Raw genomic sequence first — 55323 nt, forward strand, 5'->3', positions numbered from 1 at the left:
GGGGACTGGGCCGGACCTATCTCGCGGCGCCCGGTGACGGGCCGGACAGCACGGAACCCGGGCCGGCTCGGCCCGGGTTCCGGGTGGATCAGTCGTCAGACCAGTGAGCTCGCGTCCGCGACCGGGTCGCTCTGCGGCACCGACGGCGGCTGCGGTGGCACGTCCGGCTCGTCGTCGCCCGGCGGCGGATCGTCCGTCGGGGTGGTCGGCCCAGTCGGCGGATCCGACTCGTCCTCGCCCGGATCCGCGGGCTTCGGCGAACCCGACTCGACCGGTGGGGTCGACGGACCGGTCGAAGCGGACGGCGACGACGACGGCGACCCGGGCGCCACCGGACGGGCCTTCTTGGTCCGGGTGAGCGGTTGGGTGTTGGACTTCGGTTCGGTCTGGATCACCTCGGCGTCGGTGGGCGCGTCCCCCGCGCCCGACCCGCCCCGCGGCGCCTGCAGTTGCTGCTGCTCGGATGTGACGGCGGGCGGCCGCTCAGGCGACAACGTCACCTGACCGAACTGCGCGCCCAACCACATCGCCGGTCCGAGGCCGATCGCGACGATGGCCCCGAAGAGCGCCAATGGTCCCCGTTCCATCGCGCCCCTCCCCCCTGTCATGACGAATCATCGCCGCGTCGAGTGAGGTTCATCTACCCAATTAAGCGACAGGTAAGCGAACGAACATGGATCTCATCATGACGTCTGGTGACGGCTCAGTAACTCGTCCCGTCGGACATACGACCGCGCTTTCTTCACCACGGATCGCGGCTCGGAACGGTTCAGCCGAAACGGCGACTATCGGGTACGGGACAGGAACGCCACGGCGTCGTCGAGCGCGGCCCAGCCACCCGGCAGTTCGTCGGAATCCAGCGCCGCCCGCACGCTGAGGCTGCCACCGTCGCGCAGGCTCAGATCCCAGCTCTTGCGCTTGGTCCGGGTGGCGCCGGCGACCTCGGCGAACGGCACGAACCGGCTGCCGGGCGCGGTCTCGTCACGCTGCGGCAGATCGGCGGCGGCAAACCGGGCCAGCCGCCGCTTGGCGGAGCCGTTCTGCGACCGGGGCAGCCCGGGCACCAGGAACAGTCCGGTGTCGACGATCAACAGGTCGGTCCGGGCCCCGTCGACCACCAGGTTGACCACGCCGCCGACCACCTCGGGCCGGCTCTGCGCGACCTCCGCGCCGGGCCCGGCGGCGGGATCGATGCCCAGCTCGGCCAGCCGCTCCCGGGCGGCGCCGACCGTCGCCGGGTCGCCGGCCAGCGCGGCCAGCCCACCGAGATCGAGGTGCGCGCCGTCGGCGGCGATGAGCTCGGCGTTGCCCGTCCAGCTGTGCCGCCAGCGGGCCGCGCCGCTGCGCAACGCGGCCAGCGCGAGCAGCAGCGTGACCAGCTCGGCGACGCGGCCGGCGGTCTCGTCGGCGGGCAGCCCGGCGAAGACCGACTCGGCGGCCTTGTGCAGCCGGCCGTCGGCGGCCAGGTCGAGCACGTCGGCGGCATGCGCGACGGGAACGCCGGCGGCCCGGGAGATGGTGGCCAGGGCACCGTCGGCCTCGCGCTGCATCTCGACCGTGCGGGCGGCGCCGAAGAAGGCGTCCCAGTCGACGGTGGTGCGGCCCTGGGCGGGGAAGGCGACGCCCTGCAGGGCACGGCCGAGCCCGGGCAGATCGGGGACCAGATCCCCGGCCGGCGCGCCGAGCTCGGGCAGCTGCTGACCCACCGGCTCCTCACCGGAGGCCGAAGTGGACATATGGGACAGCGTTTCGATCGGGCCCGACTCTGCCGCCGGGGCGACGGCTTCCGATCCGGCCGCCGGCACAGCCGCGCCGACCAGCTCGGGCGTTTCCCCGGACAGCTCGCGGGGCGCGGCGATCGGTGCCGGGGTCAATGCCGCGACCCGGTCCGCGACCGGCGGGTGGGTGTCCCAGGTGGTCGGGGCGCCGGGGTCCCGGGCGCGCAGCACTGCCACGTCGTCCGCGCGGGCCGCCAGCACCCGCAGGAACCCACCGAAGAGGTCGTCCGGCACGTGGCCCGCCTGCCAGCCCGGTCCCAGGTACTCGGCGTGGAAGATCCGCTGCAACGCGTCCAGCGCGGGCAGGTCACGCAGCACCGCGCGGGCCGCGACGGGCCCGGCGTACTCGGCCGCGATCCGGTCGGCGGTCAGTTCCTGGGCGCGGCTGAACGGCGCGTCGACGCGGCGGTAGAACTTGGCGTAGGTGCGCAGCAGCGGCCCGGCCGGGTTGCGCGGCGGGATGCGGGGCACCGTCCGGCCGACCGCCACCCGGCCGCGGTAGGCCAGCGGCGCGAGCCGGCTCAGCCGCGGGGAGAAGTGGCCCAGCTCGTGCGCCGTGACCGCGCGCAGGTGCGCCTCGTCCCAGGCCTGCAGCAGCGGCAGGCCCAGGTACAGGTCGCGGCGGCCGCCGAGCAGGCCGAGCAGGTGGGTGCGTTCGATGATCTTCGCGGCCGCGTCGGCGACGATCGTCACCCGGTCCGGGACGCGGGTGCCGGCGGCGGCCGCCGCGCCGTCCAGCAGGGCCCAGAGCTGGGGGGCGTCCTCGCGGGTCACCGGGATGCCGACCGGCTCGGGGCGGCGGGTGTGCAGGGCCCGCCAGGTCGCGTACGCCATCACGCCGACCGTCGCGATGCAGACCGGCAGGCCCAGCCGCAGGGCGGCGGCGCCCGGCAGCATCGAGAGCAGCAGCAGGACCGGCACCACGACCAGCGCCAGCTGCGCCGCCGCGACGAGCAGGAACCCGGCCAGCGCGGTCGCCGATGCCAGCACCCTCTTCTGCACGCGGCTAGCCTAGGGCCGGCCCGCGACCCCGCCGCAGCCGCCGCTCCGGCGCCCGCTCCCGATCCGGCCCCGCGGAACGGTCCTGACGTGCGCCGATCCGGCCCGGGAGGGCGGCCGGGCGGTGCCCAAGATTTAAGGAAAACTTCGGGACGTTCACTCCGGCGCGCCGGGGTGCCACGGGATCTCGGGCGAGGGGTGGAACGCGATGCCCTGCCGGCGCCAGCGCGGGGCGAAGGCGGCGAGCCGGTCGCGGAACGACTCCCAGTCGTGGGTCGCCCGCGGGGACCAGCCGATCTCGGCGACGGCCGGCAGCCGGGGGTACGTCATCGTCTGCACGTCGGCGAGGCTGCGCAGGGTCTCGGACCACAGCGGCGCCTCGACGCCGAGCAGCGCCTCCTCGCCCACGCCCGGGAGCCGGTCGGCCGGGTCCCAGCCGTACGCCCGCTCGACGTCGATCAACCCGGCCCAGTCCAGCCCCAGCAGGCTCTGCTCGGTGTACTTCATGTCCAGGTACGTCCGGTCGGCCGGCGACATGATCACCTTGCTGCCGTTCGCCGCCGCGCGCGCGGTGCCCTCGTCGGTGGCCTCGATCCGCCAGTACTGCGCGACCGCGGTCTCCGGCAGCTCCACCCCGGCCAGCTCGTGCCAGCCGATGACGCGCTTGCCGTACTTGGCGACCAGCGGCAGCACCCGCTGGATGAACGTGCGGTAGTCCTCGGCCGTGGTGGCCTGCGCCTCGTCGCCGCCGATGTGCAGGTACGGCCCCGGCGTCAGCGCCGCCACCTCCCGCACGACGTCCTCGATGAACGCGTACGTCTCCTCCTTGCCGGCCACGAACGAGCTGTAGCCGACCTCGGTGTCCGTCCGCGGCGCGACAGCGACCCCGTCGGCGGTCAGCTCCGGGTAAGCGACCTGGGCCGCGTTGACGTGCCCCGGCATGTCGATCTCGGGCACGATCGTGACGAACCGCTCGGCCGCGTACGTGACCAGGTCGGTGTAGTCCGCCCGGGTCAGGTAGCCGGGCCCGGCGCCGTCGACCCCGGTGCCCGCGCCGCCGCTGACCGCGGTCAGCCGGGGCCAGCCGTCGATCTCCAGCCGCCAGCCCTGGTCGTCGGTCAGGTGCAGGTGCAGGTGATTGATCTTGAACTGGACCACCGAGTCGAGATAGGACTTGATCTCGTCGACGGTGAAGAAGTGCCGGGCGATGTCGAGCATCACGCCCCGGTAGGCGAACCGCGGCCGGTCCACGATCCGGCCGCCGGGCAGCGCCCAGGCGCCCGGCTGCAGGCCGGCCGCCTCGATCGCGGCGGGCAGCAACTGCCGCAGGGTCTGCACCGCGGCGAACAGGCCGGCGGGCGCGGCGGCCCGCACGGTCACCCCGGACGCGGCGATGTCGAGCCGGTAGCCCTCGTCGCCGTCCTGGTCGCCGTCGCCGTCGAGCAGCAGGGCGATCTCGCCACGCTCCTCGCCGACCGGCAGGGCGTAGCCGGTGGCCGGACGCAACAGGGCGGCGAGGAGCTCACCGATCCGGGCGGCGTCCGCCGACCCGGGCGCCGTGCGGATCGCCGTACCCGGGCCGATCGTGAAATCGGCGGCCGGGTCGGGCCGCACGTCGGCCGGCACCGGAATCACGTCGCCGAGCCCGCTGCGCTGGAATGCCGGTTCGCTCACCGCTTCACTCTCCCGTTCTCCGACCGCCGATCGGTCGGCACGACTCTAAACCCTCCTTCCAGTTTCGGAGCGCCCCGATGGCCCGCGTCACCCCGCCGATATCGTGGGCGCCATGGCGATCACCACCCGCCGCGCCGTCCCGGCGGACGCGGCTGAGCTGCACGGACTCGCGGCCCGCACATTCGGCCTGGCCTGCCCGCCGGGCACCCGGCAGGACGACATCACCGCGTTCGTCGCCGAGCACCTGGCGGAGGCCCGCTTCGCGGAGTATCTGGCTGATCCGTCCCGGATCGTGCTCCTGGCCGAGGACCAGGGCACGGCGGTCGGCTACGCCATGCTGGTCGGCGGGCCGATCAAGGACCCGGACCTGGCTGCGACCGTGCGGTCCGCCGACGATTCCGGTACGGCCACCGCCATCGAGCTCAGCAAGTTCTACGTCGCGCCGGAGAGCCACGGCTCCGGGGTCGCGGCCACCCTGATGACCGCGACGGTCGAGGCGGCCACCGCCACCGGCGCGGGGCTCTGCTGGCTCGGCGTCAACCAGCGCAACGAGCGGGCCGCGAAGTTCTACGCCAAGAACGGCTTCGAGATCGTCGGCACCAAGCGCTTCCTGGTCGGCGCGGTCTGGCAGGACGACCACGTCCGGGCCCGCCTGCTCACGGCCGCGGTACGGCCGGGGCGCTGAACCACGCGTCCACGCCCGTCGCCAGCGACCACTCGATGCGCCGGCGGTGCAGCTCGTGCAACGGGGGCAGGTCCGACAGCGCGAACCAGCCCACCGCCAGCGACTCGTCGTCGTTGACCCGGGCCTCGCCACCGATCGCCCGGCAACGGAAGGTGATGTCGACGAACTCCGTCCGGTCGCCGTTCGGGTAGGTGTTGGGCGGCTGGGTCAGCACGCCGCTGACCCGCTCCGGGACGACGTGGACGCCGGTCTCCTCGTACACCTCGCGGACGACCGTCTCCGCGGGCTGCTCGCCCGGGTCCATGACGCCGGCGATGAGCGCCCAGCTGCCGTTGTCCGCGCGCTGGCCCAGCAGCAGCCGGCCGGCGTCGTCGAAGACGACCGCGGTGACGCCGGGCAGCAGGAGCATCCGGTGCCCGACGACCTCTCGCAGGCTGTGCAGATATGGCGAAATGGGCATGCCGGACAAGATAGTGCCCGCCGGGACACCTCGCCCGGCACGCCGCGCGCGTCAGCCGACCAGCGGACGCACCTCGGTCGCGACGGCCCGGACGAAGGCCTCCGGATCCGGGTCGTCCACGGTCGGCTGCAGCACCACGGTCGTGGCCCCGGCGCCGGCGAAGCGCTCGACGGTGGCCGCGACCGCCGCGGCGTCGCCCGCCACGCCCGCGAAGTCCATGCCGTGACGCTCCTGCTGGCGGGCGAGGCGCTCGGCGGCGGACGGGCCCATGGCGACCGGCACGAAGACGACCACCTCGTGGCCCTCCCGCGCGCCGATGTGCCCCAGGGCCGTGCGCACACCCTCCGGCGGGGTGCCGGCGACCAGGATCGTGCCGTCGCCCAGCTCGCCGGCGAGCTGCAGCGTCTTGGGCCCCATCGCGCCGACGAACAGCGGCGGCGGCTCCTTCGGCGGCCAGTCGAGCCGGACGCCGTCCAGCCGGACGTACCGGCCCTCGGTGGTCACCGTCTCGCCGCGCAGCAGCGCCCGCAGCGCGGTGGCCTGCTCACGCAGCATGGTCATCGGCGAGGCGGCCCGGACGCCGACCTGGCCCATCCACTCCTGCACGCCGTGCCCGACGCCGACGATCGCCCGGTCGCCGAACATCCGGTGCAGCGTGGCCAGCTCCATGGCGGTCAGGGCCACGTTGCGCAGCGGCACCGGCAGGATGCCGATGCCCACCCGCAGCCGGGTGGTCCAGGCCAGCGCCGCCGCCGCGGCGGCGATGCCGCTGTTGAGGAAGCAGTCCTCCCACAGCCAGAGCTGCTCAAGGCCGGCCTCGTCGGCGGCGCGGGCGATGTCGCGCAGTCGCTCGGGAGGGTTCTGGGGCAGGAAGATCGCACCTAGCTTCGTCACCGGTCCATCGTCCATGGTGCCTGTGACAAAACCCGGCCGGTCTCCAGCAGCGTCTTGAGATTCGCCAGCACCGCGGCCCAGCCGCTCGCCGCCTCGGCCCGGTCCCGCTCGGTGAGGTTCTCGTGGGTCACGGTGAGCCGGACGATCTCGTGGAACCGCTCGATCTCGAAGGTGACCTGGGAGGAGTCGTCCTCGCCGTCCCAGGTGGTGACCAGGCGCCGGGGCGGCGCGCTCTCCACGACCGTGCCCGTCACGTCGGCCACCCCCGAGCCGTCCGTGCGGACGTGCTGCCAGCGGGAGCCGGGCTGCCAGTCCGAGACGTTGGCGTGCCCCCAGTAACGCGCTGTGATGTCGGCGTCGGTGAGCGCCGCCCAGACCTGCTCGGGGGTGCTCTCGATGTAGGTGACGTAGACGAAGGTGGGCCGGTCGCTCATGGTCTCCTCAGCTCTGCGCTTGAGCGCGCTCAGGGTCCGCAGCCGGGGCTGCTCGAACTTGTCGATCCATCGCTCCTGCATCTCGTGCAGGGGCACCGGGTTGAGGTAGTGCAGCTTCTCCCGGCCCCGCCGGACCGTGGCGACCAGATTGGCCGCCTCGAGCACGGCCAGGTGCTGCGTCGCCGACTGCCGGGTCATCACCAGCCGGGCACAGAGCTCGGCGAGGGTCTGCCCGTTCTGCTCGTGCAGCTGGTCGAGCAGGTAGCGCCTGGTCGGGTCGGCCAGCGCCCGGAATACCTCATCCACACGCTAAGTTATGCAGTCATTTACCTGCATGTCAAGCCCGAACGGCCTACCCCGACCGGGTGAACCGCATTGACCGGGTGCGGGCGGCGGCCGAGACTGCGGGTGAACCGGACCCGGGCCGCCTACCGAGGAAGGCCGCGCTCATGGAGGAGAACCCTCCGTACCTGTTCCTGCCTGCCCTCGACGGGGCACGCGCCCAGGTCGCGGTGACCGCCGACGTGGACGGGGCGGTCATCGACATCACCGTCCGCGGAGACTGGGATCCGCAGCTGGGCGCCACGGTCGCGCTGGAGATCGGCCGCTGCCTGGCCGAGAGCCCCGCCGCGATCGTCATCGACGTGGCCGGCGTGGCCGACCCGTCGGCCGCCAGCATGCCGGTGTGGCTGTCCGCGACCCAGGCGGCCACCGCGGCCGACCCGCCCGCCCGGCTGGCGCTCTGCCTGCCCGCCGACTCCCCGCTCGCGCGCCGGCTGGGCCAGGTCGGCGCGCACCGCTACCTGCCGGTCTTCGGTTCGGCGCCGGAGGCCCGGGAATCGCTGGTCGGCAGCCGGGCGCTGACCGACGTGGTCCGGCTGCGCCTGCCGCCCTCCGCGGTCTCCCCCGCCGTTGCCCGCAACCTGGTCGGCGGCGCCTGCCAGGCGTGGAACCTCGGCGCGGCGCTGCACCCGGGCCGGGCGGTGCTGTCCGAGCTGGTCTCGAACGCGGTCGAGCACGCCCGCACGGAGATGGAGGTGTCACTCTCCCGGCGCGGCACGGCACTGCACCTGGCGGTCCGGGACCGCGACCCGACGCTGCCGCGGATCATCAAGCCGCGGCCGGTGCGGCCCGACCTGCCGCTCAACGAACGCGGCCACGGCCTGCGCGTGGTGCACGCGGACTCGGTCGCCTGGGGCGCCATCCCCACCGCCGGCGGCAAAATCGTCTGGGCCACGATCCGCGAACGCCCAACCCGATCCCGCCACCGGTAACCAACCACCAGACCCAGCCGGCACCCAGGCCGCTCCAGCACGCGAGCCAGGCCGACCCAGCACGCGAGCCAGGCCAGCACCCAGGCCAGGCCGGGCACCGCGGGCCAGGCCGGGCACCGCGAGCCAGGCCGACACGCCGGCCGGGCCGGGCCGACACGCCGGCCGGGCCGGGCCGACACGCCGGTCGGGTCGGGCGGCGACGGGTGGGACTTGCGGATGTGCCGGGTCAGGATCGGAGCCGCTCCCGGGCCCGCATCAGGGCGAAGCCGAGCAGGTTGAGCCCGCGCCACCGGGCCGGGTCGGCGGTGCGCTCGTCGGTGGCCGCCAGCCCGATGCCCCAGATCCGGTCGGTCGGGCTGGCCTCGACCAGGATCCGCTCGCCGGTGCCGAGCAGGAAGTCGCGCAGCTCGGGACGCTGGCCGAACTTCGCCTCGCCGGCCTCGGTGACGATGCCCAGGCGGGCCTCCGCCCAGGTCTGCTCGTCGAAGCCGCGGACCCGGCGGCCCAGCATCTTGGCCTGGCGCGGGTGGCTCGCCACCACGATCCGCTGCGCGGACTCCTCGTCGCCGAAGAGCAGCGCCTTGCGCCACATCATGTAGTGCTCCGCCGTGGCGAAGCGGACACCCTCCACAGTGAACGCGGACGGCCACCACTGGCTCAGGCAGCCGGTGCCGATGCTGCCGTCGCGCTGGGGACGGTGCCCCCAGAAGTACAGATATTTCAGCCGCCGGCCCGACCGGGCCAGCGTGATGACCTCGTCGACGGTGCCCGGCATCTCGCTCACACCGGGAATCATGCCAGCCACCTCCGACACTTTCCCCGGCATTGTCACCGGACCCGGCGGCCGCGCAGGATCACCGCCAGCGGGTGATCCAGCTGGTCCAGATCGGTGCGTGGGTCCGCCGCGTAGACCACCGCGTCGGCCGGTGCGCCGGGCTCCAGGCCGGGCAGGCCGAGGAACGCCCGCGCGGTCCAGGAAGCCGCACCCAGGGCCTGATGCGCCGGCACCCCGGCGCCGGCCAGGGCGCGGACCTCGGCGGCGATCCGGCCGTGCGGCAGCGAGTCCGTGCCGGCCAGCAGCGTCACCCCGGCCTCGGCGGCGGCCGCGATCGTCGCCGGGTGCGCGGCGACGCCGGCCAGCCACCAGCTGCGGAACTCGCTCTCCGGCCGGGCGGTGACCACGGGTACGCCACCGAGCAGCACCGACAGCGTCGGGGTGAGCGCGGTGCCCTGGGCGGCCATCCGGGTGAGCAGGTCGGGGTCGAGCCAGGTGCCGTGTTCCAGCGAGTCCACGCCGGCTTCGACCGCGGCCGTACCGCCGGACCGTTGCTGGGAGTGCACCGCCACGCGGCCGCCGACGGCATGGACCCGCTCGACGACCGCGCGCAGCACGCCGGCCGGGAGGTGCTCGTCGTCGGTCTTCCAGTCGGCGATGAGTTTCGCCCAGCCGGTGCGGGCGGCCTGCTCGGCGGCGAGCCCGGGCAGCTCGGCGTGGCTCGCGCGGCGGCCCCAGCCGTCGAAGAACTGGCCGTGCTGGGCGATCCACGGGCCGGCGTGCACGGCGCGCGGCACGTCCGGGTCGGTGCCGAACCAGTCCGGCGGGTCACCGGCCAGGCCGGGCGCGCGGATCAGCGTCACTCCACTGTCGACATGCTGGTGCAGGTGGTCACGCAGCACCTTGTCGTCGAGCGGGCCGCCGACCTCCTGGTAGCCGGGATGGGTGTGCGCGTCGACCAGTCCCGGCAGCACCCAGCCGACCGGTACGGCCTCCGCATCCCTTACCGGGTCGGCGGTCCAGCGGTCCCCGTCCGCGTAGAGGTCAACGGGTTCGCCGGTCGCCACCGCGGTGCCGAGGACTCTGAGGACAGACATCCCGGCAGCGTAGATGGTGGCCATCAATTCAGTGCAGACTTATATAAGTCACGGGCGGGACAACGCGGAAAAATGTCATAGCCGATCGATAGATTCATCGTGCGGATCGGCGCCACGGGGGCGCCGATCCGTCCAGCTACCGACCGGCGCCGCGCAGCAGCGTCTCACCCGCCGTGCGGATCCGGTCGCGCAGTTCCGGCGGCGACTCCACCTCGAAGTCGGCGCCCAGCGTGCCCAGCACCATGACCGGCCAGCTCAGATCGTCCACGTTCATCCGCAGCCGGCAGCTGTCCGCCGACACCGGGGCCACCGTGCCCCAGTGCCCGACGAACTGCTGCACCTCCGGCGCCGCCCGGCCGATCACGACCGAAACCTCGTGCCGGGTGGGCGCTGCGGCGAGCCGCGAGCGCATCCAGGCCACCGGGTCGCCGCCCGGGATCTCGCGCGGGCGGAAGCGGGCGCCGGTCGGCGCCGGCGCGGTCAGCCGGTCGATCCGGAAGCTGCGCCAGTCGCCGCGGTCCAGGTCCCAGGCCACCAGATACCAGCGGCGGCCGAGCGAGACCAGTCGATGCGGCTCGACATGGCGCGACGAGCCGGCGCCCTCGCGCGGGGTGTAGTCGAAGCGCAGCCGCTCCTCGCCGCGGCAGGCCAGCGCGATCGTCGTCAGGGTCGCCGCGTCCAGGGTGGGGCCGCCGCCGAGGACGCCGGGCGCGGTCACCGCCTGCAACGCGTCGATCCGCTTGCGCAGCCGGGGTGGGAGCAGCTGGATGACTTTCGCAAGCGCGCGTACCGAGGTCTCCTCAAAACCGGCGACCGCGCCCGCCGCAGCCGTCCGCAGGCCGACGGCGATCGCGACCGCCTCCTCGTCGTCGAGCAGCAGCGGCGGCATCGCCGCGCCCGCCTGCAACTGGTAGCCGCCGGCGACGCCGCGGGCCGCGTCGACGGGATAGCCCAGCTCGCGCAGCCGGTCGACGTCGCGGCGCAGCGTGCGCGGGCTGACCTCGAGCCGGTCGGCCAGCTCGGTGCCGGGCCAGTAGCGGTGGGTCTGCAGCAGAGAGAGCAGCCGCAGCATCCGGGCACTCGTGTTCGCCATGCCGTCAGTCTCCCGTTCATTGCGGTCAAGAACTGGCCGCATTCGACCCTAGCGTGGGAACCATGATTGAGACACACGAGCTGACCAGGCATTTCAAGGACGTGCAGGCGGTGCGCGGGATCAACCTCACCGTCGCACCGGGGGAACTGGTGGCCCTGCTCGGCCCGAACGGCGCCGGCAAGTCGACCACCCTGCGCATGCTCACCACGCTGATCCCGCCGACCGCCGGCACCGCGCGGGTGGCCGGCTTCGACGTGGTCCGCGGGCAGCGTGCGGTGCGGCAGCGGATCGGCTACATCGGGCAGGGCAACGGCGCCGGACACAGCCAGCGCGGCCGCGACGAGCTGATCAGCCAGGGGCGCGCGTACGGGATGAAGGTCGGCGCCGCCCGGCGGCGGGCCGCGGAGCTGATCGACTCGCTCGACCTGGGCGAGGTCGCCGACCGCACCGTGTCGACGCTCTCCGGCGGCCAGCGCCGCCGGCTGGACATCGCGATGGGTCTCATCCACGAGCCCGAGCTGCTCTTCCTCGACGAGCCGTCCACCGGGCTGGATCCGCAGAACCGCGCCAACCTGCAGCGGCACATCGTCGAGCTGCGCGCCCGGCACGGCACCACGATCATGCTGACCACGCACTACCTGGACGAGGCCGACGCGATGGCCGAACGGGTCGTGGTGATCGACCACGGCCGGATCATCGCCGACGACACCCCCGCCCGGCTCAAGTCCGAGCACGTCGGCGACCGGATCATCCTGGGCTTCGACCACGAGACCGACGCGGCGGCGGCCGCGTCGCGCGTCCCCCACAAGTCCCACCGGTACGGCGCCGAGCTGACGTTCACGGTCCCGGGCGCACCCCGCCTGGTCACCGGGCTGCTCGACGACCTGCGCGCCACCGGCCTGTCCCCGGCCGACGTGGAGGTCAAGCGGGCCACCCTCGACGACGTCTTCCTCGAACTGACCGGCCGCAGCCTGCGTGAGGGCGGCGCCGCCCGCCCCGAACTCGTGGAGGTCTGAACGATGCACAACCTGGTCACCGACACCGGCGTGGTCTTCAGCCGTGAGCTGCGGCCCGTGCTGCGCAACCCGTTCACCGTCGTCTTCTCGATGGTCCAGCCGCTGGTCTTCCTCGGCCTGTTCGCGCCGCTGCTGCCCGACGAGATAGGCCTGCAGTGGTTCGTGCCCGGCATCGTGGTGATGTCCTGCCTGTTCGGCACCTCGATGACCGGCTCCAACCTGCTCTTCGAGATCCAGACCGGGTCGCACGAGCGGATGCTGGTCACCCCGCTGCGCCGGCCCGCGCTGCTGATCGGCCGGGCGCTCAAGGAGATCGTCCCGGTGGTCGTGCAGGCCGCGGTGATCGTGGCGATCTGCCTGCCGTTCGGCTTCGAGCTGCACCTCGGCGGCGCGCTGCTCGGCCTTGTCATCCTGAGCGTGTTCTGCCTGGGGCTGGGCTCGCTGTCGTACACGCTGGCGCTGGCGGCGAAGAACCAGGAGTGGCTGTTCTGGACCGTGCAGCAGACCCTGCTCTTCCCGCTGCTGCTGCTGGCGGGCATGCTGCTGCCGATCGAGGCCGGGCCGGGCTGGCTCCAGGCGCTGAGCAAGGGCAACCCGCTCACCTACGTGGTCGACGCGGAACGCGCGCTGTTCAACGGCGACGTCTGGGCCTCGACGACCGTGACCGGCGCGCTGGCGGCGCTGGCGGTGGGCGCGTTCGGGCTGCTGGTCGGCACCCGGGCCATGCAGCGCTCGGACTGAGTTCCGGGTCACCCGGGCAACTGGTGCGGCGGGGATGGGCGGGCAACCGATACCGTCATCCCCGCACGGCCGGCGAACGATGGGGGAACCGGGATGTTCGGGTTGCGGCGGCGCCAGGCGCGCTCGCTTCCACGCAGGCTCGGCCGGCTCATCGAGGGCCTGACGCGGCCGGTGCACGCCGGTCCCGAGCCCCGGCGGAGCAATCCCGACGCCGTCGTCGACTGCGCCGTCTACCAGGAGGGCGCCCGCCGGCCCGGCCAGTCGCACTTCACCCACGCCGCCCGGCACGCGCAACGGCAGAAGGACGCGTTCGTCTGGCTCGGGCTGCACGAGCCAGACGAGCCCACCATGGCCGCCATCGCCCGGGCCTTCGGCCTGCACGAGCTGACCGCCGAGCAGGCCGCCGCGGGCGGGCACCGGCCGGGCGCCGAGATCATCGGCGAGGTCACCCGGCTGGTGCTGCGGACCGCGCGGTACGTCGAGCACGAGGAGCTGACCGACACCTCCGAGGTGGTCGACACCGGCGACGTGACGGTGCTGATCGGGCCGTGGTTCGTCATCACGGTCCGGCACGGGGCCGCCGGCGCGCTGCGGCCGGTCCGGGAGGAACTGGAGCAGCGTCCGGCCCTGCTCGCCGAGGGACCCTGGGCGGTCGCGTACGCGGTCAGCAGCCGGATGGTCGACCTCTACCTCGACGTCGCCGGGCACGTCGAGCACGACCTGGAGGCGCTGGAGGAGGTCGCCTTCTCCGCCGGCAAGCGGCCCGACATCGCCCACATCTACCAGCTCAAACGCGAGATGGTGGAGTTCAAGCGGGCCGTGCTGCCGTTGCAGGAGCCGCTGCAGCGGTTGCTGGACCGCGACGTGGTGCCGCAAGGGCTGTATCCGTACCTGGTGGACGTCCGGGGGCGGCTGGGGCGGGCGGTGGACCGGGTTGCCGGTTTCGACGACCTGCTGAACTCGATCCTGCAGGCCCGGCTGGCGCAGGTCTCGGTGGACCAGAACAATGACATGCGCAAGATTGCGTCCTGGGCGGCCATCGCCGCGGTGCAGACGGCCATCGCCGGCATCTACGGGATGAACTTCGAGTCCATGCCCGAGCTGGGCTGGAAGTACGGATACGCGGGCGTGCTGCTGCTGATGGCGGGCGCCGCGGTGATCCTGTACCGCCGGTTGAAGAAGGTGGGTTGGCTGTGACGATCTCGGAACCGGACCAGCGGTGGGCCGACCTGGGCCGGCAGGCCTGCGTCGTGCTGGCGCCGCTGTTCCTGGCGATCGAGCACGTCGGCAGCACAGCCGTGCCCGGGCTGCCGGCCAAGCCGGTCATCGACCTGATGGCGAGCGTTCCCGACCTGGACGAGATCAGCGACAGCACGCTGGAGACGTTCGGCTACCGCCGGGTGCCGACCGACATGCCGGAACGCCTCTTCTTCCGCCGCGAGGACTACGACAGCACGGCGTACCACCTGCACGTGGTCGCCGCGGCCGGCTGGGAGACCCGTAACGAGCGGCTGCTGCGCGACCACCTGCTGGCCCATCCGGCCGACCGGGACCGGTATGCGGCGCTCAAGCGGGAGCTGATGGCCGAGTTCGGCCCGGGGCCGGCGTATACGCGGGGTAAGACCGCGCTGATCCAGGAGCTCACCGACGCGGCCCGCGCCGCCCGCGGTCTACCGTCCGTGCCGGTCTGGGAAGAATAGTCACCCAGCGTGTCGGGATTCACCCCCGGCACCCGATGGTACGGCCGTGACCAGGCATAACTCCTGAGGTCCCAGACGCCCCAAAGATCCGCTGAACGGGTATCGAGCGCCCCCGGTCCGCCCCGTCTCCACTCCGGACAGTGTTCGGAGTATCACCGCTTCGCCGTGGCAGTCGAATACTCCGGGTAACTACCGTTTGGCTTCGATCACTGCACTGGGGGCGGTAGTAGTGGAAAGCACCGTAACCGAGGTCGTACCGGAAAGCGCCGATCCCTCTCCCGAGGGTCCCGGCCGCGGCGGCCTGGTCGCCGTGCTCCGCGGCCACCTGGACCTGTTCCTCAACGCCGGCTCGCTGATGGCCACCACCGCGATCACCTCGCTGTTCGGCTTCGCGTACTGGTGGCTGGCCGCCCGCAGCGCGCCCGCCGAGGCCGTCGGCCAGGCCTCCGCGGCGGTCTCCGCGATGACGCTGATCGGCACCATCGGCATGTTCGGCATGGGCACCATGCTCATCTCCGACCTGGGTGCGCTGCGCGGCCGCAAATGGGAGCTGATCTCGACCTGCCTGCTGGTGGCCGGCAGCGCCGCCACCCTCGGCGGCCTGGGCTACGTGGCGCTCGCCCACCTGGCCGTCCCCGGCCTGCAGAACGCGCTCGGCAGCACGGCCGCCACCGTGCTGCTGGTCTTCGGCATCGCGCTGAACGCGATGACGCTGGTCCTGGACGAGGCCCTGGTCGGGCTGCTGCAGGGGCCGCTGCAGCTGATGCGCAACGCCTGGTTCTCGGTGGTCAAGCTGGCCCTGCTCGGTTTCCTCGCCGTGCTGCCGCTCACCCTGACCGGCGGCCAACTGCTGCTGACCTGGATCGCCGGCATGGTGCTCTCGGTCGTGATCCTCGGTCGCGCCCTGCGGCGCAAGGGCATGGTCGATTCGGTACGGCCGAGACTGGCGCTGCTCCGCGGCCGGGGCCAGGCGACGTTCGACCACAACCTGCTGAACCTGGCCACCTACCTGCCCCGGGCCGCACTGCCGCTGGTGGTCACCGCGGTGCTGTCGGCCGAGGCGAACGCGTCCTTCTACACCGCGTTCATGGTGCTGTCGTTCCTGGCCATGGTGCCGGGCAACGTGGCGCTGACGCTGTTCGCGGTGGCCAGCGGCGACCGGGCCGCGCTGCGCTCCAAGGTCCGGGTGGGCCTGGCCATCTGCTTCGCCGTCGGGTTCCCGGCCTCGCTGGTCGTGGTCTTCGCCGCCAAACCGATCATGGGCCTGTTCGGCGCGAGCTACGCCGAGTCGGCCGGCACCGCGCTGATGATCCTGGCGCTGACCTACGTGCCGTTCGTCTTCCACCACTTCTTCCTGGCGATCTCCCGGGTGCAGGGCCGGGTCCGCGGGGCCGGCATCTTCTCGGTCTTCGCCGGCGTCGCGGAGCTCGTCGCCGCCTGGTACGGCGGCAGCCGCGGCAGCCTCACCGAACTCGTCGCCTGGGTGGCCCTGGTGATGGCCGTCGAGACGGTGCTCGTCGCGCCGACCGTGCTCCGGGTCGTCTTCGCCCGTCCCCCGCTCGAGGAGAACATCATGTCCAGCACCGGCCTGACCCTGCGCGAGCGCGCCTGGCTGCCGCTCGAGTACATCCGTACCGTCGGCCCGCTGACCGGGGTGACCGCCGAGCGGTTGCGGACCGCCCTGATCGGCCTGCACGCCGCCGACCCGACGCACCGGGCGGTGTCCCGCCTCGACCGCGGTGGCGCCCGGTGGCTGCACCTCGACGCGCCCGCGTTCGCCGCGTACGTGCGGGAGGCGGTCACCGACCTCGGCGACGGGCCGGCCGACTTCGACGCGATGACCCGGGAGCTGCAGGCCGAGCCGCGCGGCCACCACCCGGTGCGGATCCTGGCCGGCGGCGGGTACGTGGCGATGAAGGTGGCGCACGCGTACGGGGACGCGGGCCCGGTGAACACGCTGCTGCGGGAGCTGGTCCGGGCGGCCGGCGAGGAACGGGCCGCAGTGATCGCCCCGTCCGAGCGGAACCGGTGGGCGTTGCCGAAGGCCTGGTGGAAGCAGTTCGGCACCAAGCCGGGCCGGTGGAAGGAGGGGCTCAGCTTCGCGCGGCCCCCGCACCAGCCGGAGTCGCCGATGCGGCCGTGGGCGGCGGGGCTGACCGTGCAGACCGCCCGCTCCGCGCAGGTGCTGGGCCGGATGCGCACCTGGCGCGACGAGCACGCGCCCGGCGTCACCACCTCGGCGATCACCTTCGCGGCCTTCACCGCGGCGCTGCGGGAACTGGGCCTGAACCCGGACCTGTCCGGTGGCACGTTCCTGGCCGACGCCCGCCGCTACCTGGACCAGGACGTCAGCATCGACAGCAACTTCTGCATGGGCCCGTTCCTGAGCCCGGCGAGCCTGACCGACCCGCAGGCCATCCACACGACGCTGAAGGCGGAGCTGGCCACCGGCCGGATCCTGACCATGATGCTGCTGCGCGAGGGCAAGATCGCGGTGACCGGCGCGCCCGGGCTGCCGGACCCGTACCCGGCGCAGGCGCCGATCGAGCCGCGCCCCCGGCTGACCTTCAGCAACCAGGGCCGGCACGACGTGCTCGCCGACCTGCCCTGGGCGGCCGACCCGGCCGGCCGGGTCAACCAGAGCGTGCCGACGCTGAACGGGCCCGAGGGCATCACGCTGACCACGTCCGAGATGGGCGGGGTGCTGCACCTGGAGGCGACGTTCCACGCCTCGACGTACGACCCGGCCGTGGTGGCCCGGGCGCTGGATCTGGTCTGCACCGACCCGGCCGCGCTGATCATGGCGACCCGCTAGGACCTACGCGCCGCGCGTCCTCACTTCTTCGCCGCGGGGGCGGGCAGCACAGCGAACGTCAGCCGGAAAGTCTGCGCCTTCTCGACCGCGTGCCTGCCGCAGGTGTTGTAGCTCAGCGTCGCCTCGACCTGCCGGAACTGCTCCGCGCCGGCGCGCGGTCGCACCGTGAAGGCGGTGTAGTCCAGCCGGCCCGGCCGGAGCTTGGCGCTCTGGGAGAACGACGTGTACGTGCCGGTGTTCTCGGGATAGCCGATCCGGACGTCCTCCCCCGTGACGGTCACCGCCCCGTCGCAGATCTTGCGGCCCGTCGTCCAATAGATGGAGACCCAGGACCGCTCCTCGGCAGGCACCGCGTCGAGCCAGCTGGTGACCGGCTGCGGACCCGGCCCCGCCGCGGTCGCGGGGTTCGTCGTGGCAACTGCGACCAGACCGGTCGCGACCAGGGCCGTGACCGCCGTCGTGGCGATGCGCCGACTCCTCATGTGCACTCCTCAGCAGATGAAACGGCAATATCGCCGACGATATGGCGATTTCGATCACACTGGGGCGATTTGGGGAAAGCCGGAAAGACGAGAAACGCGCGGGGGGCCGGCCGGCCCTCCGCGCGTTTCTTCTTGGATCAGACCGCTCAGCGAGTGGCTACCGGGCTGGTCGGGGTGGTGGTCGGCTGCGGGAAGTTGCCGTTGCCGTTGCCGTTGCCGTTGCCGTTGTTCCCGTTGCCGTGGTTGCCGTTGTTACCGGTCTGGCCACCGGTCTGCCCGCCGGTCTGCCCGCCGGTCTGCCCGCCGGTCTGGCCACCGGTCTGCCCGCCGGTCTGCCCGCCGGTCTGCCCGCCGGTCTGGCCACCGGTCTGCCCGCCGGTCTGGCCGCCGGTCTGGCCGCCGGTGCCGTTGTGGCCGCCGTTGTGGCCGCCGTGGTGACCGCCGTTGTGGCCGCCGTGGTGACCGCCGTTGCCCATGCCGCCGCCGATCGGGCCGCCGCCGCCGATCGGGCCGCCGCCGCCGATCGGGCCGCCGCCGCCGATCGGGCCGCCGTTGCCCGGGCGGAACGCGATGACCGGCAGCGCGATCCCGAACGACTTGTGCATGGTCCGGTCCCGCCGACCACAGGTGTCGTACGCGATCGTGGCGCGCAGCAGCGCCACGCCGGAGCGGTAGAAGCCGGCGTTCACGCGGAACGCGGTGAAGTCGGTGCGTCCCGGGCGCAGCGAGTCGCCCCGCGAGAACGACGTGAAGCGGGCGTTACGCGGGTAGTAGACGTCCACGCGCCGGCCGTTCACCCAGACCCGGGCGTCGCAGATGCGACGGTCGGTCTGCCAGCGGATGCTGACCCAGGAGTCGGTGTTGGCCCGGACCCGCTGCACGAAGTTGGAGACGGGCTGCGGCCCGCGGTGCGCCGCTTCCGCAGCGGTGGGCGCCACCAGCGTCGACACGCCGACCGATGCGACGGCTGCGACCACGAGGGCCCCGATACGCCGAGACTTGTTCATCCCATTTCCTCCGAAACTAGGTCGTTGTCAGGCCGAGGGCTGGCCGGACAAGACTGAGGTTATGGGTGATTTGTCCCTCACTACGACATTTAGGAGCGTTTCGGGCAGTTTCATAGCTTTTTGACCATTACGTGGAGGCCTACTAGGCCTTTCGACCGATGATCAAATGCCTCCGGCACGGTACCGATGATCTCGAAGCCGAGGCTTTGCCACAGGTGCACCGCAACGGTGTTGACCTGCACAACTGCGTTGAACTGAATGCTGTGGTAGCCGCCGCGCCGGGCCCAGTCGACGACGAACTCGCCCAGCGCCCGGCCCACGCCACGCCCACTTGCGTGCGGGTCGACCATGAAGCTCCCGGTGGCCACGTGCGCGCCCCGGCCGGGCCGGTTCGGGCCCATCTTGGCTGTGCCGAGGATCTCGTCGCCCTCCACCGCGACCACGGTCAGGCCGGGCGGCTGCTCCATCCACAGCTCCCGGGCCTCCGCCGAGCCGAGCCCGAGCGGGTACGCGTACGTCTCGCCGGCCGCCACGATCTCCGACCAGAACGGGTAGATCCGGGGCCAGTCCTGCGCGGTCGCCTCTCTGATGTCCATCCGGCGACTCTAGGACGCCTCCCGGACCGGGCTGATCCGGTCGTTGCGCAGGTGCTCGTAGACGACCGAGGTACGCACGTCGGCCACATGGGCGTGCCCGGTCAGCCGGTCGATGACAAAGGCGTAGAGGCTCTCGTTGTCCGGCACCGCCACGTGGATCAGGAAGTCCTCCGAGCCGGTGGTGACGAAGACGCCCAGCGTGTCGGGCAGCGCAGCCGCCCAGTTCCGGAAGGCCTCGATGTTCTGCCGCGACGGCGGGCGGATCCGCACCGCGATCAGCGCCTGCACCGGCCGGCCGATCGCGGCCAGGTCCACGGTCAGGCTGGCGCCCCGGATGACGCCGCGCTCCCGCAGCGACCGGGTGCGGTCCAGGGCCGTGGTCGGCGAGACGCCCACCGCGGCGGCGATGTCGCGGTTGGTCCGCCGTGCATCGATCTGCAACTCCCGCAGCAACGCCGTATCAAGTTCGTCCAGATGCACCATCAGCCCAGCATAGCCGGATTAAGTACGGATTCCTTGCTCTGAATCCGTCCAAGTGCCTACCGTCATGACTCATGAACGGCATTAGTCAGGTGGGCTTCGAGCCCGAGGAGATCCGCACCGACGAGCCCACCCGGTCCGCCCGGCTCAAGTGGGTGATCGTCGTCGACCAGGCGCTGCCGCCCGGCCGCGCCGCCAACGCGGCCATCTGCGTCGCCGCGGCCACCGCCACCGCGGTGACCGGCCTGATCGGCCCGGACGCCAAGGACGCCGACGGGCACACCCACCCCGGCCTGCCCTGGGCCGGCTGCGCGGTGCTGGCCGCGCCCGCCGCCCGGCTGGGCGAGATCCGGGTACGCGCGGCGGAGTCGCTGGGCGTATTCGTCGCGGACATGCCGGTCCAGGGGCAGGCCACCCGGATCTACGACGAGTTCCTGCGGCAGGTGGGCGAGGCGGCCGCCGCGGACCTGGCGTACCACGCGATCAGCCTGGTCGGGCCGCGAAACCGGGTCGACAAGCTGGTGCACCGCCTGGGCCTGATGGCGTGATTTATCCCCGTTCAAATCACCCGGAACCCCTCGACAAGCGACCATAGGGGGCAAGCACGGACGGAGGGAGAGGCATGTCGCTCAGCGCGGCCCATACGGCGGCGTTCCGCCGTGAGGTGCCCCGGGAGGGCCGGGTGTGGTCGATCCGGGACGCCATGGGCCATCCCGCCCCGGCGGACCCGGCCGGCCGGCGCGCGATGCCGTTCTGGTCCAAGGCGTCCCGGGCCGAGCGGGTGGTCGGCGCCGTCGCGGCGTACCGGGACTTCGCCGTGGTGGAGATCCCGGTGGGCGCCTGGCTCGACAGCTGGCTGCCCGGGCTGGAGCGCGACGGCCTGCTGATCGGGGTCAACTGGGCGGGCGCCCGCGCCACCGGTTTCGACCTGGCGCCACCACAGGTCGCCGAGTGGTTCACCAGCCTGCCGTAGCGAGCGGCTCCTGACCACCTCCGGCGGGGCTGTAGCTATAGGCATCGGCACCCCCTATGCTTGCCGAACTGCAAACAAGGGGGTAGCGGTGCGGAGTCTCGAGATTCTTGTCGTCGACGACGACGATGCCGACGCCCTGATGATCTCGGAGGCGCTCGAGGGCGCCGAGCAGCAGACGACGGTCAACCGGGTGGCGGACGGCCGCGAGGCCCTCGACTACCTGCAACGTTCCGCGCCGTACGAGAACGCGCAACGCCCCGACCTGATCCTGCTCGACCTGAACATGCCCCGGATGGACGGCCGCGAGACGCTCGAGGCGATCAAGACCGACGAGCGGCTGAAGACCATCCCGGTGGTCATCCTGACCACCTCGGGCGCGGCGCCGGACATCGCGTCGAGCTACCAGCACCGGGCGAACGCGTACGTGACCAAGCCGTTCGGGCTGGACGAGTTCGAGGCGACGGTCCGTACCATCGACCGCTTCTACCGCGAGGTCGCGCTGCTCCCACCGGGCGACTGACCGCCGGTTACCCCGCATCCGAGCGGGGTACCAACAGGACCATGTCGGACAACACCGCACCCGAAGACCTCGGTGCCCCGCAGTCGTTCCTGGTCCTCGCCGACGGCACGCCGGTCTACGACCGCGCGGGCGACAAGGCCGGCGAGGTCGCGCACGTGCTCTCGGACGACCGCAACGAGATCTTCCAGGGCCTGGTCATCAAGACCGCCGGCGGCCACCGGTACGCCGCGGCACCCCAGATCGACGGCCTCTTCGAGCACGGCGTAATCGTCGCGGTCCCGGCCGCCGAGCTGCCCGAGCCCAGCGAGGAGACGCTGGAGAAGGCCGACGACTCGTTCGGCGACGGGCTGCGCCGGGCGTGGAACTGGCTCATCCAGCCGAAGTGACCCCGCCGGCGGCCACCGGGCCGAGCCGGCCCAGCGCCGCGTTGTCGTGACCAGGCCTCGGGGCCGGGCGCGTCATCCGGCATGTGCTCCAGCAGCGTGTCGGGCCAGTGCTGCAGCCAGGTAACGGCGTCCCGGCGGGGCGCATCGAGGGCCTCGACGCCTACCACGCGTTCCCTGCTCGGCGCCACCCTGATGGCCGCCTTCGGCGACAACGACAAAGCCCTGCTGAGGTACGACACCAGCTCCGCTCTCGTAGCCAGTGCCCAGGAGCGGAGTGCCTGACCGTGGTGGCCGGAAAAATCACCTACAGCCGGTTCGCCTTCGACCTGCTCCCCTTCGTCACGGCCCGGCAGGCGATGCCCTAGCGTCAGGGCGGGAGGTACCGGTGACCGAGAACGAGCTCCGTACCGCGGAACGCCGCCTGCAGGCCGCCCAGCTGGCGTCGGACGTGGCCGCGCTGGACGAACTGCTGGACGACCGGCTGGTCTTCACCGGCCCGGACGGCGCGCTCTACGGCAAGCAGGACGACCTGCGCGTGCACCGCACCGGCACGCAGGTGATCGACGCCCTGCACGAGGACGACCTGACCGTGCTGGTCGCGGGGGAAACCGGGATCACCTGGTTCCTCGGCAGCCTGCGCGGCAGCATCAACGGCAACCCGTTCGAGGCAAGAATGCGCTACACCCGAACATGGGTGCACGACGCCGACCACGGCTGGCGCATCATCGCCGCGCACGCGAGCGTCATCTGAGCACCACCCCGAGAAAGTCGATCAGGTCGGCGCGCCGGCGGAACGGAGTGCGATAAAGCGCCGGCCCGCCGACCCGGATCCGCAAGGCCTCCCGGACAATCCGATGCCACCGCTCGTCGTACGTCTCCAGGGCGTACCGGGCAGCCTCGGTCTTGGAGGTGACCCGCCCGGCGGCGAGCGTGTGCCGCACCCGGGCGGCGCCGAGCACACCCCAGCAGGTGCCCTGGGCACTGAACCCGACCGGCCCCCGAGCGGCGACGTCACGCCAGCGGGTCCAGTACCCGGCAAGGTTGTCCCGCGTGGCGACGGCGAGCGCCGGCCAGTCGGTGTGCACGCCGAGCTCACCCACGGCCGGCCCGCGAACCGCGACACCACTCTGAGCGAGCACGTGCCAGGTGACAAGATTCCGCTCAAAAGCGGACGAGGGCTGAACGCGCCACTCGTGGACGGCCGGCCCGAGCGGCCGGGCGGAGGGAGGTCGTCGCAGGTCGCCGGGCTCGACGTAGAGGCCGTCGAAGCAGGTGCGGCCGTGCACCCGCCGGAGGCCGGCGTGAATGACTTCAAGCGCGCGGAGATCGGGCGGACCGGAGACAACAGCGACAAAATCGATGTCACTGGTGCCGGGGCGGTAGTCGCCGAGGGCGATCGAGCCTTGAAGGTAGAGGCCCTGCACAAGTCCGGGCGCGTGGCGGTCAGCAAGCTCAAGATAGGTCGCGCACGTCTCCTCAACACTCACCCGCGCCACGGTAGCGAGCGTGAGCACGTGCTTCATCGCAGGTTCTTGGAGTCCATAGTGGTGCTTTCTGCCGCGGGGTGGCCCCGGTGCTCGGTCAATGCTGCTGGGGTCCTGGGTGGCGGAAGCGGTGAGGGTCGTGGCGGCGCTGGGTTTGCCGGCCGGGCGTTGGGGTTCGTCGCGCTCCACATGCGACTCTGGGCGCCAGCGGGCGGCATTGGGGAGCTCATCCTGGTGATCGCGACGGTCGGCAGGAAACGACGCGGGTGGATCGGAATCGACCGATAGGGGTGCCGGCAGCCGCCGCGGGCGTGCGGGCACCGCGAGCGCGCGGGCACCGCCAGCGCGCGGGCACGGCGAGCAACCGGGCGACACCGCGAGCATGCGGGCACCGCCAGCGCGCGGGCACGGCGAGCAACCGGGCGAGCAACCGGGCACCGCGAGCATGCGGGCGGCACCGCGACCGGGCAGGCGCGCAGGCGGATGGCGTCGAGTGCCGGCATGGTCGTGAGTCCTGGCAGCACCGGGCAGCACCGGGCTGCACCGGGCTGCACCGGGCGAGAACTGGCCAGGCCGGAGCGGACCGGACGAGGCGGACCAGACGAGGCGGACCAGACTGGCCGTGAGCGGACCGGGCGGAGCACCCAAGCGGCAGCACACCGGGCGCGAGTGCGGACCGAATGCATCCTGCAGGGCCGAACCTACGCCGGGCCGGGCCGGCCGAACTACGCCGGGCCCGGCGGCGAGGCGGGCCTGGTTCGAGCGGCGGAAGCGGGCCGAACTGCACCGCGCAAGGGCTCGCCGGACTGCTCCGGATGGAAGCGCGGCCGAGCGGACCGGCGAAGCGGACCGGCGGAGCGGACCGGCCGAGCCAGGTCAAGCCCGGACGCACTTGGCGGGACCGACTGCGCCAGGTGGGATGGGACTGCGCCGGGCGAGACCAAACCCGGCGATACCTACCCGGACATACCACCCAGGCCGACACCAATCAGGCCGACACCAATCAGGCCTAGACCAATCAGGCCGAGATCGACCAGGCCGAGATCGACCAGGCCGGGATCAACCCCTGCGGATCAACCGCGCAGACCAACCCAGCACGCCAAACAGGGCGTGGACCAAATAGGGCGTGGACCAAGTAGGGCGGGACCCACTCGGGCAGACCAACCCGGGCGAGAAGTGCACCGGCGAGGCCGCCGCCGCCCACGAACTGCCGCACAACAGGAGCGCGCCGGGCGAGAAGCGCGGCACGACGGAGCCGGGGTGGGGTTGGGTGACGGGTCAGCCCGGTGGTGGATCGCCGGGCTGGACCGATGCCCCAGCCGGCCCACTGAGGTGTCCGGCGCTGTGTTGCGGTTGAGGTCGCCGCTGCGCGTAACGGAAAAATGGTTTTATCCTGCGGTTTCCAGGCCGGAGTCGTTGCAGATTTCTACCAGTTCGGCCGCTGCGGCGCTTACTGCGGCTATTGCGTCTGGTTCGGTGTTTTTGTTGTGGGCCGCTACCGCGTCGGTGTAGGCCGTTGACAGGCGTGCGGCCGCGTCGGCTACCGGGGCGTCGGCGGTGGCGGCCGCGTTGGTGATGTCGGTGATGATGCCTGGGTTCATCAGTGTGGCTTCGCGGACTGCGCGGATCGCCTTGCCGCAGGCGATTGCGCCCGGTGGGTCGTCGGCCGAGGTGGCCGGTGCGGCGCTCAGGGCCGCGGTTGGTGGCTGCTGGGTCGCGGGGTCGGAACAGCCTGTCAGTAGGGCCGCGGTGAGCAAGGCGACGAGCAACGTAGCAGAAGGTGAGCGCAGCATCGACACAGCGTAAGTGTGTCGGATCGGAAACGGCGCGCGGGCCGGTCGGGAAGCGACCGGCCCGCGTGAGTGCGGTGACTGAGAGCGCTCAGATGGCGCTGCCCTTTTTGTACTCTTCCCAGCTCATGTTCCAGTCGGTCCAGCCGTTGCCGTTCTTCAGCTTCTCCTCGGTGCCGCTGACCGTGATCGGGTCGCCGAGCATGGTGCGGGAGAAGAGCCACTTGCCGTTTGCCATGGAGACGTTGACGCAGCCGTGCGAGACGTTGGTGCGGCCCTGGACGCCCTCGGACCATGGGGCGGCGTGGATGAACTGGCCGCTCCAGGTGATGCGCTGGGCGTAGTCGATTTTGGTGCGGTAGCCCTCGCCCTCGGGGAGCTCGTTCGTCGTGTCGAAGACGGTGTGTTCTTTCTTTTCGATCACGACCATCGTGCCGCTCGACGAGGGGGTCTTCTTCTTGCCGAGGCTGACCGGGATGGTCTTGACGACCTTGCCGTCCTGCTTGACGGTCATCTTCTTGGTTTTGTTGGAGACCGTCATCACGAGCGAGCGGCCGACCTTGAGGTCCACCGTCAGGTCGGAGCGGCCGTACCAGCCGTCGCCCATCGGCACGCCGGCGAGCTGCACCTTGTAGAAGATCTTGGTGTAGGCCTTCCAGTACGTCTTCGGGCGGTAGTGCACCTCGGTCGGGCTGGTCCAGTGCCAGATGCCCTCCTGGGCCGGCGACGCCGTCACCGTCAGGCGGCGCTGGACGTCGTCGCGGTAGTCCTCCGGGACCGAGCGGCCGAACCTGACGATCATCGGCATGCCGACGCCGACGGTCTGGCCGTCGCCGAGGAAGCTCGTCACCCGGACCAGCTTCGACGGCTTCTTCATGACCGTGAACGTGCTGGTCGTGGAGCCGCCCTTGTCGCCGGAGGGGGTGCCGTTGACCGTCACCGTGTAGGTCTTGCCCCAGCCGAGCGCCTTGGCGGGGGTGAAGACCTTCTTGTCCTTGTCGAGGGTGCCCTTGACCTCGGCGCCCTCGGCGTCCTTCACCTCGACGGAGGTGTTCTCGGCGTCCTCGGTGTCGTAGGTGATCTCGGTGGCCGCGGCCACGTCCTTGGCGTCGGCGGCCGGTGAGGTCACCGCCACCGTGCTCAGCGTGGGCTCGGGCGAGGGAGCACCGGAAGCTGCCGAGCCGTCACCCGGGGCGCCGCCCTGCCAGGAGGGCTTGTCGGCGTCGTCGCCGCTGCAACCGGCAGTGACCAGCACGGTCGCGGCCGCCAGAGCCGCCACGACGACCCGCCAGGGCCGTCGCCCGGCCCGGCCGGTCGGTCGGAGCGCGTCCGCGCTCGTCGACCGTTCTCCACGAAGTCCCATGATCCCTCTCACCGCGCTGTCGTCCCGGCGCCCATCTTCCTCCATGGATGCCGGGCCACCAATCCCGGTTTCGTGCCACGGCCCCCGGAGGGTGGGGTCGCGGCCAGGGTTCAAGCAGCCGAACCCACTTTACGCTTCAACTTCAGGCACCGCCCTGAGCTGCCAACTCGGCCGGCACCGGCAGCGCGCTGCCCTTGATGAACTCCTTCCAGCTCACGTCCCAGGCCGTCCAGCCGTTGCCGGCGGCCAGCTTGTCCCCAGTACCCCGAACGGTGATGGGATCACCGATCAGCGTCTTGTCGAACAGCCAGCGAGCGTTCGACGGGGACACATTGACACAGCCGTGTGACACATTTCGGCGACCCTGCGCGCCGACCGACCACGGGGCGGAGTGGATGTACTGACCGCTCCAGGTGATGCGCTGGGCGTACTCGATCTCGGTGCGGTAGCCCTCGTCCGGGCCGAGCTCGGCGGTGGTGTCAAAGACGGTGGCCGCCTTCTTCTCCATGACGACCATGGTGCCGCTGGAGGAGGGGGTGCTCTTCTTGCCGAGGCTGACCGGCAGCGTGCGGACGGTCTTGCCGTCCTGCACCACGGTCATCTTCTTGGTCTTGTTGTCGACCTTCATGACGAAGCTGCGGCCGATCTTGGCGGTCGCGCCGCGGTCCTGGTCGCCGTACCGGCCGCCACCGGTCGGCAGGCCGCCGACGGCGATGCGGACGGCGAGCTCGGTGCCGGACTTCCAGAACTCCGGGGCCCGGTAGTAGGCCTGGGTGCCGCTCGAGGTCCACGACCAGGTGCCGGGCTGCGCGGGCGAGGTCTTGACGAACATCCGCTTCTGGACGGCGGCCCGGTCCTTCTTCTTGATGCCGGGGTTGAACTCGACCACGACCGGCATGGCAACGCCGTAGGTCCGGTCGTCGAAGAGGTACAGGCCGGTGCCCGTCTCCCGGGACGGCTTGCCCATGGTGGTGAAGGAGGTGCTGGCGGTCTTGGTGCCGCCGGCGGCGTCGACCGCGGTGACCGTGGCCTCGTACTTCTTGCTGGTCTTCAGGGGCTTGTTCGGCACCCAGGCCGAGCCGTCCTCGCGGAGCGACCCGGAAACCGACTTACCGGAAGAATCCTTCAGTGCGACGCTGGTCACCTTGCCGCCGGAGACCGTGAAGCCGATCTCGGCGCTGACCGGTACGCCCTTCTTGCCGGTGGCGGGAGTCACACTGAGCGAGACAGCGGAGGCGCCGCCGGTCTGGCCGGACTCGGTGACACCGGACTCGGGCACGCCGCCGGAGGGAGCGGTGGAGGGCGCAGCACCGACCCAGGCAGCTTGGGCCGGCTTGTCCTCATCACCGCTGCAACCAGCCAGCGCCAGCGGCGTGACCACCACCAACGCCACAATTGCCACGAGCGAGCGTCGCATGCCGACCATCCTTGATCCTCGATCCCACGTTCCGCGGGGCACATCCTGCCTTACCCGCGCAACGCAGGGGGTCCTCCCGACGGTGGGACTCGCCAAGACGATCATGCGGGAGGGCCGATTTCAGGCTCCCGGGATCACCGTGTTAATGTTTCTGCGTTGTCAGCGAGCGCCGCTAGCTCAACTGGCAGAGCAGCGGACTCTTAATCCGCGGGTTGTAGGTTCAAGTCCTACGCGGCGCACCAAGCATCACCAGGGCGTATAGCTTATCGGCTATGCGCCCTTGATCTTTGTGAGACGTCGGTGAGGCCCACAGCTGCGGACCTCACCGACGGCATGAGATCGAGGTTCAGGAGCACTTCGGCCAGCAGCCGCCGGCATCCTGGTACGGGTTGGGCAGATCGCCGCGGATCTCGGGTTGAGCCTTGGTGACGCGAAGCGGATCGACGAGCAGGAACGTCTGGTTCAGTTCGTCGTCGATGAGGGCGATGGTGGAACGGTCGCGTGGGTACTGCGGGTTGTCGTTGCCGGGCGCGGCCCAGTTCTCGACGACGGTGATCGCCGCACCCCGGACCCGCAGCTTCTGCTCCACCACATCCATGCTGACGAAGGTGGTGTTGTCCGCGTCCGGGTTCGTGTACGAGTTGTTGGTGTAGTCGTAGTCGACGAGCTGGCAGTTGTCGCCGCCGGCGTCGCACTGCTCGACCGCGTAACCGGTCGACGCGGAGCCGTCCGAGTGCTCGGTTTCCACAACGGTCACATGGGTCTCGCTGGTGACGTTGCCGTCCTTGTCACGTTCGAAGATGACGGCATCCGTCGTGCGCGTCGAGCTGCCGTCGGGGCTGGTGCGCTCGGTGACATAGGTGACTGAATCGACAGTGCCGTCGGGGTTCCAGGCCACCTCGCGGGAACTGTCCACCGTGACGTCGCCGTCCTTGGAAAGCGGCTGGTGTTGCGTCTCGGTCGACTGACCCGGTGAACCGTCCGGGTTGGTCGACGAGGTGCGGTGGTCGCCGGGGAGCCCGCCCTCGGTGGAGGTGACCGTCCGGGTCGCCCCGTCGTTGAAGATCGTCTCCGACCCGGTGCCGCCGACGGCCCGCACCGACTTGACCCCGCCGTGCTCGGCCCCGGGGATGGTCACGCCGCCCGCTCCCAAATAGCCCACAAGGCTGGCGTCCATCCCGCCGATCCGCATCCCGGCAGGGGCCTCAGGCGTGCCCACCTCGCCCAGGCCCATCGTCAAGCCGTCGCGGGAAAGGTTGATCCCGGCCGCCTTGACAGCGTCCCCGTCGATGCCGGCCCTGGTCAGCGAATCAGCCCGGTCATGCAGCGGGAACGCGCCGAGCGGATCGGTTCCGCCCTTCGCGATCGCGGCAATGATGTCCGCGGGGAACGCGATGAACACGCCCCGGCCGGCCTCGAACGAGGGCAGTTGGCGAATCAGACCCAGTTCGAGAACAGGGGTGAGCGACGGTCGGCTCTTCGGATCGTGCGGGTCGGTGCCGGCCATGATCTCGTCTGCGTCGCATGCCCCGTCACCGTCCGAGTCGCGCACCGCCCAGGCGACGTAACAGCCGGTCGAGTCGCACAGGCGCATCACCGTGTGAATTCGATCGCGGTCAGGAGCGGCCTCGGCCGGCCGGGCCACCACGAGGATTGGCATTATCGCGGCGAGTGCGCCGACGGCGAAACGGCGGAGTTTGATCACCGAGCCAATGTGACAGGACCGCAAGCCAGACCGCTACCGACTGTCAAGCAGTCGACAACCCTCTGATGCTCGTCCTGGCCCTGGTTCACGCAGTCGCACAACGATGGCGTCTGCGTACCTTTCGAAGACGGTCGTCACGATGACCGGGTCCCGGCACGGCGAGAACACCCTTGCGGCCACGGCACGGATGCCTCCCCGCGCCATGGTCAGCGGCATCGGACAAGCCCTCTACCCGCAAGAGAGCGGCAAGATCACAGTAGCCACGACCCGCCATTCGGCAGATAAATGCGCCGGTGAGGCCAGCGTTCTGGTCGTGGGCCGCATCAAGGCGTCGAGGGCCACCCACCGGGTAAGCGTCCGGCCGGCGCCCAGTGTGATCGATGCATGATCGACCGTCCGGTGCGTTACTCACGCGAGGCGCCAGGCGCAGGTCCTAGCACCAGGTGATGGCGTACTGCTGATGATCCCGCGCTACCCGACAACTTGATCCATGCGTGATCGACGGTCCTGGCGTGGGTTAACCCTGCCCGGCACTGGTAGACAGAAGCCCGCGCCTGGCGACGCCACGAAGCCGTAAACTCCGGTACAGAACGGCACAGCAACGTACCGGGCGGCACGGCCATCAGTGGACTCTTAATCCGCGGGTTGTAGGTTCAAGTCCTACGCGGCGCACAGTTGATAAAAGGCTCTGATCAGACAATATCCGTCTGATCAGAGCCTTTTCTTGTCCCCGCCCGCTTTCGCCCCGGTCCGGGCCGGGGCTCAGCGGCCGCCCGCGATCTCGATCACCTGCCCGATCCCGTTCGGGTAGAGGATCCGTGCACCGGGGCCGTGCCCGGCCAGGTCGGTGACGAAGGCTGTCGGGGCGGCGCTGCCGCCCGGTGCGCCCGATGCCCCGGAGAGGCTGGTGCTGGTCCAGCCGGTCGGACGGACAGCCAGCTCGTGGATGGATCCGGACACGGTCCGGTAGACGACCCGACCCACGCTGCCCTGCCCGGGGAAGGCCGTGGCGTAGCCATGGACGGGTGCGCCCGGCGCCGCGGCCGGCGCGCCGATCAGGGTGGTCAGGTTCGCAGTGCTCCAGTAGCCGGTCCTTCCGACGACCAGTTCCTGCAGGTGCCCGGTTCCGGTGCGGTAGACGATGCGCGCGGCCTGCCCCTGCCCGGCGAAGTCGGTGACATAGCCGAACGGCGCCCCGGCTGCGGGCGGGGCCTTGGTGATCTGGCTCAGGTCGGCGGTGAACCAGCGGTTGAGCCGGCCGTAGGTCAGTTCCTGCACGTGGCCCGCCGTGGTCTGGTAGACCACGCGGGCGGATGGGGTGTCACCGGGCAGGTGGGCGGTGAACGCGTACGGGATGCCGGCTGCCTGCGGCGCCCCGGTCGCTGCCGTCAGGTCGGTGCTGCGCCAGCCGCCGGCCGCGGTGCTGATGCTCAGCTCCTGGATCCGGTTCGCAGAGGTCCGGTAGACGACCCGAGCGACCTGCCCCTGCCCGTCGAGCCGGGTGGTGTAGCCGAACGGTGCGCTGGCGGCGGCCGGCGCGCCGGTCAGCGCGGTGAGGTCGGCGTGGTGCCAGCCGTTGTGGGTGACGCTGAGCTCGTGGATGTGGTTGTCGTAGCCGCGGTAGACGACCCGGCCGGCCGGGCTCTCGCCGCTGATCTCGGTACGGAAGCCGTAGATGTGCGGGTCGCCGGGCGGCGGTGACTTGGTCAGCGCGGTGAGGTCGGTGCTGCGCCAGCCGCCGGGGCCGACGGTGAGCTCCTGGATGTGCCCCGTGGTGGTGAAGTAGACGACCCGGCCGCCCTCGCTGCTCTCTCCCGCCAGCCGGGTGGTGAAGCCCCACTGCGGGCCGTGCGCGACGGGCGCGCCGATGAACGTGCTGAGGTTCGCGTAGCTCCAGCCGGTTGCCGCGGCGACCGGTGCCGTGGGCGGCAGCAGGGCGGCGCTCAGCCCGAGCGCTGCCGCCGCCACGAGCGTGCCCCTGGTGGCGCCGGCCCTCTCCTTGATGATCATGCTTCCCCCTGATGACGTGACGTGGACGTGCTGTCCGGGCTCAGATTGGCCGCTCGACGGGCACCGACACCTCCCCGAAAATGGGGGGATTTGCGCGTTATGCGCAGACGGGGGTGGCATGATCGCGCCGTGCCTGACCGCCCCGCCCCGGTGACCGGTCATGCCGTCCCGGTGGCGCTGCTCGCGACCGGGCTGCTGCTGACCGCCCTGGACGCGGTGCTGATCGTCCGATGGGGAACCCGGGGGCTCTGGTACAGCGCCGGCGAGCTGATCCAGATGCTGGCCTGGCTGCTCACCGGCTACCTCGCCACCCGACTGCGTCCGCACGCACCGATCGGCCGGCTGATGCTCGCCCTGGGCGTGGTGCTGGCCGGCAACTCCCCCGGCGGTCTCGGACTCGCGGACGGCACCCCGGCGCTCGGGCTGCTCCAGGTGATCGCGCCGCTGTTCTTCGGCCTGCAACTGCCGCTGGGCGCGCACACCCTGCTCACCTACCCGGTCGGCCGGCTCCGGGACCGGCCGGTACGCGTCTACCTGGCCGTCGCCTACCCGGTGAGCCTCGCCATCGGCGTGATCTTCGCGTGCCGCCCGTCATGGCTGCCGCTGGCCCTCCAGCTGAACGGCGTGATCTCGGTGCTCGCGGTGCTGGTCGGCATGGTCATCTTCGCGCGCCGGGTCCGCCGGTCCGGCCCGCGGGAACGCCGGGTGCTGCTGCTGCCCGTACTGGGGATCGGGCTGTTCGGGCTGGTCTTCGCGCTGTGGCAGCTGAAGGTGGTGCTCTTCCACGCCGCCGGCCTGCTGATCCCGGTGCCGATGGTCGAGTTCACCCAGGCGGTCAGCGTCATCGGGGTGCCCGTCACGTTCGTGGCCGGGCTGGCCCGGCAACGGTGGGACGAGGCGGCCGTCGCCCACCTGGTGCGCGAGCTGGCGGGCACTCCCGTGGCCGGGCTGCGGCCCGCACTCGCCCGCACCCTCGGTGACCCGCTCGCCGAGTTCGGACTCGCGGACGGCGACGGCTTCCGCGCCGCCGACGGCATCCGCCTCACCCTGCCCGGCCGCGATGCGGGCGGCGACCCGGCGGCCGGCGAACGGACCGCGACGCTGATCGGCGATCCGGACGCCCCGCAAGCGGTGATCATCCACGACCGCAGCCTGCGGCAGGAGCCGACGCTGCTCGAGGCAGTCGCCGAGGCGGTCCGGTTCGTGCTGGAGAACGCGCGGCTGCAGGCCGAGCTGCGCGGCCGGCTGCTGGAGGCCCGGGAAACGAGCGCCCGCCTGGTCGCCGCCCAGGACACCGCCCGGCGACGGCTGGAGCGGGACCTGCACGACGGCGCGCAGCAGCAGATGCTGGCCGCCGGGCTCGCCGTCCAGCTGTTGCGGCGCCGGCTCGAGGGCGCGGACGACAGCACGCTCGCGCTGCTGGAGGAGACGCAGGGAGCGCTGCGCACCGCGCTGGCCGAGATGCGCCAGCTGGCCCGTGGCATCCATCCGGCCGTGCTGACCAGCGACGGCCTTTCCGCGGCCCTCGACCAGCTGTCCCGGCGCTGCCCGGTGCCGGCCCGGGTGGTGCTGACGGAACCGGTCCCCCGGCTGCCCGCAGCCGTGGAGGCGACCGCCTACTTCGTCGCCTGTGAGGCCCTGGCCAACGTCGTCAAGCACGCGGACGCCACCCGGGTGACCTTGACGGTGACCGCGGCCGGCGGGCACCTCCGGCTGACCGTCGCCGACGACGGACGCGGCGGCGCCACCACCGGGCCCGGCGTCACCGGCCTGCGTGACCGGACGGCGGCGCTCGGCGGCGAACTCTCCCTGCACAGTCCGCCGGGTGGCGGCACCCGGCTGCGGATGGAGTTGCCGTGCGGCTGATCGTCGCCGACGATCACCCGGTCTTCCGGGCGGGGCTGTGCGCGCTGCTCACCGACCTGGGACACGAGGTGGTCGCGACCGTCGGGCACGGCGACGCGGTGCGCACCCTCGTCGCCCGGCACCGGCCGGACGCGGTGGTCCTGGACATCCGGATGCCGCCCACCTACACCGACGAGGGCCTGCGGGCCGCCGCCGACGTGCGGCGCCGACATCCGGCGGTCGCCGTGCTGGTGCTCTCCGAGTACGCCGAGCCGGCGTACGCGCAGCGGCTCCTCGACGGCGAGCGCCGGGCGGGCTACCTGCTCAAGCAGACCGTGCTGGACGCGTCGGTGCTGGACGAGGCGCTGCGGCGGATCGGCGACGGCGGAGTGGTGGTGGATCCCGTGCTGGTCGGCGAGCTCGTCCGTACCCCCGGCACCGCTCTCGAAGGGCTGACCGGCCGGGAGCGTGACGTGCTCGCCCTGCTCGCGCAGGGATATTCCGACCGGGGCATCGCGGAACGCATGCACATCGGCATGACCACCGTCGCCACCCACACCAAGAGCCTCTTCCGCAAGCTGGACCTGCCCACCGACCCGGGCAGCAACCGCCGGGTCTCCGCCGCCCTGCGCTACCTGGGCGGCGCCGGGCGCTGACCGTCGCGAAGGGCCGGACAGGCGGATGCCCGGGTCCGTGAGGACCCGGGCATCCGCTGAAGCCGAGCTGAGCCGTCAGACGAGGTTCGTGGAGATCAGTACGCCGCTCGCGGTGGGCACGAAGTCCGCCGCGGCAACGCCGTTCTGCGCCTTCGGGGCGAACGTGACCGCCGCGACCGGGGTGGTCGGCGCCGCCGTGATGGCCAGGTGGCAGAAGGCGGTCGTGTCCGAGATGACCGTGCAGGTCGGCGTCACGTCGCCGTCGGCGCCCTCGAAGTCGAAGTCGGCCGAGACGGTGCCGGTCATGCCCCTTACCGGTGATCTTGACGCCGCCGGTGGCGCCGGTGACCAGGTAGGCAGTGATCTTCTCCAGCGGGAAGGTCGTGGTCGTCAGCGTGGCGACGCCGGTGACCGGTACGGCGAGCGAGCCACCGCCGGTCGGGTTCACGTTCACCGTGCCGGAGTCAACATTCCTCCACGCTCAGTTGCCGAGTTGAGTCGAGCAGGCCTGCCGCACGAGCGCCGCGCGGTCTGACGCGTCTTCGGCGCGGGGTCGGCTACTGCGTCATGAGCGGCGCCCGGTTGCCGTGCGTGCTCCGGGCCACCGCCTGCTTTGTGTACCTGCGCATGCACAAGCCGGACTCCGATCAGCTCTATGCCGGCTCGTATCCCGCGGGCGATCTCGGCTGGTGGGCCGATCGTATTCGGGAGTGGAACGGTCAGGGCAGAGAGGTCTACGTCTATTTCAATAACGACGGCGGAGGCAACGCCGTGCGGGATGCCGGGACCCTGCTGCGCCTGCTCGGCTGACGGCCCGGCCGGTGGCTCAGGTCGCGGGACGGTGGCATGCTGGATGTCGGGAAAAGGGCCGGAGGTGTGCGGTGGGCAGATCATCCCAGCAGGAGCAGGCCGGTGACGGCCCGACCGCCGTACGCATTCTTGTCGGCGCCTATCTCCGCAGATTGCGTGAGGAACGCGGTTTGACCAGGGCCGAGGCCGCCGCGGTGAGCGGCTGCGCGGAACCGGCGATCCGCCGGATGGAGCTGGGCCGGGACGGTTTCGCGGAACGCGATGTCCTCGCCCTGCTGTCCTGTTACGACATCCACGACGATCAGGAACGGGCGGCATTGCTGGCCCGCGTCCGCGAAGCCAATGCGCCGGGCTGGGGGCATTCCTATAGCGACGTGACGCCGAACTGGTTCCAGCGTTATCTCGGCCTGGAGGCGACGGCCGCGCTGATCCGCACCTACGAGGTGCAGTTCGTCCCGGGTCTGCTGCAGACCGAGGAGTACGCCCGGGCCGTCATCCCGCTCGGGCCCGGCGCCGGCCGACGCGAGGAGATCGCCCGCCGGGTCCGGCTGCGGGTGGAACGGCAGCAGGTCCTCAGCCGGCCGCACCCGCCGAAGCTGTGGGCGGTGGTGGACGAGGCGGCGCTGCGCCGCCCGGTCGGCAGCCCGCGGGTCATGCGGGACCAGCTCGAGGCGCTGATCGCCATCGTGACCAAGGTGCCGCATGTCCGGCTGCAGGTGCTCCCGCTCGCCGCCGGTGGGCACGCCGCGGCCGGTGGCTCGTTCACCATCCTGCGGTTCCCCCAGCAGGACGTGCCCGACCTGGTGTACCTCGAGCAGCTCACCAGTGCGCTGTATCTGGACGGCCGCGCGGACGTCGACTTCTACTTCGACGCGGTGAACCGGCTTTTCGTCGAGGCCGCGCCCCTGGCGGACACCCCGCGCATCCTGGCCCGGATCATCGATGACCTCGACCATCCTGGCGCTGATCCACAATGGACAGTCATAGACGAAGGGCATGGCTCATGACCGACGGGACAGAGTTGTCCGAGGAAGAGGCGTCGAAGATCGACACCACGATTCCGCAGACGGCTCGGGTGTGGAACTACTGGCTCGGCGGCAAGGACAACTACGCCGTCGACCGGGACCTCGGCGACCAGATCGCGAAGGAGTACCCGATCATCGTCGACATCGCCCGCGCCGACCGGGCCGTGCTCAACCGGGCCGTGCGGTTCCTGGCCGGCGAGGCGGGCGTCCGGCAGTTCCTCGACATCGGCACCGGGCTGCCCACCACCAACAACACCCACGAGGTGGCCCAGGAGGTGGCCCCGGAATCCCGCATCGTCTACGTCGACTACGACCCGCTCGTGCTGGTGCACGCCCGCGCCCTGCTGACCAGCGGCCCCGATGGCGCCACCGACTACATCGACGCCGACCTGCGCGACACGGCGACGATCCTCCGGGAGGCGGGCCGCACGCTGGACTTCGGCAAGCCGGTCGCGCTGATGCTCTCCGGCATCCTCGCCCACCTGCCCACGGCCGAGGAGGCGCAGACCATCGTCCGGCGGATCATGGACGCCCTGGCCCCCGGCAGCTACCTGGTGGTGGTCGACGGCACCAACACCAACCCCGAGCTGAACGAGGTCATGAAGATCTGGAACGCGACGGCCAACCCGCCGTACGCGATGCGCAGCCCGGAGGAGATCGCCGGCTACTTCGCCGGCCTGGAGCTGGTCGAGCCGGGCCTGGTCGACGTCACCCGCTGGCGCCTCGACCCGGGCGGGACGCCGCCGCTGCACAACCTGGTCGGGGTGGCCCGCAAACCGTAATGCGCCACGGCTACCGGTAGACGGTCTCCAGCCCTCGGCGCGCGCTGATCAGCCCGGCCAGGAAGGCCCGGGTCTCGGCGTCCACGGCGTAGAGGACGGTGCCGCGCATCCCCCGGGTCATCAGCACCTTGTAGGTGTTGCGGATCAGCCGGTCGGCTTCGGCGTCGCTGACGGTCTTGCGGCTGCGGAAAGTGGGGTCCTTGAACTCGTCGCGGTTGGTGACCAGCCGGCCGCCCCTCGCGACGAGGTCGGGTCCGATGATGACGCCGGACCATTCGTACTCGAAGCCCTGCGCGGTGTAGACACAGCCGACCTGGCCGAAGCCCTGTGGATCCGTGGCCCAGAAGGGACTGCCGGGCGCGTCGCCGACGCTACGGTCGCTCTTGACGTTCCACGGCCGCGACCAGCCGCCGACCCGGACGTCGCTGACCAGCGTGCCGTCGGGCCGGGGATCGCTCCACGGCCAGCAATAGCCGGCGGCCATGCGAGCGGTCTCGCCGGCCGCTTGCTTCGCCGCGAGGAAGGACTCCATCTCCTCCGGCGTTTCGGCCAGCCGCAGGTCGAAGCGGCCGTCTCCCTCCCATCCGGCGGGCGGCTGGGAGGTGAGACCCAGCAGGCTGAGGACCCACCGTTCGTAGGCTTCGCTGCCACCGCAGCGGAACTGGTCATGCAGCGACACGACGTCGACCTCGAGGTTCAGCTTCTTGGCGTACGTCGTGATGATGTCAACGTTGCCCAGCTCCCCGGGCTTCACCACCTGGTGCTCGTCGAGCAGGAACACCGGCACCCGGGCCGCGGCGAGCAGCTCCTCCAGCTGCGAGCGGGCACCCTGGCGCTGGGCCGAGCGGGTGAAGCGGTTGACCGACGTCTCCCGGATGCGGTGGGCTTCGTCGCAGATCAGCACGTCGATGCCGTTGCGGTCGGCGGTCATGAAGCTGTTGAAGTACAGGAACATATTCTTCAGCCGGGGCGATCCTTTGCCCGCGTAGCGGCGCAGCGTCTGGGTGAAGGACTTCGAGCCGGTGGCGTGCAGCGCCGGCCGGCCCTGCCGGGCGAGCTCGCCGAGCAGGCTCAGCGCGATGACGCTCTTGCCGCTGCCCGGGCCGCCGGATACCACCACGACGCTCTTGTGGTCCGCGGCGCGGGCTCGTTCCACCGCGTGCAGGACCAGTTCGTAGGCCACCCGCTGCTCGTCCAGCAGGGTGAAGTGCGAGCGTTCCTTCAGTTCGCGGGCGGCGTAGGTGAGCAGGTGCCGGCTCGGCCGCACGGTGCTCTTCAGGAACCGGTCCGCGGCGGCGGCGCCCGGCTCGCCGGCATCCAGCGCGGCGCGCAGGTAGTCGAGGAAGTCGCCGCGGCGTTGCTTGGTGAAGATGCGGCTCCGGTCGGTGGCCGGGCGCTCGAAGAGTTCGGCGATGTCCCGGTCGGCCGCGTTGTGCAGGTATGCAGCCCCCCGCACGGTGTTGCCCTGCCCGGCGAGCAGGCCGAGGAAGTCGATCAGGTACTGGCAGTAGTCGCCGACCTGGATGCCGGGATGCAACCGCGGTCCGGGGGCGTGCTCGACATCCACCAGGGTGTCCGAGTCCTCGTAGCGGGTGGCGTAGGACCACTGCTTGAGTTCGACGACGACGAAGGAGTCCTCGCCGGTCCTCGGGTGAACACCGGCCAGGACGGCGTCGATTCGCCGGCTGGTCAGCGGCAGCTGGTACTCGACCAGCACCTCGACGGCGTCCAGGCCCGCGTCGGCGAGGTCCTGCGCGAGGACGGAGAGGCTTCGGCCCCACGCATTGCGCTCGGCGGGGCTCACGCCGTGCCCGCTCATCCAGACCTGCTCGGCGATCCGGTCGGCGAGGGTGCCTTCCGTGGCGAGGCGGAGCAGACCGGCCGCGGACACGCGGAATGCCGACATGGACTGTTACTCCCGGGCAGCACGAATTGATCGTGCGGATGGGAGGCATATCCAGGTACCGGAAGCCTGTCGGACCGCATACGGACAGCACAGACTGTAGCGACACCGTTATCGCGTCGCTATGCGCCGGGTGGGTGATCGGCGGGGAGCTTCTTGACCGAGCCGTGGGCGGCTTCCACGGTGTAGCGGCGGCCGGAGTCCTCCAGCTTGTCCAGTGCCGCTTGCACCAGGTCGATGCCCAGCACGTCGGCCAGCCGGGTCAGGTAGATGGTCACGTCGCCGATCTCGGCGCGGACGCGTGGTCCGAGTTCCTCGTCCGTCATGACCGCCGCCGATTGTTCCGGGGTGAGCCATTGGAGTTCGGCCAGGAGTTCGCCGACCTCGCCGGCCAGCGCCATCGCCAGGTTCTTCGGGGTGTGGAACCGGTCCCAGTCGCGTTCCCGCGCGAAGGCCCGGACGCGGTCGGTGAGCTCGGCGATGGAGGACAACGGCTTCCTACCTGGCAACGTCGGGGCGGGGCGGGTCACCACCATGTTAGGGCCGCGACGGCGCACCCGCCGCGGCCCTCGCGGGTGACTAGCTCGGCATGGCCGCGTACGACTCGGTGTTGACCTCTTCGGTCACCTTCTCCAGCGTGTTGATGCTGACGTGCGGCCACTTGATCCGGCCCGGCCCGCCGTCCAGCCGCGGGAAGAAGTCCAGCTGGACCACCTGCACGTACTGCAGGCGCAGCTTGGGCCGGCCCTGCTCGTCGGTCTCGGCCAGCTCCTGGATGAAGAACGTCGCCTTCATCTCCGAGGCGTTCGCCTGCCGCACGACGAACGGGATGTTGTTGATGCCGCCGGACTCGACGGTCGTGTCGAACTCCAGGACCGTGGTGCGGACGATGTCGACGCCCTGGTTGGCGACCGTCAGCAGCGCGGTCGGGTCGGTGGGGTCGAACAGGTTCCTGAACAGGTTGTCGTGGAAGTGCTTGTACGGCAGCAGATACCGGTTGGCCTCGATGTCCTGGTTGACGCCGATCGGCAGGGCGTTGACCACCGGCACCGCCGGCATCCCCGTCTCGAGGCGGGCGTTGCCCAGGGCCAGCGCCGCGTCGCCGTGCGGGATGGTCGCCAGGCGGGCGATGTCGGGGCCGGCGCCCACCTCGTTCGTCATGTTCAGCAGCAGGCCCGGTTCGTGGTGGATGGCCAGGTCGGGCGCGCCGGCCAGGCCGCTCAGCGGGAAGTCCTCCGCGGCGATCTGGGCGATCGACTGCTCGTAGTCGAGCGTGACGATGACCTGGTCGGTGTTCGCGGGCGTGGCCAGGTCGAGGCCGCGGTTGGGCACCGCCTTGTCGACCAGCTGGAACTTGAGCTCCTCGTTGAACTGGTTGAGCAGCAGACGGTACGGCGGCGGGAAGGTGCTGCCGGCGGGCTGGACGAACGGCAACGCGATCATGTTCCAGCCGCGGCCGGGCAGGTTGGGCTTGTTCGCCCAGGTGCCGGGCAGCAGCTGGAAGGGGCCGAGGTCCGGGTCGCCGGTGCGGGCCGGTTCGAGGTGTCGCCCCTCGCTCCGCAGCCGTGCGACGTTTGCTGTTTCGGTCATGGCGGCGCCTTTCCGGTGTTGATGTCAGACAGACAGACGCACCGGTACGCGCTCCTGATACCGCCCGGCCGCGATCAGGGCAGGCACTTCATGCCGGTGATGCCGTTGGACAGTTCCTCCCCCGACGCGCTCAGCACGCTGACCGAGTTGATGTCGCCGGTGTAGGCGACCTCGCCGGCGGTGTCGCACAACTTCCGGGCGGTGGCGACGTCCTCGTCGGCCAGCTTGGTGGCGACCACGATGCTCGTGCACTGGCCCTCGATGATCACCGACTCGACGGCGGAGTCGTTCAGGTGCTTCTTGACCTTGGCCGGGGCGTCGCCGCAGCCGTCCGCGGCTTCCTCGGTCGGCTTGGCCGCCGGGATGGCCGTGGCGCCGTCGGGCTTGGCTTCCTCGGCGCACCCGGACAGGACGGCGCCGGTGCTGAGGATCAGGGCCACCAGGAGGGTGGCGCTCTTGCGAGTGGTCACGGCGTACGGGTCCCGTCTGCAGGTTGAATAGAGTGAAGCTCTATTCAATTGCACTACGCCGCGCCGACGGGTGTCAACCTGCGCCGGTCGGGCGGTCGATTTGATCGGCAGATGCCAATTTCGGTCTGAGGGTTTCGTCGATGCCGATCGTCACGCAGAATGACTCCGGGGACACTATGAGTGAAAAATTGTTGCCGGAGCAGGTGCAGACCGAGATCGACAGTTCGGTCCGTGAGACTCGCCTGAAAGCCGTGGGCGAACTGGAGCGGCTCGCGAACGGTGCCGATCTCGCGATGGCAGCTGCGTCGCGGTTCACGCTGATGCGGCTGACCGAAGAGGACAGCCGCAGTGTCGCGGCGGCAGCAGCCGCGGCACTCGAACGCACCACCGTGCGGCTCAACCCGGACCAGGTGCACTTCGGCCGGGTCGCCCCGGGCACGCCCCGGCTGGTGGCGGAGGTGCTGGTCGAGGGGCCACCGCTGGCCGCCGCGGCCGCCGTCACCGTCGCCGGGCCCGGGCTGCGGGCCGTGCTGGCCGGTCGGCACCTGCGGATCGCCTGGCTGCCCTCCTCGGACTGGCTCGACGGCACCGTCACGGTGCGCGGCCCGGCCGGCTGGGCCGACGTCCGGGTGACCGGGCAGGTGGTGGCCGCCGCGCCGGAGTCCCGGGCCGAGCTCGAGGAGGAGTTCCCCGAGCTCGACGATCCGCACGCGACCCGGGTGACCGTGCTCGCCCCCGCACCGGCCGCCCGCAAGCAGGGCCGCGTCCCGGTGCTGCTGGCCGCGCTGACCGCCGGGGTGCTGCTCGGCGGCGCGGGTGTCGCCGTGGCCCTGACCAGGGGCGGCGAGGAAAGCCCGCCGCCGACCGCCGCGCTGGCGCTGGAGTCCTCGACGGCGCCCGAGGCCGTCGCCCCGACCACTGCCGCGCCCGCGCCCGCGCCGGGCGGGGTGGTACGCGTACCACTGGCCCAGAGCGTCGCCAGCCTCGCCAAGCCGACCGTGGTGGGCACGATCCGGGTGGGCACCGAGCCGGAAGGCATCGCCGTCTCGCCGGACAGCCGTACGGTCTTTGTCGCCAACCAGAATTCCCGTGTGCTGTCGGTGGTGGACGCGGCCAGCCGGCGGGTCACCTCGGTCAAGCTGCGCAACACGCCCCGGTTCGTCGCCCTGTCCCGCGACGGGGCGCTCGCCTTCGTCTCGATGTACGAGGACGACAAGTCCGGCAGCGGCGTGGCCGTGGTCGACACCGCCACCCGCAAGGTCGCCCGGTACCTGGCCACCGGGGTGCAGCCGTACACGTTGGCGGTCGGGCCGGACGGGCGGCTCTGGGTGCCGATCCACAGTGAGCGCCGGGTCGAGATCTACAGCGCCGACGGGCGGCGGGCCGGCGGCAAGGTGCTGGTGCCGCCCAACCCGCACTCGGTCGCCTTCTCCGCGCCGCTCAAGCGGGCGTACACGCCGAACCACGAGTCGAATGTGGTCTCGGTGCTCGACACCAGGACCAACCGGCTGGTGAAGTCGGTGCCGGTGAGCAAGGCGCCGCACAGCATCGCCGTCTCGCCGGACGGCAGGACCGTGCTGGTCGCCGGGTACGAGGCCAACACCGCCGATCTCATCGACGCCCGCACGCTGAAGCGGGCCGGCCCGTTCAAGGTCGGTAAACAGCCGCAGGACGTGGCGTTCGCCGGCGACGGTGCGCACGCGTACGTGGTGAACGAGGGCGGCAACACAGTGACCGTGCTGGACGGGCGCACCGGCAGAGTGACCGCCACGGTCCGGGTCGGCCGCAGCCCGCGCACGATCGCGGTCTCCCCCGACGGCAGCCTCGCGTACGTCTCCAACGGCGACGACAACACGCTCTCCGTGCTGCGGATCAGCGCGGGACAGCGATGACAACCGCCGGGTGGACCGCGCTGGCGATCGCCGTGTTCTGCTCGTTCTGCTACGCCGGCGGATCGATCCTGCAGGCCGTCGGCGCCCGGCGCAGCGCCTCCACGGTGCGTGCCCTGGGCCACCCGCTGTACCTGATCGGCGTCGCCCTGGACCTGGTGGCCTTCGCCGGCTCGATGGTCGCGCTCCAGGAGCTCGCGGTCTACCTGGTCGAGGCGGTGCTGGCCGGTTCGCTGGCGGTGACCGTGGTGCTGGCCCGGATCTTCCTGAAGGCCCGGCTCCGGACCCGGGACGTGGTGGCCGTGCTGGTCTCCGTCGCCGCGCTGACCGTGCTGGCCAGTTCGGCCGGGCCGCAGGAGACCGTCGCGGCGACCACCGGCCTGCGGCTGCTGCTCTGTTCCGCCGCGGTCTGCCTTGCTGTGATCGGCTGGGGCGCGACCAGGACCGGGTCGCCCGGCGCCGTCGCGGCGGTGGCCGGGCTCCTGCTCGGCGGGGCGGCGCTGGCCGGGCGCGCGCTGCCCATGCCCGCAGGGTCGGGGGTGGGCGGGACCGCGCTGGCCATCGCGATGGAGCCGCTGGTCTGGGCGCTGCTCGTGTTCGCCGTCGGCGGGATGCTGCTCTACACCCACGCGCTGCAGAACGGCCAGGTCGGGCCGGTGACCGCGGTGCTCTGGATCGCCGAGGTGATCGCGCCCTCCGCCGTCGCGCTGGCGATCCTCGGCGACGCGGTGCGGCCCGGCTGGGAGCTGCCGGCCATGATCGCGGGCCTGGTCGTGGTCGGCGCGGCCGTGCTGCTGGCCGGCGCGTCCGGACCCGAGGTGACCGCCGACGGCCCGGAGGCCCTGACCGCCGCACCCCAGCGGCTGGCGATCGCCGCCTCGGCGCAGCCGGCCCGCGAGACGCACGCCGAGCGGATCATCTGGTGGGGCGCACCGCCGATCTGGAAGCCGCCGCAGCGGGCCCGGGCCGCCCTGGCCGCGCCGGCGGTGGGCGAGTTGGAGTGGACCCCGCCGCCGCGGGTGCAGCCGATCTGGCACCAGCCGCCGACCCCGGACGCCGACGCGGACGAGGTCCCGGTCCCGGTCCCGGTCCCGGCCCCGGTACGCCGGAGCGCGCCGGCCGAGATCGCCGGGCCGGTGCCCGCGTGGGTGCAGCAGGCGCCGGCCGGGCCGTGGCACGACACGGAGGCCCGGGTCACGCGGCGATCGTGACCACCCGCGCCCACTCCGGCGGCCTCCTCGGCTGGTACGCGGAGTCCTCGCGGTACGACTGCCGGTTCCGGGGGAACAGGCCCACCACCGTCCGGCAGGCCGGCTGCGCGGTGGGCCAGGGGGTCTGCCCGTCGGTCAGGATCACCACGACGTCGGGTCGCGGGGTGGTCCGCAGCGCCGTCGCAAAGCCCGTACGCATGTCCGTGCCGCCGCCGCCGAGCAGCGGGATGCCCTCGGCCCGGCACAGCGGGTGCACGATCCGGGCCGCCGCGTCGCAGGGCAGCACGGTGACCAGGTCGCGCCGGCCGCCCACGGCCCGGCCGATCGCGGCGATCTCCAGCAGTGCGCTGCCCAGCTCGGCGTCGCTGACCGAGCCGGAGGTGTCGACGACCACCGAGACCTGCGGCGGCCGGCGGCGCAGGCTGGGCAGGATGACGCCGGGCAGGCTCGCGGACCGGCGCGCCGGGCGGCCGTACGTGTAGTCCTCGCCCGTACCGGAGGCGGTGGCCGCGGCCCGGATGGCCGCACCCAGCAGGTCCCGCCACGGCTGCGGCGGATGGAACGCCTCCTCCGCCCAGCGCCGCCAGCCCCGCGCGACGTCGCCCGGCTGCCCGGTGATGCCCTGCGCCACCCGGAACCGGACGGCGTCCTGCTCCTGCGGGCTGAGCCCGGGCGGGCCCTCGGCGCCCAGGTCCCACTCCCGCTCCAGCCCGTCGGCGCCGCTGCCGCAGTCCAGCCAGACCATCCCCTGCGTGTACGGCCCCAGCCGGAACTGCCCGAGGTAGTCCTCCATCAGCTGACCCGGGGACAGCCGCAGCATCGCCGGCTGCAGCGCGCCCGCGGGGGTGGCCAGGCCGTCGCCGTACACGTCGTCGTTGATCTCCAGGTCCGCGGCGATGTTCATCCGCAGCCGCTCCCCCGGGCCGGTGAGGTCGTGCGCGGTCGCGTACCGGTCGCCCCGGCCGTGGTGGTCGCGCAGCAGGTGGGAGACCTCGTGGACCCACACGCCGGCCAGCTCCTCCACCGGCGTGCGGTCGACGAACGCCGGCGAGACGTAGCACCGCCAGTGCCGGTCGACGGCCATCGTGGGCACCCGCGGCGACTCCACCGGGTGCAGCGCGAACAGCGCGGTCGCCAGGTACGGCCGGGCCCGGACGGCGTGGAGCCGGGCGGCGAACAGCTTGTCCCGGTCGAGCGTCATCGGCGGCGCCCCGCCGCGGTCGCCACCCGGGCGCCGGCCCGGTCCGCCCGCCGGGACAGCGACACCGCGCCGGCCAGCCGGTCGACGGCGGCCGGCACCTCCCAGTCCGGCCGGCGCAGCGCGGCCAGGGTGCTCGCGGGCACGACCACCAGGTCCGGCGCCCCGGTCTCGAGCGCGCGGACCAGCAGCGCCCAGGCCGCGTCCCAGCGCTCCCGCTCCGGCCGCTTGCGGACCGCCTCGACCACGCCGTCCAGCACGATCTGGCGCAGGTCGCCCCGGTCGGGCAGGGTGGCCGCGGCCGGGTCGGCCAGCAGCGTCTCGGGGTCGGGCAGGTCCATCCGGTCCAGGAACGCCAGCAGTTCCAGGCCCGGGCCGTCCCCCACCGTCCCGCGCACCAGCATGGACAGCACCTCCCGCGAGGTGCCCGCGGCGGTGCCGAAGGCGATCAGCGACAGCGCCATCTCCCAGCTCCGCGGCGACGGCCACGGCCCGCCGCGACGGACCTCGTTGGTCGGCAGCTGATGCACCAGCGCGGAGCGCACGGTGAGGAACCCGCAGACCGCCCGGCGGGCGAACGTGACCGCCTCGGGCAGCAGGGCCGGGTCGAGCTCGGGCAGCGCGGCGCGCGGCCACGTCCCGCCGAGGCCGCGGACGACAACGTCGTGGTCGTGCAGCCACTGGAGGTGCACGAACCGGTTGGCCAGCGGCGCGCTCAGCTCCCAGCCGTCGGCCGCCGAGGACCGCGGGTTGGCGGCCGCGACGATCCGGATTCCGGGCGGCAGCTTCAGCGCGCCGACCCGGCGCTCCAGCACCAGGCGGAGCAGGGCGGCCTGCACGGCCGGCGGCGCGGTGGAGAGCTCGTCGAGGAACAGCAGGCCGCGGCCCTGGTGCACCAGGCGCACGGCCCAGTCCGGCGGGGCCATCGGGACACCCTGGACGGCCGGGTCGGCGCCGACCACGGGCAGGCCGGAGAAGTCGGACGGCTCGTGCACGCTGGCGATGACCGTGGTCAAGGGCAGCTCCAGGGCGGCGGCGAGCTGCTGCAACGCCGCGGTCTTGCCGATGCCCGGCTCACCCCACAGCAGTACGGGCAGATCGGCGGCCACCGCCAGGGTCAGCGCCTCCAGCTGGATGTCGGGGCGCGGCTCGGTGGTGGTGTCGCGCAGCAGCGTGAGCAGGTCGGCGGCGACGTCGAGGCGGAGCGTACGGGCGGCAGCAGACATAGTTGATCACCTTGAGGGGTGCGCAGGGATGAGGCAGGTCAGCGGGTGGTGGCATGCCGCGGGCGGCCGCGGTGGGCACGGCGACGGTCCTGGTCGTCGCGCAGCGGTCCGCGCCCGGCGAGCCCGGCCCGGTACAGCCCGTGGGTGACCCGGCGCAGGACCGCGGTCTCCAGCTCCTCGCGGACACCGCCGCTGCGCAGGAGCGCGTCCGGGCCGAGCAGGGCTTCGACGACGGCGAGCGCCCCGGCGGCGTCACCGTGATCCAGCCGGGCCCGCACGTCGGCGAGCTCCGCCGGACCGCGGTGAGCCTCGTCGATCGCCTGGAGGCAGGCCATGGGTGTGCCGGTCAGCGCGACCAGCAGCTCCTCGCGGCGCAGCTCGTCCGGGCCGTGGTCCAGCGGGACCAGCACCCCGTTCACCAGGCCGATCCGGTGCACGGCGCCACGGCACTCGACCAGGCGGGGATCGGCGGCGGGCGGCGGCGGGTGCGTGCCGCCGGTGGGGTGATCCGGGGCCAGCGCCGCGGCGACCAGCGGATGCAGCCGGTCCGGGGTGATCAGCCCGGCGCGCAGCAGGGCCAGGTCGGGCAGCACCCAGGTGGCGGCGTCGGGCAGCACCGGCAGCGCGGCGGCCCAGCCCCGCACCGGTTCCGCCGTGATCCGGACCGTCGCGCCGGCCGGTCGCAGGGTCAGCCGGCGGCGCCCGCCGAGCCGTACGGTGACCGCACCCGCGTCCTGGCCCTCCGCGCGGAGCAGGAGCGCCGCCTCGGCCGGCCAGCGCTCCACGGCGCAGCCGCGCGGCAGGCCCGCGGGCACCTCGCCGGCGCCGTCCCCTCCGGACCGTTCCCGCAGCTCACCGGCGCGGCGGGCGTCCCACAGGTGGCGGTGCAGGTCGAGCCGGAAGCGTCGGTCCGGACGGGCGCCGCTCGGCGCGTACCGGTCCCACAGCGCGAGACTGAAGCGCTGACCGGCGTCGGCCCAGGCGGGTGGCGTGCGGACGACCAGGTGCAGGGCGCCGCCGGCGTACCGGGCCAGGGAGATGGTCAGGCCGGGGCGCAGCAGGCCGTCCGGTGCGATCCGCGGCAGGTGCCAGCGCAGCAGGTCGGGGGCGAGGTGCCGGAGATCGGCCCGGATCCGGGCCGCGAGCTCGGTGCCATGGGTACGGGCCAGCACCCGCAGATTCAGTTCGATGTCGACCCGAGCCGCGGCACACGCGGCCGACCAGTCACCGTCGGCCCGGCGGGCGGTCGCAGACTCGATCATCGAGGGCGGCACTGCGTACTCGCGCACGCGCAGCCAGCAGCAGAGACGGGATTCGCCGTCCGCGTTCCGTGGGCGCATCAGCGCTCACCTTCTGCGGACAGGACCCCCATTCGACCAGAGAAAGTAGTCATCGCGGGGCAACGTACCACTGATGAAACCCGACGAAAAGAGACTTCAAGCCGGTAGCGGCCCGGCCATAGGCTGACGGGAAAGGGCCGGACGGGGGCTGATGGTGACTTTCGAGCACACCGAGGCGGAGCCGTACCGGGAGTATCCACCGGCGGCCCGGCCGGTGCTCGGCGTCCGCTACTGCACGGTGTGCGGCATCAGCGACAAGCTGAGCGCCCGCTACGAGCACAACTTCCTGCTCTGGTCCGACGAGCCGTTCACCGCCGCCGTGGTGGCCCGGGAGATGTCCCGCCTGGGCTTCGAGGTGGTCGACGCGTTCCGCACCCCGGACGCCCGGCAGCCGTGGGCGGCCCACGTCGCCAGTGGACCGGAGCGGACCGCGGAGACCTACGTCGGGCGCTTCCACGGCGACTGCACCGCGGTGCACTGGATCGGGCTGTGGTCGCGGCACCGGGACCGGGTGATCCACGACCAGCCGGAGCACGGCTGGCGCGCGCTGCCCGCGTCCCAGGTGCTCTACGACCAGCACGACCAGTACGAGGTGCCCAGCGACGCGGTGGTCGTGCTGACCGAGCAGCAGGCCGTCGGGTTGGCCATTCTGGCCGGGCGCCGGTTGCCGACGGCGAGCGAGCTGACCGAGGCGCTGCGGGCCGAGGAGGAGTACCGCTGGGCCGGCCAGCAGCTGTGGAAACGCTTCTACGACCACCGCGCGGCGCAGTTCGCCGCCGACGTGGCCCGGGTGCGGGCCGAGGCCGCCCGGCTGGCCGACGTGCCGCCCGAGCGCCGGCCGGTCTCCTACCGCGAGGACGCGGAGCAGGCGGTGGCCGGGATACCCCCGCTTCCGGTCCGGGTCGGCGAGCCGTTCCCGCTGGTGCGCTTCCTGATCGGCAGCTTCCACGACCGCTGGCGGGACAGCTACGGCTCGTACACCACCCTGTGCAACCGGCTCGACGTGGTGACCGGCGGCGGCGTGACCATCGAGCTGACCCTGGAGGTGATGGTCCGCGGTGGGCTGCTGGTGCATCCGGGGGCCGTCACGCCGTACTGCCCGGCGGAGGCCGACTATCTCGACGACCCGGAGCTGGCGCTGGCGCAGGCCGGGCAGCGCTGGCCGGACCCGCTGTGGTGCGCGGTGTTCCCGGTCTCGCCGGCCCGGTTCGAGGTCTGGGGCCGGCCGGCCGGCACCTCGACGGCGCTGCGCCGGCTCAGCATCGCGCTGACCTTCCCGGGCGGCAAGGAGTTCGTGGCGGTGCCGGCCTGGAGCGACACCTTCCACCTGTGGGACTACTTCGCCACCGCCGGCGCGCTGCCGGCCGACGGCGAGGGCCACGAGATCTTCGTCCCGGACGACATCAACCTGACCAAGCAGGTGCAGGCCCGGATCGTCGAATGGTCCGGCGGCGAGGTCGTCGACGGCCCCGGCTAGGACCGGAGGCGCCGGCGGACGGCCTCGACGAAGTGGCCGACGGCTTCCGGCACGACGGCGCTGAAGTAGGCGGGCTCGAAGAGCTCAACCTCGATGATCTGCGGCACCGCACCCTGCCGCGACGCGATGTCGACCCGGGCGTAGAGCGGCTGCCCGGCGTCGGCGGCGAAACCCCGGCGCGCGGCGATCCGGGCGAGCGCGGCGATCGCCCGGCGGCCCAGCTCGATCTCCGCGGCGGCGGGCTCGGCCCGGGTGATCTCCTCGGTGTACTCGCCGCCGATGTAGCCGCCGCCGGGCAGCAGGATCGGTCCTTTGTGGCACGCGTACGCGTACTCGCCGTTGAGGAAGAACAGCGCGTTCTCGCCGTGCGTGATGACCTCCTCGACGGCCGGCTGGACCATCGGGGTCTTGCCCGCGGCGAGGATGCGGCCCGCCAGCTCGCGGGCTCGCGGGTCGTCCGGCTGGAACAGGCCGGTGTCCCGCGAGCCGGCCGAGACCGTGGGCTTGACGATGACCCGGCCCGGCGCCAGCCGCCCGATCGCGGCCTCGGCCTCGGCGGTCGTGCCGCAGAACGTGTACGGCACGACCGGGATGCCCTGGGCGTGGAGGTCGGCCAGGTAGCGCTTGTCGATGTTCCAGCGGATCAGGTCCGGCGCGTTCAGGATCCGGGTGCGGCCGGCCGCCCGGTCGAGCCAGCCGGTGAACTCGGCGTACCGCTCCGGATAGTCCCAGGGTGACCGGATCACCAGCAGGTCGAACGCCGCCCAGTCGACCGCCGGGTCGTGCCACACCGGCGCGCTCGCCCGCAGGCCGGCAGCGGTGAGCCCGGCGAGCAGCGGCGCGGTGTCCGTGTCGTGGTCGGCCAGTAACGGCGTGTCGGTGGTGAGCAGGCCGATGTGCAAGGTGATCTCCGGGTCCGGGGTCAGGCTCGCATCACAGTAGCGATCGGGATGCCCGCGGCACGCAGGGCCGGGATGAACCCGCCGAGCACGCCCGCCACCAGGCCCGCGATGATGCCGGCCAGGCCGGCCTCCCAGGGGAACTGCAGGTCGCGCAGGAACGGCTCGGAGTCGCCGAGCAGCGCGGAGACGGCCTTCAGCCCGACCGCGCTCAGCCCGATCGCCGCGGCGGCCGTGAACAGGCCGGTCAGCAGCGTCTCGGCCAGCACGATCCCGGCCAGCAGCAGCCGCGGCGTGCCGACCGCCCGGCGCAGCGCGAACTCCTCGACCCGTTCGCCCACGGTGGCCAGCCCGACGTTGAGGATGCCGGCCACGCCGATCAGCAGCACCAGCCCCGCCATCGCGAGGAAGACCAGGCGGAGCAGCTTGAGCTCGCCCTCCAGCTGCTCGCGAGCGTTGACCGTCTCGGCGTAGGAGTCCAGGCCGGCGCCCTTGAGCTTGGTGGCCAGCACCTGCTGGACCGGGCTGCCCGGGGCGACCAGCACCTGCATGTCGCCGTTCATGGCGGGCCCGGCCAGGCCGGCGCCGGACAGCCAGGTGGTCAGCTCGTCGAGCCGGACGTAGGCGCGCGGCTGGGAGTCACCGTCGTCGACCACGCCGACGAACTGCGGGGTGATGTTCGTGCTCCCGCCGCCGATGCGCATCTCGGCGGGCACCTTGTACTGCGCGAAGCCCTTGGCCGCTTCGAGGTTGACGATCAGCCGCGGCGCCATCGCCGGCACCGTGGTGAAGTCGAGCCACTGCCCGGTCTGCGGGCGCAACGGCCGGAACGGGCGCACGTCGGCGGTCATCGCGGTCAGCCGCACCTCGATGGCCTGGCCCTTGGGCAGCACGTCGGCCGGCTCGCACGGCCCGTTGCCGTAGCAGACCATGCCGCCGCCCCAGTCCTCGCCGAACGGCGCGGCGCCGGGGTTGACCGGGGCGACGTTGGGTTCGCCGATGGTCGCGGAGACGTTGAGCATGGCCACCGCGTCGGAGCGGCCCGCCACCGTGTCGGTGACGATGGCCGTGCCCTTGGGCTCCATCCCCATGCTGATGATCGTGGTGCCGTCGACGGCCGAGGTGAGCTCGATGTCGGAGAGCAGCGCGCGGTCCGCGATGCTGGCGCCGGCCTGCACGACCACCACGGCGAGCACGCCGAGGAAGAGGCTGACCATCGACAGCAGCGTGCGCAGCTTGCGGGCCCGGATGCCCTGCAACCCGATGATGAGCGCGGAGCGGAACCGGCCGGAGAGCCGCCTCATGCGCTCACCCGCTGGGTGAGCACGCCGTCGACCAGGTCCAGGGTGCGGCCCATCCGGGCGGCGTGGTCCCGGTCGTGGGTGACCAGCACCAGGCCGCAGCCGCGGCCGGTGGCGGCCAGCAGGGAATCGATGACCGCGGTGCCGGTGTCGGTGTCCAGCGCGCCGGTCGGCTCGTCGGCCAGCAGCACCTTCGGCTCGCGGACCAGGGCCCGGGCGATCGCCACCCGCTGCTGCTCGCCGCCGGACATCTTGGCCGGGCGGCTCTTCGCCAGGTGCGCGATGCCGACCTGGTCGAGGGCCTGCAGGACGCGGGCGCGGCGTTCCCGCCGGGGCAGCCAGCCCTGGCCGTTGACCAGCGCCATCGACACGTTCTGCGCGGCGGTCAGGTGCTTGAGCAGGAAGAAGCGCTGGAACACGAAGCCGAAGTCGGAGCTGCGCAGCTTGGCGGCCTTGCGCTCGGGCAGCCGGCTGATGTCCTGGCCGGCCAGCAGGTAGCTGCCCTCGTCGGCCCGGTCGAACAGGCCCAGCACGCTGAGCAGGGTGCTCTTGCCGGAGCCGGAACGCCCGACGATCGCCACGCTCTCGCCGGCCTGCACGGTCAGGTCGACGCCGGCCAGGATGGTCCGCGGTTCCTGCTGGCCCTTGAGGATCTTGGTGATGCCGGTCAGCTCGATCAGCGCGGTCATCCCACGGCCCCGGACGGCTGGTCCTCGGGCTGGCCCTCGGGCGCGGCCGGCAGGTTGGGGCCGGGGATCGCCACGGTCTCGTCGCCCTTGAGCCCCTTCTTGATCTGCACGACCTTGCCGTCGGTGAGGCCGAGGGTCACGTCGACGGTCTTGCGGACCCGGTCCGCGCCGACCACGTCGACCTTGCCCGTGCCCTGGGTGCCGGCGACCGCCTCGATCGGCAGCACCAGCACGTCCTTGGCCTCGGCGGTGACCATCTCGAGGGTGACCGCGGCGCCGTTGATCAGCTTGGTGCCCTTGGCCGCGGTGCAGACCAGCCGCAGGCCGGTCGGCTCCGATCCCTCGCCGCCGCCGGCCGCGGGCGGGTCCAGCTGCTCGGCCGGGTTCTTCGCCTCGCCGGTGGCGTCCGGGTCCGGGGTGGCCGGCGGCGGCTCGGGGATGGTCCCGGCCGGCAGGGCCGCGATCGTGCCCAGCGGCTTGCAGGCGAACGGCCCCGGGCCGTTCTTGATCTGGCCGGTGACCGACTTGGCCGAGCCGGAGATCCGGTACGCCAGCGCGCTGTCGATGTCCGCGACGACCGCGTACCCGGCGCGCTTGGCCGAGATGACGGGCATCCCGGCGGTGACCGTGGTGCGGTCGTCCAGCAGCCGGCCGGCCAGGATCGAGTTCCGGGGCATCAGCACCTTGTGCGGCGTGCCGTGGTCCCAGACCGTCGCCACCCAGGTCGCCTGGGTGCTGGCCGTGGTCGACGGCTGCCGCTGCACGTAGCGCAGCTCGCCGTCGGCGGGCGCCACGATGCCGTAGACCGGGTTGATCGCCACCTTGCCGTTCAGGCTGATCTTGTTGGTGAGGTCCTGCCGGGACGGCTGCACCGTGGTCAGCACCGTCCCGCGGGCTTCCAGGCTGGGCGTCTCCGCCTTGTCCGCGGAGCCGCTGCAGCCGGCCAGGGCCGCCACGACGGACATCCCCACGAGTGCCCGCGGCAGCAGTGTGCGTCCGTCCACCGGTTCCCCTTTGTCTTTTCGGCCGATATCTCCGCCCTTATCCGAGCGGCGCTCGCAGACGGTACCTGGGCCTGGCAAGCCCCCGGAATCACGGTGATCTTCGATGCAAGAACTTGCAGCAAGTTAACGAAAACTCTTGCTTACGACGTCGCTCTGTCATCGAGGGGTAACTATTTGTCCGGAAGATGCTTCCCGTCGCACACGACGGGAGGACGGGACATGCGCAGGACATGCACTGCCCTGGTGGGTCTGCTGGTGCTGCTGGCGGGGCTGGTCGGCGTCCCGCAGGCGGCCTGGGCCGGCGCCGGGAAGCTCGAGCCGGCGCTGCGGGCGCAACTCGCCGACGGGGGCACCGGCGTGTTCTGGGTGATGCTGCGCGACGACCCTGGCGCCCGGCCGGCCCGGGGCACGGCGGTCTTCGGGGACCGGACCGGGCAGGCCGACCGGCGCCAGGCCGGGCTGCGCCGCTACCTGCGGGACCGGCGGGTGGGCTTCACTCCGTACTGGATCGTCGACACGATCCGGGTGACCGGCGACGCCCGGCTGGCCGCCGCCGTCGCCGCCCGGCCCGAGGTGAGCGCCGTGCTCGCCGACCGGGTGCTGGCGCTGCCGCGGCCCGCGCCGGGAGCGGGCGTCGCGCCGATCGGCGACGTCGAGTGGAACATCGACCGGATCGGCGCGCCGCGCGTCTGGTCCGGCCTCGACGACACGGGCGCCGGCATCGTGGTGGCCACCATCGACACCGGGGTGCAGTACGACCACCCCGCGCTGGCCGCGAGCTACCGGGGGCGCGGCGCGGACGGCAGCGTCACGCACGACTACAACTGGTTCGACCCGACCGGCCTGTGCCCGGCCGGCACGCCCTGCGACACCAACGGCCACGGCACCCACACCATGGGCACGATGGCCGGCGGCGGAAACCCGGCCGTCGGCGTCGCGCCGGGCGCCCGGTGGATCGCCGCGAAGGGCTGCGAGTCGTCCGGCTGCTCGGCGGCGGCGCTGCTCGCCGCGGGGCAGTGGATCCTCGCACCGACCGACCGCGACGGCCGGAACCCGCGCCCCGACCTGGCGCCGGACGTCGTCAACAACTCGTGGGGCGGCCCCGGCGCCGACCCGTGGTACCAGCAGGTCGTGGCCGCCTGGGTGGCCGCCGGCATCTTCCCGGCCTTCTCGGCCGGCAACACCGGGCCGGGCTGCGCGACCGTCGGCACCCCGGGCGGCTACGCCTTCTCGTACGCGTCCGGCGCCCTGGACCGCGACAACCTGGCCGCCGCCTTCTCCAGCCGCGGCGGGGGCGGGGACGCCGAGGTCAAGCCGGACCTGGCGGCCCCCGGCGTGGACGTGCGCTCCAGCGTCCCCGGCGGATACGCCTCCTACAGCGGCACCTCGATGGCCTCGCCGCACACCGCGGGCACGGTGGCGCTGCTCTGGTCCAAGGTCCCGGGCCTGCGCCACGACGTCGCGGCGACCCGGCAGGTCCTGGACGCGACGGCCGTGGACACCGCCGACCCGTCGTGCGGCGGCGCCCCGGAGGACAACAACGTGTACGGCGAGGGGCGGCTGGACGCGTACGCGGCGGTCACCCGGGCGCTGAACCCGCCGCCGACGGCGAGCCTGCGCGGCGTGGTGACCGGGCCGGCCGGGGCGGTGGCCGGCGTGCGGGTCGCCCTGGGCAGCATCTCGACCCGGACCGACGCCGCCGGGCAGTACCGGCTGACCGCGCCGCTGGGGACGTACGTGCTGCGGGTGACGCCGCCCTCCGGCTGCCTCGCCCCGGCCGAGCGCCGGCTGGACCTGGCCGGCGACGCCGAGGCCGACGTCGTGCTCCCGGCCCGGACCGACGTGGTGGGGCATACCTGCGCCCCGGCGACCTCGGACTACCGGCCCGGCACCACACGCGTCGAGCTGACCGGCGACGACGTGGCCACCGAACTCGCGCTGCCGTTCGGCTTCGACCACTACGGCGTGGGCCACGACCGGGCGTGGGTCAGCAGCAACGGCCTGCTCAGCTTCGCCGGCCCGGACACCGCCTTCACCAACCGGCCGGTCCCCGACGAGCCGGCGCCGAACGCGGCCCTGTACGCGTTCTGGGACGACCTGGTCATCGACGAGCAGGCGGGCGTCTACACGAGCGCCACGGCCGACGCGTTCGTCGTCGAGTGGCGCAACGTGACCTTCTTCGCCGACCGCGGCCAGCGGGTGTCCGTGACGGCCGAACTGCGCGTCGACGGCTCCGTCACGTACCGGTATCGGGGTCTGACCGGACCGCTGGCCGACGGGCGCAGCGCGACCATCGGGATCGAGAACGCCGACGGCCGTGACGGGCTCACCGCCGCCACCGACACCGCGGGCGCGGTCGG

At 72.2% G+C, this 55323-nt stretch carries 53 protein-coding genes and 1 tRNA gene (2 of these 54 only partly in view); 23 read left to right on the top strand and 31 right to left on the bottom strand.

Annotation, left to right across the window (positions count from 1 at the left end):
* Positions 1 to 107, top strand: the 3' end of a protein-coding gene (locus tag ACIBQZ_RS09490; protein ID WP_396088057.1) for a helix-turn-helix transcriptional regulator. It extends 946 nt beyond the left edge of the window; the window shows 107 of its 1053 coding nt (coding positions 947-1053); its start codon lies off the left edge, out of view; the stop codon is at positions 105 to 107.
* Here ACIBQZ_RS09490 and ACIBQZ_RS09495 read toward each other — a convergent pair.
* The 3 genes from ACIBQZ_RS09495 to ACIBQZ_RS09505 all read right to left on the bottom strand — a co-directional run bounded on the left by ACIBQZ_RS09495 (position 96) and on the right by ACIBQZ_RS09505 (position 4451).
* Positions 96 to 587: a hypothetical protein gene (locus tag ACIBQZ_RS09495; protein WP_396088058.1), complete on the bottom strand. Its 492-nt coding sequence runs from the start codon at positions 585 to 587 to the stop codon at positions 96 to 98. The genes ACIBQZ_RS09490 and ACIBQZ_RS09495 overlap by 12 nt on opposite strands.
* A gap of 198 nt (positions 588 to 785) precedes the next feature.
* Positions 786 to 2780 (bottom strand): M48 family metalloprotease, encoded by a 1995-nt coding sequence (locus tag ACIBQZ_RS09500; protein ID WP_396088059.1) that lies wholly within the window; start codon positions 2778 to 2780, stop codon positions 786 to 788.
* Positions 2781 to 2933: 153 nt separating this feature from the next.
* Positions 2934 to 4451: a family 20 glycosylhydrolase gene (locus tag ACIBQZ_RS09505; protein ID WP_396088060.1), complete on the bottom strand. Its 1518-nt coding sequence runs from the start codon at positions 4449 to 4451 to the stop codon at positions 2934 to 2936.
* A gap of 112 nt (positions 4452 to 4563) precedes the next feature.
* Here ACIBQZ_RS09505 and ACIBQZ_RS09510 point away from each other — a divergent pair, with 112 nt between their 5' ends.
* Positions 4564 to 5136 carry a GNAT family N-acetyltransferase gene (locus ACIBQZ_RS09510; RefSeq protein ID WP_396088061.1) on the top strand — a complete coding sequence of 191 codons (573 nt, stop codon included), beginning with the start codon at positions 4564 to 4566 and terminating at the stop codon, positions 5134 to 5136.
* On the opposite strand, the gene ACIBQZ_RS09515 is transcribed toward ACIBQZ_RS09510, so the two are convergent.
* From ACIBQZ_RS09515 to ACIBQZ_RS09525, 3 genes are read right to left on the bottom strand one after another with little or no spacing between them, the layout of a single operon-like run.
* A complete protein-coding gene (locus ACIBQZ_RS09515) occupies positions 5108 to 5596 on the bottom strand; it encodes an NUDIX hydrolase (RefSeq protein WP_396088062.1) in 489 nt (162 codons plus the stop codon). The two genes, ACIBQZ_RS09510 and ACIBQZ_RS09515, sit on opposite strands and share 29 nt — an antisense overlap.
* Before the next feature lie 51 nt (positions 5597 to 5647).
* Positions 5648 to 6490 (bottom strand): LLM class flavin-dependent oxidoreductase, encoded by an 843-nt coding sequence (locus ACIBQZ_RS09520; RefSeq protein ID WP_396088064.1) that lies wholly within the window; start codon positions 6488 to 6490, stop codon positions 5648 to 5650.
* Complete coding sequence (locus ACIBQZ_RS09525; protein ID WP_396088065.1) at positions 6487 to 7230, bottom strand: ArsR/SmtB family transcription factor; 744 nt, start codon at positions 7228 to 7230, stop codon at positions 6487 to 6489. The genes ACIBQZ_RS09520 and ACIBQZ_RS09525 overlap by 4 nt, the downstream gene beginning before the upstream one ends.
* Before the next feature lie 143 nt (positions 7231 to 7373).
* Between ACIBQZ_RS09525 and ACIBQZ_RS09530 the strand changes: the two genes are divergently transcribed.
* Entirely contained in the window at positions 7374 to 8198 is an 825-nt protein-coding gene (locus tag ACIBQZ_RS09530) for an ATP-binding protein (protein WP_396088066.1), read from the top strand.
* 226 nt (positions 8199 to 8424) lie between these two features.
* Here the strand turns inward: ACIBQZ_RS09530 and ACIBQZ_RS09535 are convergent, their stop codons facing one another.
* From ACIBQZ_RS09535 to ACIBQZ_RS09545, 3 genes are all read right to left on the bottom strand, one after another.
* The gene (locus ACIBQZ_RS09535; RefSeq protein ID WP_396088067.1) at positions 8425 to 8994 is read right to left on the bottom strand and encodes an NADAR family protein; all 570 of its coding nucleotides are present in this window, start codon (positions 8992 to 8994) and stop codon (positions 8425 to 8427) included.
* A 32-nt stretch (positions 8995 to 9026) separates the two neighbouring features.
* Complete coding sequence (locus ACIBQZ_RS09540; protein WP_396088068.1) at positions 9027 to 10070, bottom strand: amidohydrolase family protein; 1044 nt, start codon at positions 10068 to 10070, stop codon at positions 9027 to 9029.
* Positions 10071 to 10206: 136 nt separating this feature from the next.
* On the bottom strand, positions 10207 to 11163 hold the full coding sequence (locus ACIBQZ_RS09545; protein ID WP_396088069.1) for a helix-turn-helix transcriptional regulator: 957 nt from the start codon (positions 11161 to 11163) through the stop codon (positions 10207 to 10209).
* A gap of 62 nt (positions 11164 to 11225) precedes the next feature.
* Here ACIBQZ_RS09545 and ACIBQZ_RS09550 point away from each other — a divergent pair, with 62 nt between their 5' ends.
* The 5 genes from ACIBQZ_RS09550 (at position 11226) to ACIBQZ_RS09570 (ending at position 17435) form a co-directional block, all read left to right on the top strand.
* Entirely contained in the window at positions 11226 to 12179 is a 954-nt protein-coding gene (locus ACIBQZ_RS09550) for an ABC transporter ATP-binding protein (protein ID WP_396088070.1), read from the top strand.
* Positions 12180 to 12182: 3 nt separating this feature from the next.
* A complete protein-coding gene (locus ACIBQZ_RS09555) occupies positions 12183 to 12920 on the top strand; it encodes an ABC transporter permease (protein WP_396088071.1) in 738 nt (245 codons plus the stop codon).
* A 93-nt stretch (positions 12921 to 13013) separates the two neighbouring features.
* Positions 13014 to 14117 carry a magnesium and cobalt transport protein CorA gene (locus ACIBQZ_RS09560; protein WP_396088072.1) on the top strand — a complete coding sequence of 368 codons (1104 nt, stop codon included), beginning with the start codon at positions 13014 to 13016 and terminating at the stop codon, positions 14115 to 14117.
* Positions 14114 to 14620: a GrpB family protein gene (locus ACIBQZ_RS09565; RefSeq protein WP_396088073.1), complete on the top strand. Its 507-nt coding sequence runs from the start codon at positions 14114 to 14116 to the stop codon at positions 14618 to 14620. The genes ACIBQZ_RS09560 and ACIBQZ_RS09565 overlap by 4 nt, the downstream gene beginning before the upstream one ends.
* Positions 14621 to 14849: 229 nt before the next feature.
* Positions 14850 to 17435 carry a lipopolysaccharide biosynthesis protein gene (locus ACIBQZ_RS09570; protein WP_396088075.1) on the top strand — a complete coding sequence of 862 codons (2586 nt, stop codon included), beginning with the start codon at positions 14850 to 14852 and terminating at the stop codon, positions 17433 to 17435.
* Between the two features lie 20 nt (positions 17436 to 17455).
* Here the strand turns inward: ACIBQZ_RS09570 and ACIBQZ_RS09575 are convergent, their stop codons facing one another.
* The 4 genes from ACIBQZ_RS09575 to ACIBQZ_RS09590 all read right to left on the bottom strand — a co-directional run bounded on the left by ACIBQZ_RS09575 (position 17456) and on the right by ACIBQZ_RS09590 (position 20003).
* A complete protein-coding gene (locus tag ACIBQZ_RS09575; protein WP_396088076.1) occupies positions 17456 to 17917 on the bottom strand; it encodes a hypothetical protein in 462 nt (153 codons plus the stop codon).
* A gap of 146 nt (positions 17918 to 18063) precedes the next feature.
* On the bottom strand, positions 18064 to 18924 hold the full coding sequence (locus ACIBQZ_RS09580) for a hypothetical protein (RefSeq protein WP_396088078.1): 861 nt from the start codon (positions 18922 to 18924) through the stop codon (positions 18064 to 18066).
* A 110-nt stretch (positions 18925 to 19034) separates the two neighbouring features.
* A complete protein-coding gene (locus ACIBQZ_RS09585) occupies positions 19035 to 19520 on the bottom strand; it encodes a GNAT family N-acetyltransferase (protein ID WP_396088079.1) in 486 nt (161 codons plus the stop codon).
* A 9-nt stretch (positions 19521 to 19529) separates the two neighbouring features.
* Positions 19530 to 20003 (bottom strand): Lrp/AsnC family transcriptional regulator, encoded by a 474-nt coding sequence (locus ACIBQZ_RS09590; protein WP_396088080.1) that lies wholly within the window; start codon positions 20001 to 20003, stop codon positions 19530 to 19532.
* A gap of 71 nt (positions 20004 to 20074) precedes the next feature.
* Between ACIBQZ_RS09590 and ACIBQZ_RS09595 the strand changes: the two genes are divergently transcribed.
* The 5 genes from ACIBQZ_RS09595 (at position 20075) to ACIBQZ_RS09615 (ending at position 22630) form a co-directional block, all read left to right on the top strand.
* Positions 20075 to 20548 (top strand): DUF2000 domain-containing protein, encoded by a 474-nt coding sequence (locus ACIBQZ_RS09595; RefSeq protein WP_396088081.1) that lies wholly within the window; start codon positions 20075 to 20077, stop codon positions 20546 to 20548.
* A gap of 74 nt (positions 20549 to 20622) precedes the next feature.
* Positions 20623 to 20973: a DUF2750 domain-containing protein gene (locus ACIBQZ_RS09600; protein ID WP_396088082.1), complete on the top strand. Its 351-nt coding sequence runs from the start codon at positions 20623 to 20625 to the stop codon at positions 20971 to 20973.
* An 88-nt stretch (positions 20974 to 21061) separates the two neighbouring features.
* Positions 21062 to 21493: a response regulator gene (locus ACIBQZ_RS09605; protein ID WP_396088083.1), complete on the top strand. Its 432-nt coding sequence runs from the start codon at positions 21062 to 21064 to the stop codon at positions 21491 to 21493.
* Positions 21494 to 21534: 41 nt separating this feature from the next.
* Positions 21535 to 21879 (top strand): hypothetical protein, encoded by a 345-nt coding sequence (locus ACIBQZ_RS09610; RefSeq protein ID WP_396088084.1) that lies wholly within the window; start codon positions 21535 to 21537, stop codon positions 21877 to 21879.
* Positions 21880 to 22264: 385 nt separating this feature from the next.
* On the top strand, positions 22265 to 22630 hold the full coding sequence (locus ACIBQZ_RS09615; protein ID WP_396088085.1) for a nuclear transport factor 2 family protein: 366 nt from the start codon (positions 22265 to 22267) through the stop codon (positions 22628 to 22630).
* Here the strand turns inward: ACIBQZ_RS09615 and ACIBQZ_RS09620 are convergent.
* The 4 genes from ACIBQZ_RS09620 to ACIBQZ_RS09635 all read right to left on the bottom strand — a co-directional run bounded on the left by ACIBQZ_RS09620 (position 22623) and on the right by ACIBQZ_RS09635 (position 27942).
* Positions 22623 to 23747, bottom strand: a complete 1125-nt coding sequence (locus ACIBQZ_RS09620) for an aminoglycoside adenylyltransferase domain-containing protein (protein WP_396088086.1) — start codon at positions 23745 to 23747, stop codon at positions 22623 to 22625. The genes ACIBQZ_RS09615 and ACIBQZ_RS09620 overlap by 8 nt on opposite strands.
* 1004 nt (positions 23748 to 24751) lie before the next feature.
* A complete protein-coding gene (locus ACIBQZ_RS09625) occupies positions 24752 to 25156 on the bottom strand; it encodes a hypothetical protein (protein ID WP_396088389.1) in 405 nt (134 codons plus the stop codon).
* Between the two features lie 88 nt (positions 25157 to 25244).
* Positions 25245 to 26516 (bottom strand): Ig-like domain-containing protein, encoded by a 1272-nt coding sequence (locus ACIBQZ_RS09630; RefSeq protein ID WP_396088087.1) that lies wholly within the window; start codon positions 26514 to 26516, stop codon positions 25245 to 25247.
* A gap of 142 nt (positions 26517 to 26658) precedes the next feature.
* A complete protein-coding gene (locus tag ACIBQZ_RS09635; RefSeq protein WP_396088088.1) occupies positions 26659 to 27942 on the bottom strand; it encodes an Ig-like domain-containing protein in 1284 nt (427 codons plus the stop codon).
* A gap of 157 nt (positions 27943 to 28099) precedes the next feature.
* On the opposite strand from ACIBQZ_RS09635, the gene ACIBQZ_RS09640 reads away from it, so the two are divergent.
* A tRNA-Lys gene (locus tag ACIBQZ_RS09640) sits at positions 28100 to 28175 on the top strand.
* 104 nt (positions 28176 to 28279) lie between these two features.
* Here the strand turns inward: ACIBQZ_RS09640 and ACIBQZ_RS09645 are convergent.
* Complete coding sequence (locus ACIBQZ_RS09645; RefSeq protein WP_396088089.1) at positions 28280 to 29638, bottom strand: thrombospondin type 3 repeat-containing protein; 1359 nt, start codon at positions 29636 to 29638, stop codon at positions 28280 to 28282.
* Positions 29639 to 30400: 762 nt separating this feature from the next.
* On the bottom strand, positions 30401 to 31648 hold the full coding sequence (locus ACIBQZ_RS09650; protein ID WP_396088090.1) for a hypothetical protein: 1248 nt from the start codon (positions 31646 to 31648) through the stop codon (positions 30401 to 30403).
* 129 nt (positions 31649 to 31777) lie between these two features.
* Between ACIBQZ_RS09650 and ACIBQZ_RS09655 the strand changes: the two genes are divergently transcribed.
* Both ACIBQZ_RS09655 and ACIBQZ_RS09660 read left to right on the top strand, forming a co-directional pair.
* Positions 31778 to 33514, top strand: a complete 1737-nt coding sequence (locus ACIBQZ_RS09655; RefSeq protein WP_396088091.1) for a sensor histidine kinase — start codon at positions 31778 to 31780, stop codon at positions 33512 to 33514.
* Complete coding sequence (locus tag ACIBQZ_RS09660; protein ID WP_396088092.1) at positions 33505 to 34149, top strand: response regulator; 645 nt, start codon at positions 33505 to 33507, stop codon at positions 34147 to 34149. The genes ACIBQZ_RS09655 and ACIBQZ_RS09660 overlap by 10 nt, the downstream gene beginning before the upstream one ends.
* Positions 34150 to 34224: 75 nt before the next feature.
* Here the strand turns inward: ACIBQZ_RS09660 and ACIBQZ_RS09665 are convergent, their stop codons facing one another.
* Positions 34225 to 34455: a hypothetical protein gene (locus ACIBQZ_RS09665; protein WP_396088093.1), complete on the bottom strand. Its 231-nt coding sequence runs from the start codon at positions 34453 to 34455 to the stop codon at positions 34225 to 34227.
* 225 nt (positions 34456 to 34680) lie between these two features.
* Here ACIBQZ_RS09665 and ACIBQZ_RS09670 point away from each other — a divergent pair, with 225 nt between their 5' ends.
* The 3 genes from ACIBQZ_RS09670 to ACIBQZ_RS09680 all read left to right on the top strand — a co-directional run bounded on the left by ACIBQZ_RS09670 (position 34681) and on the right by ACIBQZ_RS09680 (position 36766).
* Positions 34681 to 34959: a DUF72 domain-containing protein gene (locus tag ACIBQZ_RS09670; RefSeq protein WP_396088390.1), complete on the top strand. Its 279-nt coding sequence runs from the start codon at positions 34681 to 34683 to the stop codon at positions 34957 to 34959.
* Positions 34960 to 35030: 71 nt separating this feature from the next.
* Positions 35031 to 35966 carry a helix-turn-helix domain-containing protein gene (locus ACIBQZ_RS09675; protein WP_396088094.1) on the top strand — a complete coding sequence of 312 codons (936 nt, stop codon included), beginning with the start codon at positions 35031 to 35033 and terminating at the stop codon, positions 35964 to 35966.
* Complete coding sequence (locus ACIBQZ_RS09680; RefSeq protein WP_396088095.1) at positions 35963 to 36766, top strand: SAM-dependent methyltransferase; 804 nt, start codon at positions 35963 to 35965, stop codon at positions 36764 to 36766. The genes ACIBQZ_RS09675 and ACIBQZ_RS09680 overlap by 4 nt, the downstream gene beginning before the upstream one ends.
* A gap of 10 nt (positions 36767 to 36776) precedes the next feature.
* Here the strand turns inward: ACIBQZ_RS09680 and ACIBQZ_RS09685 are convergent, their stop codons facing one another.
* From ACIBQZ_RS09685 to ACIBQZ_RS09700, 4 genes are all read right to left on the bottom strand, one after another.
* Positions 36777 to 38672: a DNA/RNA helicase domain-containing protein gene (locus tag ACIBQZ_RS09685; RefSeq protein WP_396088096.1), complete on the bottom strand. Its 1896-nt coding sequence runs from the start codon at positions 38670 to 38672 to the stop codon at positions 36777 to 36779.
* Between the two features lie 119 nt (positions 38673 to 38791).
* On the bottom strand, positions 38792 to 39151 hold the full coding sequence (locus tag ACIBQZ_RS09690; RefSeq protein ID WP_396088391.1) for a nucleotide pyrophosphohydrolase: 360 nt from the start codon (positions 39149 to 39151) through the stop codon (positions 38792 to 38794).
* 97 nt (positions 39152 to 39248) lie between these two features.
* Positions 39249 to 40259 (bottom strand): heme-binding protein, encoded by a 1011-nt coding sequence (locus ACIBQZ_RS09695; RefSeq protein ID WP_396088097.1) that lies wholly within the window; start codon positions 40257 to 40259, stop codon positions 39249 to 39251.
* Positions 40260 to 40333: 74 nt separating this feature from the next.
* Entirely contained in the window at positions 40334 to 40729 is a 396-nt protein-coding gene (locus ACIBQZ_RS09700) for a hypothetical protein (RefSeq protein WP_396088098.1), read from the bottom strand.
* Positions 40730 to 41022: 293 nt separating this feature from the next.
* On the opposite strand from ACIBQZ_RS09700, the gene ACIBQZ_RS09705 reads away from it, so the two are divergent.
* Both ACIBQZ_RS09705 and ACIBQZ_RS09710 read left to right on the top strand, forming a co-directional pair.
* Positions 41023 to 42621, top strand: coding sequence for a YncE family protein (locus tag ACIBQZ_RS09705; protein WP_396088099.1), 1599 nt, complete (start codon positions 41023 to 41025; stop codon positions 42619 to 42621).
* A complete protein-coding gene (locus ACIBQZ_RS09710) occupies positions 42618 to 43829 on the top strand; it encodes a hypothetical protein (RefSeq protein ID WP_396088100.1) in 1212 nt (403 codons plus the stop codon). The genes ACIBQZ_RS09705 and ACIBQZ_RS09710 overlap by 4 nt, the downstream gene beginning before the upstream one ends.
* Here the strand turns inward: ACIBQZ_RS09710 and ACIBQZ_RS09715 are convergent.
* Genes ACIBQZ_RS09715 through ACIBQZ_RS09725 form a run of 3 tightly spaced genes read right to left on the bottom strand, consistent with a single transcriptional unit; the run spans position 43813 to position 47593 of the window.
* On the bottom strand, positions 43813 to 45030 hold the full coding sequence (locus ACIBQZ_RS09715) for a VWA-like domain-containing protein (RefSeq protein ID WP_396088102.1): 1218 nt from the start codon (positions 45028 to 45030) through the stop codon (positions 43813 to 43815). The two genes, ACIBQZ_RS09710 and ACIBQZ_RS09715, sit on opposite strands and share 17 nt — an antisense overlap.
* Positions 45027 to 46253: an AAA family ATPase gene (locus ACIBQZ_RS09720; RefSeq protein ID WP_396088104.1), complete on the bottom strand. Its 1227-nt coding sequence runs from the start codon at positions 46251 to 46253 to the stop codon at positions 45027 to 45029. The genes ACIBQZ_RS09715 and ACIBQZ_RS09720 overlap by 4 nt, the downstream gene beginning before the upstream one ends.
* 38 nt (positions 46254 to 46291) lie before the next feature.
* Positions 46292 to 47593, bottom strand: a complete 1302-nt coding sequence (locus tag ACIBQZ_RS09725) for a hypothetical protein (protein WP_396088105.1) — start codon at positions 47591 to 47593, stop codon at positions 46292 to 46294.
* 151 nt (positions 47594 to 47744) lie between these two features.
* Between ACIBQZ_RS09725 and ACIBQZ_RS09730 the strand changes: the two genes are divergently transcribed.
* On the top strand, positions 47745 to 49070 hold the full coding sequence (locus ACIBQZ_RS09730; RefSeq protein ID WP_396088106.1) for a hypothetical protein: 1326 nt from the start codon (positions 47745 to 47747) through the stop codon (positions 49068 to 49070).
* Here ACIBQZ_RS09730 and ACIBQZ_RS09735 read toward each other — a convergent pair.
* Genes ACIBQZ_RS09735 through ACIBQZ_RS09750 form a run of 4 tightly spaced genes read right to left on the bottom strand, consistent with a single transcriptional unit; the run spans position 49067 to position 52963 of the window.
* Complete coding sequence (locus ACIBQZ_RS09735) at positions 49067 to 49972, bottom strand: RimK family alpha-L-glutamate ligase (protein ID WP_396088107.1); 906 nt, start codon at positions 49970 to 49972, stop codon at positions 49067 to 49069. The two genes, ACIBQZ_RS09730 and ACIBQZ_RS09735, sit on opposite strands and share 4 nt — an antisense overlap.
* A gap of 20 nt (positions 49973 to 49992) precedes the next feature.
* Positions 49993 to 51273 carry an FtsX-like permease family protein gene (locus ACIBQZ_RS09740; RefSeq protein WP_396088108.1) on the bottom strand — a complete coding sequence of 427 codons (1281 nt, stop codon included), beginning with the start codon at positions 51271 to 51273 and terminating at the stop codon, positions 49993 to 49995.
* Positions 51270 to 51959: an ABC transporter ATP-binding protein gene (locus ACIBQZ_RS09745; RefSeq protein ID WP_396088109.1), complete on the bottom strand. Its 690-nt coding sequence runs from the start codon at positions 51957 to 51959 to the stop codon at positions 51270 to 51272. Before ACIBQZ_RS09745 ends, ACIBQZ_RS09740 begins: the two co-directional genes overlap by 4 nt.
* Complete coding sequence (locus tag ACIBQZ_RS09750) at positions 51956 to 52963, bottom strand: efflux RND transporter periplasmic adaptor subunit (RefSeq protein WP_396088110.1); 1008 nt, start codon at positions 52961 to 52963, stop codon at positions 51956 to 51958. Before ACIBQZ_RS09750 ends, ACIBQZ_RS09745 begins: the two co-directional genes overlap by 4 nt.
* A gap of 219 nt (positions 52964 to 53182) precedes the next feature.
* Between ACIBQZ_RS09750 and ACIBQZ_RS09755 the strand changes: the two genes are divergently transcribed.
* Positions 53183 to 55323 carry the 5' portion of a S8 family serine peptidase gene (locus ACIBQZ_RS09755; protein WP_396088111.1) on the top strand. It continues 337 nt past the right edge of the window, so the window shows 2141 of its 2478 coding nt (coding positions 1-2141); its start codon is at positions 53183 to 53185; its stop codon lies off the right edge, out of view.

It is taken from the genome of Actinoplanes sp. NPDC049599 (genome assembly GCF_044465625.1).
In the GTDB taxonomy this organism is placed as follows: domain Bacteria; phylum Actinomycetota; class Actinomycetes; order Mycobacteriales; family Micromonosporaceae; genus Actinoplanes.

Excerpts from the sequence above, each read along its gene's own strand:
- ACIBQZ_RS09495 (WP_396088058.1), bottom strand. The coding sequence starts at position 587 with ATGGAACGGGGACCATTGGCGCTCTTCGGGGCCATCGTCGCGATCGGC.
- ACIBQZ_RS09510 (WP_396088061.1), top strand. The coding sequence starts at position 4,564 with ATGGCGATCACCACCCGCCGCGCCGTCCCGGCGGACGCGGCTGAGCTG.
- ACIBQZ_RS09515 (WP_396088062.1), bottom strand. The coding sequence starts at position 5,596 with ATGCCCATTTCGCCATATCTGCACAGCCTGCGAGAGGTCGTCGGGCAC.
- ACIBQZ_RS09530 (WP_396088066.1), top strand. The coding sequence starts at position 7,374 with ATGGAGGAGAACCCTCCGTACCTGTTCCTGCCTGCCCTCGACGGGGCA.
- ACIBQZ_RS09535 (WP_396088067.1), bottom strand. The coding sequence starts at position 8,994 with ATGATTCCCGGTGTGAGCGAGATGCCGGGCACCGTCGACGAGGTCATC.
- ACIBQZ_RS09540 (WP_396088068.1), bottom strand. The coding sequence starts at position 10,070 with ATGTCTGTCCTCAGAGTCCTCGGCACCGCGGTGGCGACCGGCGAACCC.
- ACIBQZ_RS09545 (WP_396088069.1), bottom strand. The coding sequence starts at position 11,163 with ATGGCGAACACGAGTGCCCGGATGCTGCGGCTGCTCTCTCTGCTGCAG.
- ACIBQZ_RS09550 (WP_396088070.1), top strand. The coding sequence starts at position 11,226 with ATGATTGAGACACACGAGCTGACCAGGCATTTCAAGGACGTGCAGGCG.
- ACIBQZ_RS09555 (WP_396088071.1), top strand. The coding sequence starts at position 12,183 with ATGCACAACCTGGTCACCGACACCGGCGTGGTCTTCAGCCGTGAGCTG.
- ACIBQZ_RS09560 (WP_396088072.1), top strand. The coding sequence starts at position 13,014 with ATGTTCGGGTTGCGGCGGCGCCAGGCGCGCTCGCTTCCACGCAGGCTC.
- ACIBQZ_RS09575 (WP_396088076.1), bottom strand. The coding sequence starts at position 17,917 with ATGAGGAGTCGGCGCATCGCCACGACGGCGGTCACGGCCCTGGTCGCG.
- ACIBQZ_RS09580 (WP_396088078.1), bottom strand. The coding sequence starts at position 18,924 with ATGAACAAGTCTCGGCGTATCGGGGCCCTCGTGGTCGCAGCCGTCGCA.
- ACIBQZ_RS09585 (WP_396088079.1), bottom strand. The coding sequence starts at position 19,520 with ATGGACATCAGAGAGGCGACCGCGCAGGACTGGCCCCGGATCTACCCG.
- ACIBQZ_RS09590 (WP_396088080.1), bottom strand. The coding sequence starts at position 20,003 with ATGGTGCATCTGGACGAACTTGATACGGCGTTGCTGCGGGAGTTGCAG.
- ACIBQZ_RS09595 (WP_396088081.1), top strand. The coding sequence starts at position 20,075 with ATGAACGGCATTAGTCAGGTGGGCTTCGAGCCCGAGGAGATCCGCACC.
- ACIBQZ_RS09600 (WP_396088082.1), top strand. The coding sequence starts at position 20,623 with ATGTCGCTCAGCGCGGCCCATACGGCGGCGTTCCGCCGTGAGGTGCCC.
- ACIBQZ_RS09610 (WP_396088084.1), top strand. The coding sequence starts at position 21,535 with ATGTCGGACAACACCGCACCCGAAGACCTCGGTGCCCCGCAGTCGTTC.
- ACIBQZ_RS09620 (WP_396088086.1), bottom strand. The coding sequence starts at position 23,747 with ATGCTCGCGGTGTCGCCCGGTTGCTCGCCGTGCCCGCGCGCTGGCGGT.
- ACIBQZ_RS09625 (WP_396088389.1), bottom strand. The coding sequence starts at position 25,156 with ATGCTGCGCTCACCTTCTGCTACGTTGCTCGTCGCCTTGCTCACCGCG.
- ACIBQZ_RS09630 (WP_396088087.1), bottom strand. The coding sequence starts at position 26,516 with ATGGGACTTCGTGGAGAACGGTCGACGAGCGCGGACGCGCTCCGACCG.
- ACIBQZ_RS09635 (WP_396088088.1), bottom strand. The coding sequence starts at position 27,942 with ATGGTCGGCATGCGACGCTCGCTCGTGGCAATTGTGGCGTTGGTGGTG.
- ACIBQZ_RS09650 (WP_396088090.1), bottom strand. The coding sequence starts at position 31,648 with ATGATCATCAAGGAGAGGGCCGGCGCCACCAGGGGCACGCTCGTGGCG.
- ACIBQZ_RS09665 (WP_396088093.1), bottom strand. The coding sequence starts at position 34,455 with ATGACCGGCACCGTCTCGGCCGACTTCGACTTCGAGGGCGCCGACGGC.
- ACIBQZ_RS09680 (WP_396088095.1), top strand. The coding sequence starts at position 35,963 with ATGACCGACGGGACAGAGTTGTCCGAGGAAGAGGCGTCGAAGATCGAC.
- ACIBQZ_RS09685 (WP_396088096.1), bottom strand. The coding sequence starts at position 38,672 with ATGTCGGCATTCCGCGTGTCCGCGGCCGGTCTGCTCCGCCTCGCCACG.
- ACIBQZ_RS09695 (WP_396088097.1), bottom strand. The coding sequence starts at position 40,259 with ATGACCGAAACAGCAAACGTCGCACGGCTGCGGAGCGAGGGGCGACAC.
- ACIBQZ_RS09705 (WP_396088099.1), top strand. The coding sequence starts at position 41,023 with ATGGCAGCTGCGTCGCGGTTCACGCTGATGCGGCTGACCGAAGAGGAC.
- ACIBQZ_RS09710 (WP_396088100.1), top strand. The coding sequence starts at position 42,618 with ATGACAACCGCCGGGTGGACCGCGCTGGCGATCGCCGTGTTCTGCTCG.
- ACIBQZ_RS09715 (WP_396088102.1), bottom strand. The coding sequence starts at position 45,030 with ATGACGCTCGACCGGGACAAGCTGTTCGCCGCCCGGCTCCACGCCGTC.
- ACIBQZ_RS09720 (WP_396088104.1), bottom strand. The coding sequence starts at position 46,253 with ATGTCTGCTGCCGCCCGTACGCTCCGCCTCGACGTCGCCGCCGACCTG.
- ACIBQZ_RS09725 (WP_396088105.1), bottom strand. The coding sequence starts at position 47,593 with ATGCGCCCACGGAACGCGGACGGCGAATCCCGTCTCTGCTGCTGGCTG.
- ACIBQZ_RS09730 (WP_396088106.1), top strand. The coding sequence starts at position 47,745 with ATGGTGACTTTCGAGCACACCGAGGCGGAGCCGTACCGGGAGTATCCA.
- ACIBQZ_RS09740 (WP_396088108.1), bottom strand. The coding sequence starts at position 51,273 with ATGAGGCGGCTCTCCGGCCGGTTCCGCTCCGCGCTCATCATCGGGTTG.
- ACIBQZ_RS09745 (WP_396088109.1), bottom strand. The coding sequence starts at position 51,959 with ATGACCGCGCTGATCGAGCTGACCGGCATCACCAAGATCCTCAAGGGC.